This is a genomic window from Microbacterium sp. C23T, assembly GCF_053345975.1.
On sequence record NZ_JBKFBD010000035.1, the window covers coordinates 1 to 56,654 of the forward strand.

48 protein-coding genes are annotated in these 56,654 nt (G+C 70.6%); 22 read left to right on the forward strand and 26 right to left on the reverse strand.

From position 1 onward, the window contains the following. The 8 genes from ACLBXX_RS17505 to ACLBXX_RS17540 form a co-directional block, all read right to left on the reverse strand. The coding region (locus ACLBXX_RS17505; RefSeq protein ID WP_447659072.1) for a beta strand repeat-containing protein at positions 1-7,133 on the reverse strand (7,133 nt) is incomplete at its 3' end. Between the two features lie 333 nt (positions 7,134-7,466). Beyond that, on the reverse strand, positions 7,467-8,543 hold the full coding sequence (gene ccsB, locus ACLBXX_RS17510; RefSeq protein WP_447659073.1) for a c-type cytochrome biogenesis protein CcsB: 1,077 nt from the start codon (positions 8,541-8,543) through the stop codon (positions 7,467-7,469). 5 nt (positions 8,544-8,548) lie between these two features. Continuing rightward, a complete protein-coding gene (resB, locus tag ACLBXX_RS17515) occupies positions 8,549-10,261 on the reverse strand; it encodes a cytochrome c biogenesis protein ResB (protein ID WP_447659074.1) in 1,713 nt (570 codons plus the stop codon). A gap of 16 nt (positions 10,262-10,277) precedes the next feature. Then, positions 10,278-11,105 (reverse strand): cytochrome c biogenesis CcdA family protein, encoded by an 828-nt coding sequence (locus ACLBXX_RS17520; protein WP_447659075.1) that lies wholly within the window; start codon positions 11,103-11,105, stop codon positions 10,278-10,280. Further along, positions 11,102-11,713, reverse strand: coding sequence for a TlpA family protein disulfide reductase (locus ACLBXX_RS17525; protein ID WP_387139454.1), 612 nt, complete (start codon positions 11,711-11,713; stop codon positions 11,102-11,104). Before ACLBXX_RS17525 ends, ACLBXX_RS17520 begins: the two co-directional genes overlap by 4 nt. After that, positions 11,710-12,339 carry a histidine phosphatase family protein gene (locus ACLBXX_RS17530; RefSeq protein WP_447659076.1) on the reverse strand — a complete coding sequence of 210 codons (630 nt, stop codon included), beginning with the start codon at positions 12,337-12,339 and terminating at the stop codon, positions 11,710-11,712. Before ACLBXX_RS17530 ends, ACLBXX_RS17525 begins: the two co-directional genes overlap by 4 nt. A gap of 68 nt (positions 12,340-12,407) precedes the next feature. Further along, positions 12,408-13,085, reverse strand: a complete 678-nt coding sequence (locus ACLBXX_RS17535; RefSeq protein WP_447659077.1) for a DedA family protein — start codon at positions 13,083-13,085, stop codon at positions 12,408-12,410. A gap of 144 nt (positions 13,086-13,229) precedes the next feature. Beyond that, positions 13,230-13,682: a DUF6264 family protein gene (locus ACLBXX_RS17540; protein ID WP_447659078.1), complete on the reverse strand. Its 453-nt coding sequence runs from the start codon at positions 13,680-13,682 to the stop codon at positions 13,230-13,232. Between the two features lie 72 nt (positions 13,683-13,754). On the opposite strand from ACLBXX_RS17540, the gene aspS reads away from it, so the two are divergent. The 5 genes from aspS (at position 13,755) to ACLBXX_RS17565 (ending at position 19,287) form a co-directional block, all read left to right on the forward strand. Then, a complete protein-coding gene (aspS, locus tag ACLBXX_RS17545; protein ID WP_447659079.1) occupies positions 13,755-15,095 on the forward strand; it encodes an aspartate--tRNA(Asn) ligase in 1,341 nt (446 codons plus the stop codon). 214 nt (positions 15,096-15,309) lie between these two features. Next, a complete protein-coding gene (locus ACLBXX_RS17550; protein WP_447659080.1) occupies positions 15,310-16,452 on the forward strand; it encodes an ABC transporter substrate-binding protein in 1,143 nt (380 codons plus the stop codon). After that, positions 16,449-17,390, forward strand: a complete 942-nt coding sequence (locus tag ACLBXX_RS17555) for an ABC transporter permease (protein ID WP_447659081.1) — start codon at positions 16,449-16,451, stop codon at positions 17,388-17,390. Before ACLBXX_RS17550 ends, ACLBXX_RS17555 begins: the two co-directional genes overlap by 4 nt. After that, positions 17,387-18,184, forward strand: coding sequence for an ABC transporter permease (locus ACLBXX_RS17560; RefSeq protein ID WP_447659082.1), 798 nt, complete (start codon positions 17,387-17,389; stop codon positions 18,182-18,184). The genes ACLBXX_RS17555 and ACLBXX_RS17560 overlap by 4 nt, the downstream gene beginning before the upstream one ends. Continuing rightward, complete coding sequence (locus tag ACLBXX_RS17565; protein ID WP_447659083.1) at positions 18,181-19,287, forward strand: ABC transporter ATP-binding protein; 1,107 nt, start codon at positions 18,181-18,183, stop codon at positions 19,285-19,287. The genes ACLBXX_RS17560 and ACLBXX_RS17565 overlap by 4 nt, the downstream gene beginning before the upstream one ends. Positions 19,288-19,297: 10 nt before the next feature. Here ACLBXX_RS17565 and ACLBXX_RS17570 read toward each other — a convergent pair whose 3' ends face one another. The 5 genes from ACLBXX_RS17570 to ACLBXX_RS17590 all read right to left on the reverse strand — a co-directional run bounded on the left by ACLBXX_RS17570 (position 19,298) and on the right by ACLBXX_RS17590 (position 21,343). After that, positions 19,298-19,549: a glutaredoxin family protein gene (locus ACLBXX_RS17570; RefSeq protein ID WP_447659084.1), complete on the reverse strand. Its 252-nt coding sequence runs from the start codon at positions 19,547-19,549 to the stop codon at positions 19,298-19,300. A gap of 8 nt (positions 19,550-19,557) precedes the next feature. Continuing rightward, positions 19,558-19,851 (reverse strand): rhodanese-like domain-containing protein, encoded by a 294-nt coding sequence (locus tag ACLBXX_RS17575; RefSeq protein WP_387139485.1) that lies wholly within the window; start codon positions 19,849-19,851, stop codon positions 19,558-19,560. 82 nt (positions 19,852-19,933) lie between these two features. Continuing rightward, positions 19,934-20,032, reverse strand: coding sequence for a 30S ribosomal protein bS22 (locus ACLBXX_RS17580; RefSeq protein WP_003792170.1), 99 nt, complete (start codon positions 20,030-20,032; stop codon positions 19,934-19,936). Between the two features lie 81 nt (positions 20,033-20,113). Then, a complete protein-coding gene (locus ACLBXX_RS17585; protein WP_019182077.1) occupies positions 20,114-20,305 on the reverse strand; it encodes a helix-turn-helix domain-containing protein in 192 nt (63 codons plus the stop codon). A 108-nt stretch (positions 20,306-20,413) separates the two neighbouring features. Continuing rightward, positions 20,414-21,343: a TetR/AcrR family transcriptional regulator gene (locus tag ACLBXX_RS17590; protein WP_447659085.1), complete on the reverse strand. Its 930-nt coding sequence runs from the start codon at positions 21,341-21,343 to the stop codon at positions 20,414-20,416. Between the two features lie 106 nt (positions 21,344-21,449). Between ACLBXX_RS17590 and ACLBXX_RS17595 the strand changes: the two genes are divergently transcribed. Both ACLBXX_RS17595 and ACLBXX_RS17600 read left to right on the forward strand, forming a co-directional pair. Continuing rightward, positions 21,450-22,343 carry an ATP-binding cassette domain-containing protein gene (locus tag ACLBXX_RS17595; protein ID WP_387139492.1) on the forward strand — a complete coding sequence of 298 codons (894 nt, stop codon included), beginning with the start codon at positions 21,450-21,452 and terminating at the stop codon, positions 22,341-22,343. Then, on the forward strand, positions 22,340-23,131 hold the full coding sequence (locus tag ACLBXX_RS17600) for an ABC transporter permease (protein ID WP_447659086.1): 792 nt from the start codon (positions 22,340-22,342) through the stop codon (positions 23,129-23,131). The genes ACLBXX_RS17595 and ACLBXX_RS17600 overlap by 4 nt, the downstream gene beginning before the upstream one ends. Positions 23,132-23,189: 58 nt before the next feature. Here ACLBXX_RS17600 and ACLBXX_RS17605 read toward each other — a convergent pair whose 3' ends face one another. Beyond that, positions 23,190-23,600, reverse strand: coding sequence for an ArsR/SmtB family transcription factor (locus tag ACLBXX_RS17605; protein ID WP_310285352.1), 411 nt, complete (start codon positions 23,598-23,600; stop codon positions 23,190-23,192). A gap of 128 nt (positions 23,601-23,728) precedes the next feature. Here ACLBXX_RS17605 and ACLBXX_RS17610 point away from each other — a divergent pair, with 128 nt between their 5' ends. From ACLBXX_RS17610 to ACLBXX_RS17625, 4 genes are all read left to right on the forward strand, one after another. Beyond that, on the forward strand, positions 23,729-25,141 hold the full coding sequence (locus ACLBXX_RS17610; protein WP_387141258.1) for a TrkH family potassium uptake protein: 1,413 nt from the start codon (positions 23,729-23,731) through the stop codon (positions 25,139-25,141). 4 nt (positions 25,142-25,145) lie between these two features. Further along, positions 25,146-25,805 carry a potassium channel family protein gene (locus ACLBXX_RS17615; protein WP_374226639.1) on the forward strand — a complete coding sequence of 220 codons (660 nt, stop codon included), beginning with the start codon at positions 25,146-25,148 and terminating at the stop codon, positions 25,803-25,805. 48 nt (positions 25,806-25,853) lie between these two features. Continuing rightward, a complete protein-coding gene (locus ACLBXX_RS17620) occupies positions 25,854-26,231 on the forward strand; it encodes a YybH family protein (protein ID WP_387139499.1) in 378 nt (125 codons plus the stop codon). Positions 26,232-26,377: 146 nt separating this feature from the next. Further along, the gene (locus ACLBXX_RS17625) at positions 26,378-30,733 is read left to right on the forward strand and encodes a family 43 glycosylhydrolase (protein WP_447659087.1); all 4,356 of its coding nucleotides are present in this window, start codon (positions 26,378-26,380) and stop codon (positions 30,731-30,733) included. A 60-nt stretch (positions 30,734-30,793) separates the two neighbouring features. On the opposite strand, the gene proC is transcribed toward ACLBXX_RS17625, so the two are convergent. After that, a complete protein-coding gene (gene proC / locus ACLBXX_RS17630) occupies positions 30,794-31,639 on the reverse strand; it encodes a pyrroline-5-carboxylate reductase (protein WP_447659088.1) in 846 nt (281 codons plus the stop codon). A gap of 87 nt (positions 31,640-31,726) precedes the next feature. On the opposite strand from proC, the gene ACLBXX_RS17635 reads away from it, so the two are divergent. The 5 genes from ACLBXX_RS17635 to ACLBXX_RS17655 all read left to right on the forward strand — a co-directional run bounded on the left by ACLBXX_RS17635 (position 31,727) and on the right by ACLBXX_RS17655 (position 36,024). Next, the gene (locus tag ACLBXX_RS17635; RefSeq protein WP_447659089.1) at positions 31,727-32,131 is read left to right on the forward strand and encodes an ArsR/SmtB family transcription factor; all 405 of its coding nucleotides are present in this window, start codon (positions 31,727-31,729) and stop codon (positions 32,129-32,131) included. Between the two features lies 1 nt (position 32,132). Then, on the forward strand, positions 32,133-32,804 hold the full coding sequence (locus ACLBXX_RS17640) for an SRPBCC domain-containing protein (protein ID WP_447659090.1): 672 nt from the start codon (positions 32,133-32,135) through the stop codon (positions 32,802-32,804). A 123-nt stretch (positions 32,805-32,927) separates the two neighbouring features. Beyond that, on the forward strand, positions 32,928-34,040 hold the full coding sequence (locus ACLBXX_RS17645) for an alpha/beta fold hydrolase (RefSeq protein ID WP_447659091.1): 1,113 nt from the start codon (positions 32,928-32,930) through the stop codon (positions 34,038-34,040). Positions 34,041-34,106: 66 nt separating this feature from the next. Further along, positions 34,107-35,072: a cation diffusion facilitator family transporter gene (locus ACLBXX_RS17650; RefSeq protein ID WP_447659092.1), complete on the forward strand. Its 966-nt coding sequence runs from the start codon at positions 34,107-34,109 to the stop codon at positions 35,070-35,072. 25 nt (positions 35,073-35,097) lie between these two features. Next, complete coding sequence (locus tag ACLBXX_RS17655) at positions 35,098-36,024, forward strand: LLM class F420-dependent oxidoreductase (protein ID WP_447659093.1); 927 nt, start codon at positions 35,098-35,100, stop codon at positions 36,022-36,024. A 3-nt stretch (positions 36,025-36,027) separates the two neighbouring features. Here the strand turns inward: ACLBXX_RS17655 and ACLBXX_RS17660 are convergent, their stop codons facing one another. Together ACLBXX_RS17660 and ACLBXX_RS17665 are read right to left on the reverse strand one after the other, a co-directional pair. After that, positions 36,028-36,342, reverse strand: a complete 315-nt coding sequence (locus ACLBXX_RS17660; protein ID WP_387139521.1) for an EthD family reductase — start codon at positions 36,340-36,342, stop codon at positions 36,028-36,030. Positions 36,343-36,508: 166 nt separating this feature from the next. Beyond that, on the reverse strand, positions 36,509-37,234 hold the full coding sequence (locus tag ACLBXX_RS17665) for a DUF2306 domain-containing protein (protein WP_447659094.1): 726 nt from the start codon (positions 37,232-37,234) through the stop codon (positions 36,509-36,511). Positions 37,235-37,440: 206 nt separating this feature from the next. On the opposite strand from ACLBXX_RS17665, the gene ACLBXX_RS17670 reads away from it, so the two are divergent. Continuing rightward, positions 37,441-38,778 (forward strand): DUF222 domain-containing protein, encoded by a 1,338-nt coding sequence (locus ACLBXX_RS17670; RefSeq protein WP_447659095.1) that lies wholly within the window; start codon positions 37,441-37,443, stop codon positions 38,776-38,778. 78 nt (positions 38,779-38,856) lie between these two features. On the opposite strand, the gene tadA is transcribed toward ACLBXX_RS17670, so the two are convergent. Then, positions 38,857-39,288 (reverse strand): tRNA adenosine(34) deaminase TadA, encoded by a 432-nt coding sequence (gene tadA, locus ACLBXX_RS17675; RefSeq protein ID WP_447659106.1) that lies wholly within the window; start codon positions 39,286-39,288, stop codon positions 38,857-38,859. 99 nt (positions 39,289-39,387) lie between these two features. On the opposite strand from tadA, the gene upp reads away from it, so the two are divergent. Beyond that, positions 39,388-40,020, forward strand: a complete 633-nt coding sequence (upp, locus tag ACLBXX_RS17680) for a uracil phosphoribosyltransferase (RefSeq protein WP_387139540.1) — start codon at positions 39,388-39,390, stop codon at positions 40,018-40,020. 18 nt (positions 40,021-40,038) lie between these two features. Here upp and ACLBXX_RS17685 read toward each other — a convergent pair whose 3' ends face one another. The 4 genes from ACLBXX_RS17685 to ACLBXX_RS17700 form a co-directional block, all read right to left on the reverse strand. Next, entirely contained in the window at positions 40,039-41,304 is a 1,266-nt protein-coding gene (locus tag ACLBXX_RS17685) for a type III PLP-dependent enzyme (protein ID WP_447659096.1), read from the reverse strand. Beyond that, positions 41,301-41,861 carry a hypothetical protein gene (locus ACLBXX_RS17690; protein ID WP_447659097.1) on the reverse strand — a complete coding sequence of 187 codons (561 nt, stop codon included), beginning with the start codon at positions 41,859-41,861 and terminating at the stop codon, positions 41,301-41,303. Before ACLBXX_RS17690 ends, ACLBXX_RS17685 begins: the two co-directional genes overlap by 4 nt. Before the next feature lie 218 nt (positions 41,862-42,079). After that, the gene (locus ACLBXX_RS17695) at positions 42,080-42,400 is read right to left on the reverse strand and encodes a DUF3467 domain-containing protein (protein WP_310285386.1); all 321 of its coding nucleotides are present in this window, start codon (positions 42,398-42,400) and stop codon (positions 42,080-42,082) included. Positions 42,401-42,502: 102 nt separating this feature from the next. After that, on the reverse strand, positions 42,503-46,132 hold the full coding sequence (locus tag ACLBXX_RS17700) for a TM0106 family RecB-like putative nuclease (RefSeq protein ID WP_447659098.1): 3,630 nt from the start codon (positions 46,130-46,132) through the stop codon (positions 42,503-42,505). A 98-nt stretch (positions 46,133-46,230) separates the two neighbouring features. Between ACLBXX_RS17700 and ACLBXX_RS17705 the strand changes: the two genes are divergently transcribed. Continuing rightward, the gene (locus ACLBXX_RS17705; protein ID WP_447659099.1) at positions 46,231-48,291 is read left to right on the forward strand and encodes an NAD(+) synthase; all 2,061 of its coding nucleotides are present in this window, start codon (positions 46,231-46,233) and stop codon (positions 48,289-48,291) included. Between the two features lie 48 nt (positions 48,292-48,339). Here the strand turns inward: ACLBXX_RS17705 and ACLBXX_RS17710 are convergent, their stop codons facing one another. After that, positions 48,340-48,918, reverse strand: coding sequence for a hypothetical protein (locus tag ACLBXX_RS17710; RefSeq protein ID WP_387139555.1), 579 nt, complete (start codon positions 48,916-48,918; stop codon positions 48,340-48,342). Positions 48,919-49,133: 215 nt separating this feature from the next. Between ACLBXX_RS17710 and ACLBXX_RS17715 the strand changes: the two genes are divergently transcribed. Together ACLBXX_RS17715 and ACLBXX_RS17720 are read left to right on the forward strand one after the other, a co-directional pair. Then, positions 49,134-50,606 carry a phytoene desaturase family protein gene (locus ACLBXX_RS17715; RefSeq protein ID WP_447659100.1) on the forward strand — a complete coding sequence of 491 codons (1,473 nt, stop codon included), beginning with the start codon at positions 49,134-49,136 and terminating at the stop codon, positions 50,604-50,606. Between the two features lie 4 nt (positions 50,607-50,610). Further along, on the forward strand, positions 50,611-52,095 hold the full coding sequence (locus ACLBXX_RS17720) for a lipase maturation factor family protein (RefSeq protein ID WP_447659101.1): 1,485 nt from the start codon (positions 50,611-50,613) through the stop codon (positions 52,093-52,095). A 29-nt stretch (positions 52,096-52,124) separates the two neighbouring features. On the opposite strand, the gene ACLBXX_RS17725 is transcribed toward ACLBXX_RS17720, so the two are convergent. Continuing rightward, positions 52,125-53,660, reverse strand: coding sequence for an MFS transporter (locus ACLBXX_RS17725; protein ID WP_447659102.1), 1,536 nt, complete (start codon positions 53,658-53,660; stop codon positions 52,125-52,127). 68 nt (positions 53,661-53,728) lie between these two features. On the opposite strand from ACLBXX_RS17725, the gene ACLBXX_RS17730 reads away from it, so the two are divergent. Beyond that, entirely contained in the window at positions 53,729-54,286 is a 558-nt protein-coding gene (locus ACLBXX_RS17730) for a phosphorylase family protein (protein ID WP_447659103.1), read from the forward strand. 7 nt (positions 54,287-54,293) lie between these two features. Here ACLBXX_RS17730 and ACLBXX_RS17735 read toward each other — a convergent pair whose 3' ends face one another. Beyond that, positions 54,294-55,145, reverse strand: coding sequence for an SGNH/GDSL hydrolase family protein (locus ACLBXX_RS17735; RefSeq protein ID WP_447659104.1), 852 nt, complete (start codon positions 55,143-55,145; stop codon positions 54,294-54,296). 190 nt (positions 55,146-55,335) lie between these two features. After that, a partial coding sequence (locus ACLBXX_RS17740; protein WP_447659105.1) for an SbcC/MukB-like Walker B domain-containing protein occupies positions 55,336-56,654 on the reverse strand: 1,319 nt, incomplete at its 5' end.

Genomic DNA, 56,654 nt, shown 5'->3' on the forward strand with positions numbered 1-56,654 from the left:
CCCCCCCCCGCCCGCCCGCCCCCCCGGGCGGGGGCGGCGGCGGAGGACCCGATCCACGCCCGCACGTCGGAGTTCGCGACCACGACGACGACCGTGATGCCGACGCTCGCCGAGCTCTGGCTGAGCGCCAGCGTGCCGCCGACGTCGACCACGTCGAGCGAGTCCTCGGCGCGCACGGTCACCGACTGACCGGCGCCGCCCGCGATCGTCTGGTTCACCTGCGCGCCGTCGCCGATCCAGGCGCGGGTGTCGACGTCGAAGATGTCGACGATGAACGCGCCGGTGACGGCCGCTCCGCCGCTGCTCGCACCGCCGGCGATCGCGACCGACGACAGTTTCAGCCAGTCGATCTTGCCGGCGAGCGGCTTCGGGACCTCGGGGACCAGCGGCTCGATCGCGGTGGTGGCCGACACGGATGTCGCGCCCGCGGCGTTCGTCGTCGTGACGGAGCCGGCCGCGGTGCCCGACTCGATCGCCGCGGTCGTGGTGATCTCGAAGTAGTTGACCGAGAACGCCCCGCCGATGGCAGCGCCGCTGTCGGTGGAGAGCGCGCCCGCGATCGCGAGGTTCTGGAACCCGAAGCGCTGGCCGGCGAAGACGGTGATCGCACCGTTCGCCGCCTGGAGGGTCGCGCCCGCGCCCACCTTCGCCTCGGTCGTGAGCAGCAGGATCTGCACCGCCGCGCTGCCGGCGAACGACGTGCTCTGGCCGCCTCCGGCGGCGAACGCCCAGGCGACGAAATCGTCGCGCGACGGCGCGCTCGACACGAGTGGGGTCGAGGCGCGGACGACCACGCCGCCGTTGCCGCTGACCGTGGCATCGGTGCCGATCTCGGCGCGCGTCGTGATGTCCTGCACGTTCAGGCTGATGGCGGCGCCCACCCGCGTGCCGCTGGACTGGAGGTCGATCGCCGATCCCATCGCGAGCGCCCGTGCGTTCGCGGCGAGGAGGCTCTGGACCGTGACCGCGCCGCTCAGCGCCGTCACTGTCACGTTGGGAGCGATGCGGGCCGTGCTCGTGGCGACGACCCAGTTCACGGCCACCGCGGCGCCCACCTGTGTCGACCCGCTGCCGGTGCCCGACTGGCTCGAGGACTGGCCGTTCGCCCCGGACGCGCCGTTCGAGCCGTTCGTGCCCCCGTTGGAGGTCGGCATCGAGTTCGTGTCGCTCTTGGTGCCCTGCGTGTTCGGGTTCGAGCCGCCGACGGCGTCCTTCGACTCGTCGTCGCCCGACTTGCCGCCGCTCTCGGCGCCCTTCGCACTCGCGACGGCCTTCGCCTCGGACCGCACCTCCGACACCGCTTCGACGGTGACCGCGGTCCCCTGCACGTTCCGGGCGATCTCGGCGAGGGTGTCCCACCCGACGACCGCGTTGACGACGACGGTGGCTCCGACCGCTGTGCTCTTGCCCGCGGCATCCGCGTTGCCCTCCGTCGCGATCCAGGTGACGTGCGTGGCGCGCACGACGACTGCGCCGGTCTGCACCGTCGCAGCGCCACCCGCGATGCGCGCGGTCACGTGGTCGTCGACGCTGATCACGAGGGCGACCACGGGCGTGACCGCCGTGTCGCCCGCGGTGCCTCCCTCGGCCTTGGTCGCGAGGTCGCGGAACCCGGTCGCGGAGACGGTGAGTGCGCCGCCCCCGCTGAACGCGCCCGAGATGCGGGCGGTGACGTCGCTGCCGTCGATGACCTGCAGCGCGAAGGAGGCGCCGACGCCCGTCGCCGAACCCACCTTCGCCTTGCTGGTGGCGGTGGCCGAGTCGCGCTCGTTGCTCTGCGCCCGGATGACGGATGCTCCGGACGAGAGCGTGACGACGGCTCCGGCCGGCACCAGCGCTTCGATGGTGCTGCCGAGGATGTTGATGGCGAGGGCGCCGGCGACGCCGACACTCGTGGACTTGCTCGCTCCGGCGCGGGCCGTCGAGACGATCTCGTGCTCGAACAGCCGGAACAGCTGATCGGCGGTGGGGCTCGTCGGCAATGTGTCGCCGTCGCCGACGGTGACGCCGTTCTGCTTCACCCAGGCGTGGCTGCCGTTGCGCTTGTAGAAGCCCACGGTGTTCGCGCCGTCGGCCTTCGTGAGTTCGAACCACGTGTCTTCGGCGATCTGGTCGGTCGGCAGCTGCGACTTCTCGACGACGGCGTTCTTCGTGACGAACACCCATGCGCCGCCCTCGCCCTTCCAGACGCTGCCGGCCGGGTGCCCGTCCTTCTCGGCGTCGAGGACGTACCAGTTGCCGTCGACGACAGCGCCGGGCAGCGCATCGACGGTGCCGGTGAGGCTGACGTCGGTCTCCATGCTCCAGCTGCCGCCGGAGTACTTGTAGAGCCCGTCGTCGCCGCCCGACGCGTCGTCGCCGTCGGCGTTCGTCTTGACGAAGATCAGGTCGCCCTCGCTCGGACCGGGCAGCTGCTCGCCGGATTCGACGGTCTCCCAGCGCTTCGCGACGTCGTTCCAGCGGCGCACGACGTCGTCGGCGTCGCCGTCGAGCATCTCTGCGATCACGGTGAGCCCGGTCGCCGTGATCGCCGATGCCCCCGTCGTGGCACGGATCGTGATGTCGACGGCCTGCACGGCGACGCCGGCCCCGACACCCACGGAGCCCTTCGTCGCGGTGTCGCCGCGAGCATCGGCGAGCGAGTCGGTGTCGCCGCGGGCGATGAGCGACACCGCTCCACCCGCGTTGACGGCGATGCCGTCGGCGAACCGCGCCGTCACCGTTCCCGACACGACCGCGATGGCGATCGCGCCGGCGATCGACACCGAGTTGCCGCTCGAGGAGCCGCTGGAGTTCTGACCGGTCGCCGCCTTCGGCGTCTGGGTCGTGGAGGTGCTGCCGCCGCCGTTCGCGGACTTCGTCGACTTCGCGTTCCCGAGGTTGTCGTCGGCCTTCTCGTTGACGTCCTTGCCACCGGAGTCCTTGCCCTCCGAGGGCTTCGCCCCCTGGGCCGCGGCCTTCGCGGTGGTCGTCGCGTCGATGCGCTGGGTCGCGGTGAACGACACGGCGCCGGTGGTGGTGAGGCTGCGGTCGCTGCCCGAGGTGGACGAGACGTCGTCGAGGATGGCGAGGGCGAGCGAGATGCCGATGCCGGCGGTGCTGCCGGCGACCGTCGAGCCCTTCGCCGTGGTGTCGGCGGTGACGGTCTGGGTGGCGGAGGCGGTGATGCTCGACGCGCTGAGCGGAGCGGAGCCCTTGCCGACGGAGGCGCTGGTGCGGATGACCGCGAGGAGGATGGCGACCGAGGGGGTCACGCTGACCGTGGCGGAGGCTGCGCCGGCCTCGGCTTCGGTGGTGAGCACGACATCGTGCGTGGCGGTGATGCTGACGGCGCCCGCTCCCGTGAGGGGAGGACCGCGCGTCGGGTCGGCCGCCGGGCTGATGCCCGCATAGACCAGGTGCGTCGGCAGGTTCAGGGCGACGGCGGCGCCGATGCCGACGGTGCCGTCCCCGGACTGCGTGGCCTTCGCGGAGGCCTTGTCGTTCGACTTCGACCCGGCGCTGATCCCCACCGCGCCGCCGCCCGTGATGACGACGCCCGGGATCTGCCCGGGGCCCGGGAAGGGCGAGTTCGAGCCGTCGGCGTCGAGGACCGCGCGCGTGCTCTCGTTGACGATGTTGAGGGCGAAGGCCGCGGCCACGCCGAGCGTGCCGTTCGTGTGGGAGGCGCCGGCTTCGGCGACCGCCAGCGTCGTGTGGGTTCCCGCGTTCTTCATCTGCGCCGTGATCGTGAGGCCCGACGCCTGTACGCCCGAGCCGACGCCGACGCCGGCTTCGGTGGTGATCGTGACCTTGTTCACCGCGACTGCGGCGCCGATGCCGACGGTCGACGAGTTCGTCGCCGTGCCCTTGGCCGAGGCGGAGGCATCGGTGTCCGCCCGGGCCACGAAGCTGACCGTCCCGCCGGTGGCGATGGATGCTCCCGGCAGCAGCATGGCGCGCGCCACCGAGGTGACGAGGTTGAACGCGATCGCGGCGGCGACGCTCACGCTCGTGCCGTCCTCGTTCTTCGCCTGCGGGGTGATCGATCCGCCGCCCGCTCCGCCGCTGGTGCGGCTCGCGGCGTTGCCGAGCTTCGCGTCCGACTTCGAGTTGACGTTGTCGCTGCCGGCGTTGCCGCCGCCCTGGTTCTCGGCGGGCGCACCGGTGGCGCTCGCTTCGGCGGACGTGGCCGTCGTCGAGGTGCCGTCGGCGGTGAGGCCGACGTCGCCGGTCGCGGTGACGACACGGGCGACGGATACCTCGACCTCGTGATCTGCAGAGGTCAGGGCGAACGAGATGGTCATGGCGAGCGACGATCCCGCACCCGCGTTCGTCGCGCCGGTGGCGCTCGTCGTCGCCTTGGCGGTCTGGGTCGCGGTGGCGGCCAGCGATCCGAGCGTGAGGGCCGGCCCCGCGAGGATTCCGGCGAACGTGCGGACGTTGTGGATCGCGATGCTCGCGACGCCGGTGAGGGTCGCGCTGGTGCCGCCGTCGGATCCCCCGACGGTCGTCGTGGTGGCGTCGTCTGCGCCGGTCGCGGTCATCGTCAGGGCGCCGATGCCGGAGGGCGCGGCGCCCGCGCCGATCGCCGCGACGATGTCGTCACGGATGAGACTCAGCGCGACCGAGGCCCCGGCTCCGACGGCGCTGCCGTTGTCTCCCCCGAGCTCCTGCTTGGCCGTCGCCTTGGCGGTGCTCTTGTGCGCGCCGCGCGACGTGATGCTGACCGCCCGGTTCGCGAACGAGCCGGCACCGTCGATCGTGGCCGAGGTCAACGCGTCGATCTTCGCGAGGGCGAAGGATCCTGCCACGGCGATCGAGCCGCCCGAGGTCTTCTTGCCTGAGACCGCGGTGGCGGTGAATGACGAGTCCCCGGCGTCAGGGCCCTCGGCGGCGATGGTGAGCCCGCCGGCGGCGTCGATCGCGCCGCCCTGGACGAAGGCCCGGGTCGAGAGGTCGGAGATCAGGAGGGCGATGCCGATTCCGACGCCGTTGCCGCTCGCACCCCCGCTGCCCGTCGTGGTGCCGCCGTCGCCGGTGACGGCGATGGTGTTCTTCCCCCGTGCCGTGACCGTCTGCGTGCCGGTGGTCCCGACCTTGGCGCCGACGATCCGGCCGGTGGTGTGCGATTCCGTGAGCGCCATGCCGAACGCGCCGGAGATGCCGATGCCCCCGTCGCTGGTGCTCGCCTGCCCGTTGCCGCGTCCCGCGCCGTTCGAGTTCTTGTTGTTCTGCGACGCGCCGCCGGGGCTCGCCTTCGCGGTGGCGGTGACGTCGGCCGTCTGCGACGCGAGGATCGCGAGGGACGCCGCCGTCGTGCCGGTCCCGTTCGTCGAGTCGATGGCGGCGTCGGTGGTCTGCGACAGGTGCGCGATCGCGACGCCCGCGCCGCTTCCCGCCTCGTGCGCGTCGCCGACGGCGTTGAGCTTGGCGCTGTTGGCGGCCGCGATCCCGAGCGCTCCCCCGACGATCATGCGCGCGTTCCCCGTGATCTTCCCGAGGGCGCTCGCCGTGACGCTCAGGATCGCGACCGCCGCGTCGAAGTCGCTCGAGAGCGGGTCCTCGTCCTTCGACGGATCGGTCTGCGGCGTCGCCGCGACGTCGACCGTCGAGGTGGCCGAGATCGTCGCCGCGCCGTCGACGTCGACGACCGCATCGCCGCCGACCGTGGCCGTCGCGTTCGAGGTGACGAACGCGGCATCGCCGTAGTCCTTGATGAGGGTGACGGGCCCGACCGTGGAGGTGGCCGTCGCGGTGAAGTCCCCGGACGCCGTGATGGTCGCGCCGCCGCGCACATCCACCACCGCGTCGGCGCCCGCGAGCACGAGGTACGCGGTGCCCGCGGTCGCGTCGGGCACGACGGTGGCGGTTGCCGTCAGAGTGATGCCGCCGGTGGCGGCCCCGCCGTCACCCGTCGCGGTGAGCGATCCGCCGTCGACGATGACCGATGCGTCGGCATCGTGGTCGAGGCACTCCGTGAGGCTGAAGTCGTCGAAGTCCGTGCAGTCGGGGACGTTCACCGGGATGCCGTCGGTGTTGCTCTCGGCCGCGGTGAGCGTGATGTCCCCTGCGCTCAGCGAGCCGGTGACGGTGATCGTCTCGAACTCGGCGAGGAACGCGGCGAACCCGAGGTTCAGCACGTCGGCGATCGTGAGCGAGTCACGCCCTCCGCCGCCGGTGATCTTCAGCACGGTGCCCGTGCCGACCGGCGCGGTGAACGTCGTGGTCTCGAAGGTGCCGTTGGCGCTGCGCAGCTGCAGCTGGCCTGCCGACGGCCCCGCCTCGAGGATCGCCTCGTCGTCCTTGTCGTCGGCGAGGGCGAAGTCGACATCGGCGCCGGGGTCGTTGTCGGCGACGATCGGCTCGATGCCCGCGTACTCCACGCGGGTCGCACCGAACAGCATCACGCCGCTCGAGCCGTCCGACGGCTGCGAGGTGAAGCCGCCCGCGCCGCGAGTGGCGAGCGTGTCGAATCCGGCAGCGCCGTCGAACCCGATCGTGATCCCGGGATCGGTACCGCCGAAGTCGATCGTGAAGGTGTCGTCGCCGGATGTGCCGGTGACGCGGATCACGGAGATCTCGGAGAGCGACCGGGTCACACCCTCGAACGTCACGGTGCCGTCGCCGTGGAAGACCAGCGACGACGAGGTTCCCGACATCGTGATGACCCACGGCGCGGGCGCCGCGGGTGCGGCCGGAGCAGGCTCCGCCGGCGCCGCGGGCGCGGGGCCCGCAGGGGCGGGAGCAGCAGGTGCCGGGTCGACGACCGTGGGCTCGACGGGGGCCGGCGCGGGATCGACCGCCGGGGCAGGATCGGGCGCGGGGTCGGGCGCCGGAGCAGGCTCCGGTTCAGGCGCGGGCGCGGGCTCGGCAGGCGTCGTCGTCTCGGCCGGCGCAGGCTCAGTCGGTGCGTCGACGTCCGTCGCCTCGAAGGGCCGCACGTCGAGCGCAGCCGGTTGACCGACCATCTCGTCGGACGCAGCTCCCGCGGTCCCGCCGCTCACCGAGAGCTCCGGCGCAGCGGGTGCGGATGCCGGCGTCGGCGCGGCCTCGCGCACAGCGGCGACCGTCGCGACTGCGGCGTTCGCGGGCGTGCCGAAGGGGATCGCAATGCTCACGGCGACGGCGATCGCCGTCGCATACGCGAGCACTCCGAACGCTGCGCTCCGAGAGCGCTTCGTCCCCTCACCCCGAACCATGACGCGCCTGTCGCTCGATAGAACTGACAACAACGCGCCGGTGTACTCGTTCCGCTACGCGGCTCCCCCGAACCCCGGCGATGACACCTGCATCACATACCCCTTGTCCGATCCTCCGCGACCGCCCACCCGAGGGCTACGCGCACGGCGTACCGAACAGCGGCAAAGTTAGCCCTGCTCGACGAGATCCGTCAAGGGTGTGTCGTGAATTCCTGTTCAGAGGGCACATTCCCCCAACGGAATGTCACGGCGACCGGCGATGCACCCGAACGGGTGCCCGCCGGTTCAGTTCAGTCCGGAGTAGGCGTGGAGGCCCTTGAAGAACATGTTGACGATCGTGAAGTTGAAGATCACCGCGGTGAAGCCGATGATCGACAGCCACGCCGAGCGCGATCCGCGCCAGCCGCGCGTGGCCCGTGCGTGGATGTAGCCGGCGTAGAGGACCCAGATCACGAAGGTCCAGACTTCCTTGGTGTCGAAGCCCCAGTAGCGGCCCCACGCGTCGTTGGCCCAGATGGATCCGGCGATGAGCGTGAAGGTCCAGAAGATGAAGCCGAGGATCGCGAAGCGGTAGGCCAGCGACTCGAGCGCCTCGGCGCTCGGGAGGGTCTTGAGGAAGCCCGGTCCGGTCTTCGCGGGACCGGATGCCGCGGCCTCGGCCTTCGCGAGAGCCGCGATCCTTGTCTCGCGCCGGGCCTGCGTGAGCTGCAGCACAGAGAGGCCGAAGGCGAGGGCGAACAGCGCCGTCGCGAGCGAGGCGACGAAGACGTGGATGACGAGCCACACCGACTTCAGCGGGTCCATGAGGGGCACGATGTCGGTGTAGAACCAGATGGCCGTCCCGCCGAGCAGCACCACCACGAGGCCCGTGATGAAGGTGCCGAGGAATCGCAGGTCGTAGCGGAAAAGCACGCCGAGGTACACCGCGACGATGAGCAATGTCCCGGTGAGGGCGAACTCGTACATGTTCGACCACGGCACGCGTCCCGCGGCGATGCCGCGGGTGACGTCGCCGCCCAGGTGGAAGAGGAAGCCGAGCACCGTCAGCGACGTGCCGATGCGGGCCCACACGAGCCGCGCGCGCTTGCCGACGGGGGCGTTGAGTGCCTCCTCCGACGCCGTCTCCTGCGCGCGCATCTGCTCGACGATGCCGCCGCGCGAGCCTCCGCCTCCGCCACCGGCGGCGACGAGTTCGCGCTCTCGCGCGGTCTTGGCCGCGGCATCCTTCGCGTCCACGGCGACCGCGCCGCGACGGGCCAGGTCGACCGCATACGCGATGAACGCGAGGGCGTAGATCGCGATGGCCGTCCAGACCAGCAGCACCGAGACGTCGTCGAGGGTGAGGGGGGAGGCGTCGGGCATGGCTCTCAGTCTACGTCGGGGGTGGATTCGGGCTTGGTGGGACGTTCGCCCGCGGCAGCGGGGTCGGCGAGCGACGCGAGGTGGCGCTGGGCGAACTGCTCGACCGCGCCGTCGAGCGCGGGGTCCTCGCCGCGCGCGAGGCCGGCGTACTCGAGGTGCACGGTGTGGCCCTGGCACGTCGCCTTGACCCACATGCGACGGCGCGGCACGAAGAGTGCGGAGATCAGGCCCGCCAGCGCGAGCACGGCGAACACCAGCACCCACGTCGCGGCGGCGTCGCGATGGATCGAGAGCGACACGTACCGCTTGACCGAGTCCTGGAAGCCGGCGGCGTCCGGTGTCTCGTTCTCGAACGTGATCGTGCCGAGGCCGTCCGGAAGGTCGACGGTGTCGCCGGGCTTGAGCTCGAGCGATTCGGTGCCCGAATCGCCGCCGGCGAGCTGGGTCATCTCGCTCGGGTCGAGGGTGTACACCGACTTCGGCACACCCCCGTCGATGCCGAGGTCGCCGGCGTAGACCCAGAAGGTGAGCATCGGGTACTCGAGGTCGCCGTACACCGAGGTGTAGGCGCCGTTGGTCAGCTCCTGCGCGGTCGGATAGAAGAAGCCGACCAGGCCCACCTGCTCGCGGAGGCCGTCGGGAACCTTCACGACCCCCTGCGAGGTCATGTTGTTGTCCTGCGGCAGGAACGGGACGGACTCCGAGAAGACCACGTCGCCGTCGCTGTTTCGGATCGTGATGGTCGGCGCGTAGCCGTTGCCCATCAGGTACACCTTGTCGCCCGCGATCTGCAGCGGGTGGTTGACGCGCACCTCGCCTGTTTCGGCATCGGCGTTCGGGAACTGCGTCGTCAGGTGCGCGACGAAGTCGCCGGCCTGCCCCGCGCCCTGCGCGCCGGGGGCGACGTAGGAGAGCGAGAACTCGTCGAGCGTGAGCGCGTAGGGCTGGAGGGCGTCCTCGTCGACGAACCGGCCGGGGTTGAACGACGTGTAGTCGAGCATCGTGTTGACCCACGTGCGGCCCTCGATGATGACGGTCTGCCCGGTGTAGGTGAACCCGCCGCCGATGCCGACCGCGAGCAGCACCCCGACCAGCGCGGCGTGGAACACGAGGTTGCCCGTCTCGCGCAGGTACCCGCGCTCCGCCGACACCGACAGCGACTTCGCCCCGTCGTAGCGGGCGACGCGGTACCCTGCCTTCTTCAGCTGCTGCTCGGCGGCCTCGATGGCGGTCGTCGCGGCGGCGGCGGCATCCGTGTCGTCCTGGTACTCGAGGATCTCGGAGCGGTGCGCGTCCAGGCGAGCCAGTCGCGCGGGCGTGCGCGGCGGCTGCGCGCGCATGGCCTTGTAGTGGTGCTTGGTGCGCGGGATGACGCAGCCGACGAGCGAGACGAAGAGCAGGATGTAGATCGCCGAGAACCACGGCGACGTGTAAACGTCGAACAGGCTCAGCTTGTCGAGCACGGGTGCGAGGTCGGCGTTGTCGACGAAGTACTGGCGCACGCCGTTGGGGTCGGCGCTGCGCTGCGGCACGAGCGAGCCGGGCACGGCGGCGATCGCGAGCAGCAGCAGGAGCACGAGGGCGGTGCGCATCGACGTGAGCTGGCGCCAGCCCCAGCGCAGCCATCCGACCACGCCCAGAGCGGGCTGGGTGATGTCGGATGCCGCGGAGTCCGCGTGGTCGGAGGGCCGGAGCGGGTCGGTCACGTCGTCGGTCACAGAACCTTCCGGAGCGTCAGAGCGGGGCCGGGACACTGGCGAACACCCCCTGGAGCTGGGCCATCACGGCCGTCCAGACGCCGGTGACCATGAGGAGGCCGAGAACGATGAGCACGGCGCCGCCGATGAGGTTGACGACGCGGATGTGGCGGCGCAGGAACGACACCGAGCGCGTCGCCCACCCGAATCCCAGCGTGAGGAGGAGGAACGGGATGCCGAGCCCCAGCGAGTACGCCACTCCCAGGAGCGCGGCGCGCGCGGCCGAGCCCGAGTCGAAGGCCATCGTGAGGATCACGGCGAGGGTCGGGCCGATGCACGGCGCCCAGCCGATGCCGAGCGCGATGCCCAGGAGCGGTGCGCCGATCAGTCCGAGGTTGCCCCTCACCTGCGGCCGCGCGATGCGCTGCGCCATGCCGAACCACCCGATGAAGACGAGCCCCATCGCGATGATGACGACGCCGAGGATGCGCGTGATGAGGTCCTGGTATTCGAGCAGGAAGCGGCCGAGGGTGCCGCCGAGCATCGCCATGCTGACGAAGACGACGGTGAACCCCGCGATGAAGAGGAGCACTCCGAGCACCAGGCGCCCGCGCGGCGGCGCGTCCGGCGCCAACTCCTCAGAATTCTCGCTCTTACGGACGGTTCCGGCCGAAACCGGCGTGGTCGCCGCGATCTTGCGGAGTTCGGGCACCGGCCGCGGCGAGACCGCGCCGCCGATGAACCCGAGGTACCCCGGAACGAGCGGCAGCACGCACGGCGAGAGGAACGAGATGGCGCCGGCGAGGATCGCGATGGGGATGGCGATCAGGAGCGACCCGTCGGCGACGAGGGCGCCGAGGTTCACGACTCCTCCAGGGCGTCGCGCACGATGGTCTCGAGGATCGATGCCGACTCGATCTGGCCGACCAGGCGCGCGGCGACGCGGCCCTGCTTGTCGAGCACGATCGTGACCGGCACGGCGTTGAGCGGGGTCTCCCCCGCGAAGGCGAGCTTGATCGAGCCGTCCTCGGTCGCCAGGGCGCTGGGGTACTCGACCCCGTACTTCTCGGCGAACGCCTGCGATGCCGCGGCGCCGTCGTACAGGTTCACGCCGAGGAACGACACGCCCTGGTCCGCGAACTCCGCGTCGACCGCGGCCAGCTCAGGAGCCTCGACGCGGCACGGCGCGCAGCCGGCGTACCAGAAGTTCACGACGAGCACGTCGCCCGCATAGTCCGCGCTCGAGGTCGTGCCGCCGGTGTCGAGCACGCCCTCGAAGTCCACGGGTTCGGTGCGATCGGCGGCCGGGATCTCGACCACGCGGAAGCCGTCGGCCGCGACGAAGCCCTTGTTGTCGCCCGAGCGGTACTGCTCGGCGAGGGGGTCGCTCGTGCAGGCGGCGAGACCGGCGATCAGCCCGACGACGAGGAGAGCGGATGCTGCTGCCCGCGCCTTCCGGAACCGCTCAGTCATACCGCCCCCACATCCACCGCACCGGCCGTCGACGCCGGCTCGGCGTAGGCGGTCTCGGTCCACTTGCCGTCGACCATCTCGAAGCTCGTCACGCTCGACAGCGCGCAGCGTCGCGCGCGGGGGTCGTGCCGCAGCGGGAGCCCGGCGACCGCGAGGTGGGTGATCCAGATCGGGAGCTGGTGAGACACGATGACGACGTCGCCCGAGTCCGCAGCATCCCAGGCGTGCGTCATCGCCGAGTTCATGCGACCCACGACATCGGCATACGGCTCGCCCCAGCTCGGCAGCGCCGGCTTGCGGAGGTGCCGCCAGTTCCAGGGATTCACGAGCGCCCGCGCCATGCGCTTGCCCTCGAAGACGTTGGTCGGCTCGATGACCCGCTCGTCGATGACCGGGGCGAGGCCGAAGAGCTCGGTGAACGGCTCGGCCGACTCCTGGGTGCGCTGCAGCGGCGAGCACACGAGCGCCGACACGGGACGCTCGAGCGACTTGATGTACTCGGCGGCCTGCCGGGCCATGTGACGGCCATCGGCGCTCAGCCGGTATCCGGGGAGTCGCCCGTAGAGCACGCGGGCAGGGTTGTGGACCTCCCCGTGGCGCACGAGATGAAGGCGAGCGGCGGGCACCGGCCCAGTCTACGTGGGGGTCTTCTGTGGACCGGCTGAGCGTTCTCCCAGCTTCGGCGGGGCCCGCGTCAGTCGAGTTCGGGCTCGGGGCCGCCGGAGGTGCCGCGGGACTCGAGGAGGGCGCGGACCCGCACATAGAGGAACCAGGCGACCCCGATCACGGCGGCCGCGATGACGACGTACTGCAGGATGTCGGCGTAGCGCTCGACGATGTGCCACGACTCCCCGAGGAAGAAGCCCGAGAACACGAAGATCGAGTTCCACACCAGGCTTCCCGCCGCGGTGAGCAGCGTGAACCGCCAGACCGGCATGCGGGTGATGCCCGCGGGGATGGAGATGAGGCTCCGGAAGATCGGGATCATCCGTCCGAAGAACACGGCCTTGCCGCCGTGGCGTCCGAACCACGCGACCGTGCGGTCGATGTCCTCCGGGTGCAGCAGCGGCACCTTGTTCGCGATCGCGCGCAGCCGCGCGATCCCGAGCCACGCGCCGAGTCCGTAGAGGAGGAGGGCGCCGACGACCGATCCGACGGTCGTCCACACCAGGGCCTCGACGAGCGAGAACGACCCGCGGCTCGCCGCGAGGCCCGCCATCGGCAGGATCACCTCGCTCGGAAGCGGCGGGAACAGGTTCTCCATCGCGATCGCGATGCCCGCTCCGGCGGGTCCGATCACGTCCATCAGGGAGACGGCCCAGTCCGCGAGGGCGGTGAGCCAGGAGCCGTCGGTCGTCGTCGCAGTCGTCATTCGTCGGATCCCGTCCGTCGGTGGCATTTTCGTGGCGGCGGCCGCGACTGTTCGACGCGACGTCGTCCACGCTACGGGGCGAGGATGAACGAAACCCGGGTGCAGACCCTCGGAAGGAGATGAACCTCGCGGGGCCCGCGGGGATCAGAGCGTCGAACCGGGAACCGCGGCCGAGGCCACCATGAACGCGGCGACCAGCGACAGCACGATCAAGGCTGCTCCCACGAGCGGCACCCAGAACGCGAGGCGTCGCTTGACCATCAGCACGATCGCCACCACGACGGTCGCGACGAGCATCACCCACGGCAGGATCATGCCCATCAGCCATCCGAGTGTGATGAGGTCGACGTTGCAGTCGCGGGCGCCGCACGAGTCCGACGCCATCACGAGGAAGATCCCCATGAACGACGCCAGCGTCGCGAGGACCGCGTCGGCGACGAGCAGCACGATCGTGATCACGAGGTCGAGGACCTTCACCGGCGGCTTCGCCGGCGCTGCGCCCTCGGTGGACGGCGTGTAGGCGGCGCTGCCCGGATAGGGAGGCGGAGCCGCCGCGGTCCAGGCCGGCGCGGGCTGCTCGGGTTCCGGCGTGGTCATGCCCGCATGGTAGCGGTGGGTGCGGATTTCGGCGAGAAGGCGAGTGCGGCGCGTCACCTAGACTTGTCGCTCGTGAGTGAACGCGTCCTCGTCAAGCAGCTGCAGGGTCTCGCCGACGGCCCCGTCTCCGTCTCCGGATGGGTCGAGACCGTCCGCGATCAGAAGAAGGTGCAGTTCGTCATCCTCCGCGATGAGTCCGGCGCCGTGCAGCTGGTGAACCCGGCGACGCGCCCGGCAGAGGACGGCACGGAACAGGATGCTGCGGCCCTGGCCCTCACGGACCTCATCTCGAACCTCGCCACGGGCACCTTCCTGACGGTGACCGGCGAGCTCAAGCACGACGAGCGCGTGAAGCTCGGCGGCGTCGAGATCAAGATCGGTGGGCTCGACATCGCGGCGGCCGCTCTCCCCGAGACGCCCATCGCGGCGGACTCGGGACTCGACAAGCGCATGGACTGGCGCTTCCTCGACCTGCGCCAGCGCCGCAACAACCTCGTCTTCCGCGTGCAGACCACCCTCGAGCACGCCTTCCGCTCGTACTGGATCGAGCGCGACTACATCGAGGTGCACTCCCCCAAGCTCATGGCCTCGGCATCCGAGTCCAACGCCGAGCTGTTCGAGGTGCCGTACTTCGAGGACAAGACCGCGTACCTCGCGCAGTCGCCGCAGTTCTTCAAGCAGATGGCACAGGTCGCCGGCTTCGGCAAGATCTTCGAGATCGCTCCCGCCTTCCGCGCGGACCCCTCGTTCACGTCGCGCCACGCGACCGAGTTCACCTCGGTCGACGCCGAGATCAGCTGGATCGACTCCCACGAGGACGTCGCGCGCATGCAGGAGGAGCTCCTGCAGACCGCGTTCCAGGCCGTGAAGGACAAGCACGGCGCCGAGATCGAGGAGCTGTTCGGCCTCGAGGTGCAGGTGCCCGCGATCCCGTTCCCCCGCATTCCGCTGGCCGAGGCCCGCGAGATCGTGAAGAGCCGCGGTTACGAGATCCCCCGCACCGACGGCGACCTCGACCCCGAGGGCGAGCGCCAGATCTCGGCCTACGTCGAGGAGACCTACGGCCACCAGTTCGTGTTCATCACCGACTACCACCCCGAGATCCGCGCGTTCTACCACATGCGCGATGAAGAGACCGGGCTCACCAAGTCCTACGACCTCCTCTTCAAGGGCGTGGAGATCACCACGGGCGCGCAGCGCGAGCACCGCGTCGACGTGCTGATCGAGCAGGCCAAGGAGAAGGGTCTCGGGACCGAGCACCTCGACTTCTACTTCGACTTCTTCCGCTACGGCGCCCCGCCCCACGGCGGGTTCGGCATGGGCCTCGCGCGCGTGCTCATGCTGCTGCTCGGGCAGGACTCGATCCGCGAGGTGACCTACCTCTTCCGGGGCCCCACACGCCTCGCGCCCTGAGCGCACCCCTTCACGGCTTCAGCGGTCAGGCATGCTTCGGCGTGCCTGACCGCTTCGTGTTGCCGCATCCGTCCGCCCGCCACGGTCGCAACCGGACGCTCACCGGGCGTTCATCCGGGACGCCTCGCCGCGTCACTGCGCCCCCATATCGTCCTCTCGTCCCCGAATCCCGAACACGCTTCGGCGTGCACGGAAACACCCGAGAGGAACACACATGTCCCGTCCCACCCCGCGTCGCCTGGGGGCGACCACGGCGGCACTCACGATCGCGGCGCTCGCCCTCGCCGGCTGCGCCGGCTCGGCCGACGCCTCGTCGAACGGCTCGTCCGACTCCGGCGTCGACGCCTCGACCGCCACGAGCCTGGCCGACTTCGGCACGTTCTCGGACCTCGAGGAGGCCGCCAAGGCCGAAGGCCAGCTGAACGTCATCGCGCTCCCGCGCGACTGGGCGAACTACGGCGAGATCCTCGACCTCTTCGCCGAGCGCTACCCCGAGATCACGATCAACGAGCAGTCGCCCGACGTGTCGTCCGCCGAGGAGATCCAGGCCGCCGAGACGAACGAGGGCCTCGACACGGCGCCCGACGTCTTCGACCTCGGCCTCACCGTCGCGCTGCAGAACACCGACTGGTTCGCTCCGTACCAGGTCGAGACCTGGGACGACATCCCCGACGCGCTCAAGGAGTCGACCGGCCTGTTCGTCGGCGACTACGGCGGATACATGTCGGTCGGGTACGACTCGGCGCGCTTCGACGCTCCCGAGTCGCTCGACGACCTGCTCGGCGAGGCCTACAAGGGCTCGGTCGCCATCAACGGCGACCCGACGCAGGCCGGTGCCGCGTTCGCGGCCGTCGGACTCGCGACCGTGCAGTCGGACGGCACGCTCGACGACTTCCAGCCGGGCATCGACTGGTTCTCGGAGCTCAATGCGGCCGGCAACATGCTGAAGCTCGATGTCACCAGCGCGACGGTGGCGAGCGGGGAGACCCCCGTCGTCTTCGACTGGGACTACCTCAACGCCGCCCACACCGCTGACGTCGACACCTGGAAGACCGTCGTCTTCCCCGGCGTCGGCTATGCCGGCTACTACAACCAGGCCATCAACAAGGATGCCCCGAACCCGGCCGCCGCGCGCCTGTGGCAGGAGTTCCTCTACAGCGACGAAGTGCAGAACCTGTGGCTGAAGGGCGGCGCCCGCCCGGTCCGCATGGAGGCCATGATCGAGGCCGGCACGATCGACCAGGAGCTGGCCGACGCGCTGCCGACCGCTCCCGGGGAGACGGTCGTCCCCACGGAGGAGCAGTCGACGAACGCCGGCGATCTCCTCGGCGAAGAGTGGGCCGCAGCGGTCCAGTGACGACCGCCCGCACTCTCACCGGTCAGGGCCACGACCGCGTGAGCGACCCCGTCGCGTCGGAGCCATCAGCTCCGGCGCGGCGGGGCCGCCCCGCGCCCGACTGGTCGTGGCTCGGGCTGACCCCGTTCGCGGCCTACGTGCTGCTGTTCCTGGCGCTGCCGACGATCATCGCGGTGGCATCGGGGCTCTTCGACGGCGACGGCGCCTTCACCTTCGACAACCTCGCCGCGCTCGGCGATCCGGTCATCATCGCGACGTTCTGGAACTCCACGTGGGTGTCGCTGCTCACCGCGGTCGTCGGCGCGATCATCGGGGCGCTCGTCTGCTACGCGATGCTCGGCCTTCCCGACACCGGATTCGTGCGGACGACGGTGGATGCCGCATCCGGCGTCCTGGCCCAGTTCGGCGGCGTCATGCTCGCCTTCACCATGATCGCCGCGATCGGCACGCAGGGTGTCGTCACCACGTTCCTGCGCGACGGGCTCGGGATCGACATCTTCGCCGGCGGCGCGTGGATCTACGCCCTGCCCGGCCTCATCCCGGCCTACCTCGTCTTCCAGGTCCCCCTCATGATCATCACGTTCATGCCGGCTCTCGCCGCCCTCCGCCCGCAGTGGTTCGAGGCGCACCTGACGCTCGGCGGCACGCGCTCGGGCTTCTGGCGGCACATCGGCTTCCCGGTGCTCGCGCCCTCGTTCCTCGCGAGCCTGCTGCTGCTGTTCGCGAACGCGTTCTCCTCCTACGCGACGGCGGCGGCCCTCGCCAGCCAGGGCTCGCAGATCGTGCCGCTGCAGATCCGCACCGCGCTGACGAGCGAGACGGTGCTCGGCCGCGAGAACCTCGCGGGCGCGCTCGCCCTCGGCATGATCATCGTCGTCGCGGTCGTGATGTGGGTCTACGCGCTCATCCAGCGACGCACCGCGAGGTGGCAGGCATGAACCGGCTCGCCCCCTCCCCCGCGGTCCGCTGGATCATCGGCGCCGTCGTCGGACTCGTCTTCGTCATCCCGTTCCTCGCGACGTTCGTCTATACGCTGTCGTCGCCCGACGGCTCGTACTCGCTCGACCGCTGGCTCGCACTGTTCGACCCGGCGAACGCCGCCCGCTACCGTCCGATCTGGACCGGGCTCGCGAACTCGCTGATCCTCGCGGGCGTCACCGTGCTCATCGTGCTGTTCCTGTTCACGCCGACGATGGTGCTCGTGGCGCTCAGGTTCCCGAAGCTGCGTCGCGGCTTCGAGTTCCTGGCGCTCCTGCCGATCACGATCCCCGCGATCGTGCTCGTCGTGGGTCTCGCCCCGATCTACCTGCAGATCGGCCGCACACTCGGCACCGGCGCGTGGACGCTCGCCTTCGCGTACGGCATCCTCGTGCTGCCGTTCACCTACCGCTCGATCCAGGCATCCATCGACGCGATCGACGTCAAGACGCTGTCCGAGGCCGCGCGCACGCTCGGCGCCGGCTGGGTCACCGTGCTCGTGCGCGTGATCGCCCCGAATCTGCGACAGGGGCTGCTCGCAGCATCCCTCATCTCCGTCGCGGTCGTTCTCGGGGAGTTCACCATCGCGTCGCTGCTCAACCGCCAGGTGCTGCAGACCGGTCTCCTCGTGATCAACCGGCAGGATGCCTACGCCGCGGCGATCTTCACCCTGCTCGCGCTCGCCTTCGCGTTCGTGCTGCTGCTCATCATCGGTCGCGCCGGCCGCGCCGGCACCGGAAGGACCCCCGAATGACCACCGCCGACACGCCGCCGCGCACCCTCCCGGCGACCTCCGACAACCTCCTGCTCGCCGACGCCGGCGAGGGCACGCGCGTGGAGTTCCGCGGCGTCGTCAAGGAGTACGGCACCACCCGCGTGCTCCACGGCGTCGACCTCGACATCGCGCCCGGCGAGTTCGTCTCCCTGCTGGGTCCCTCCGGCTGCGGCAAGACCACGGCGCTGCGCGTGCTCGCGGGCCTCGAGAAGGCCACGGCGGGCGAGGTGCGCCTGGGCGGCGCCGACGTCTCGGGCGTCCCGACGAACAAGCGCGACATCGGCATGGTCTTCCAGTCGTATTCGCTGTTCCCGCACCTGCGCGTCGCCGACAACACGGCGTTCGGCCTGCGCCGCCGTGGAATGGGGAAGAAGGATGCTGCCGCCCGCGCCGCCGACGCGCTCGAGCTCGTCGGGCTCGGGCACCTCGCCGACCGCTTCCCGCACCAGCTCTCGGGCGGTCAGCAGCAGCGCGTGGCCCTGGCCCGCGCCCTCGTCACCGAGCCTCGCGTGCTGCTCCTGGACGAGCCGCTGTCGGCACTGGACGCCAAGGTGCGCGTGCAGCTGCGCGACGAGATCCGCCGCATCCAGCTGCGCCTGGGAATCACGACGGTGTTCGTCACGCACGACCAGGAGGAGGCCCTCGCGGTGTCCGACCGCATCGCGGTCATGAACGCGGGTCGCATCGAGCAGATCGGCACACCCGAGGAGCTCTACCTCAACCCGGCGACGCCGAACGTCGCGGCGTTCATCGGCGTCTCGAGCGTCGTGCCCGGCGTCGTCGAGGGCGACACCGTCACGGTGTGGGGTGCGCGGCTGCCGCTGCAGGCGCCGAGCGCGCCGGGATCCGTCGACGTGTTCCTGCGACCGGAGAACCTGCGGCTGGCCGACGGCGACGCCCCCGGCATGGACGCGATCGTGCAGGAGAGCACGTTCCTCGGCAGCTTCCGTCGCACCCTGGTGCGCACCGCGGACGACGCGCTCGTGCGCGTGCAGCACGCGGCGACCGACCGCGTCGAGTACGCCGAGCGGGTCCGCATCGCCCTGTCGAGCGATCCGGTGGCGGTGCGTCCGCGCGAGTGACGCCGGTCCGTCAGCGCGCGGCGGTCAGCGCCACGCGCAGGCGGTCGGGAGACACGCGCCAGTGCCCGTGCAGCTCGCCGTCGATGAGCACCACGGGGATCTTCTCCCACCACGTCGCGTAGAGGGAGGGATCGTCGGCGATCGAGAGCTCCTCGACGTCGACGGCGTCCTCGGGCAGCTCCGCCACGACGGTCTCGACGACCTCACGTGCGACGTCGCACAGGTGGCAGTCGGGCTTGCCGATGAGGGTGACGGTCCTCACGGGCGGGGTCAGGCCTCGACCGGGTAGCCGGCCGCGATCCACTCGTTGGTGCCGCCATCGACGTTGGTGACGTCGTAGCCGCGCGCCTCGAGGGCCTCGACCACGCGGCCCGAACGGCCGCCGATCGCGCAGATGACGTCGAACGCGCCGTCGGGCAGCTCGTCGAGGCGACCGCCGATGACGGACATCGGGATGTTGACCGCGCCGGGCACGTGTCCTGCGGCGTACTCGTCGACCTCGCGGACGTCGATGAGCGGGGTCTCGGCGCGCTCGCGCAGCTGCTGGACGGTGATGGACTTCATGACGGCCTCTCGGGTCGCGGGCTCTGCGGGCACGGATACACGAAGCGCCCGTCCGGAGACAGGCGCTTGGTGCGGATGCCGCTTACTTCTTGTTGCGGCGCTGGTGGCGAGTCTTGCGAAGCAGCTTGCGGTGCTTCTTCTTCGCCATGCGCTTGCGGCGCTTCTTGATGACAGAACCCACGGAAAACCTCACTAGATCGGGGTCTGGACGCGGCCTGGCCGCGCCCGGGAACGGGGCAAAGGAAAAATGCCTCGGAACAGTCTAGCCGACGTCGGCGATCGGCCGTTGCAGAGCCTCGGTGACCGCGGACTCGGGCACGCGGTAGCTGCGGCCGAAGCGCACCGCAGGCAGCTCGCCCGAGTGCACGAGGCGGTAGACGGTCATCTTCGAGACCCGCATCAGCTCGGCGACCTCGGCCACCGTGAGGAAGCGCACGTCCGGCAGTTCAGCCATGTCGATCCCCTTCCCCAGAAGTGCTGCAGTCACTCTAGAACGCGCGCGACCCGCGTGTAAACACAGAGACTGGTGTGAATCCTGTGACAAGTGATACCCGTGGGGCGATCACGTCTCGGGTCGCTGACGGGCGCGTCGATCGCGGGCCTCGCGGGCGGCCTGCCGCTCGAGCTTGTGGGCGTCGCGCAGCACCTTCTCGGCGTCGCGCACCGCCTTGCGCGCCTCGCGGAACTTCTTGTCGTCGGCGATGTCGGCGTCGTCCCGCTCGACCCACGTCTGCGGGCGTTCCCGGCGTCCGTCGCCGGTTGCGGCGATGTAGTCGCTGACCCCTTCGAGGCCGCGGGCGAGGGCGAACGAGAAGGGATCCGACTCGTCGAGGAACGCGCCGGCCTCGATCGCGGCGCGAAGCTCGGGGTACGCGTCGGCCGTGATGAGGGTGCGGAACATCGCGTCCTCGCTGCGGCTTATCGCCTGGCCATCGAGACCCCGCTCGCGCTCGACCCGCGCGTAGCCCGCGAGGATCGTGCCTGCCCAGTGCGCGGTGCCGGTGACCAGCAGCATGACGGCGAGGCGCTCCGTGTAGGTGAGGTCGGTCTCGGCGAGCGCGCTCAGTCCGGCGTCCATCCACGCGGCGCTGTTCGGCGTCGCCGGCACCCCCGAGATCGGGATGTCGAGCACCCACGGGTGCGTGAGGTAGTGCTGCAGCTGCTCGCGGTACAGCGCCTCGAGCCGCTCGCGCCATCCGCCGGCCGTCCGCGTCGCCTCCGACGGGGCGCCGGTCGCCTCCTCCTGCATCAGCAGGATGAGGTCTTCCTTCGCGTTGACGTAGCGGTAGAGCGACATCGGCGTGAAGCCCAGTCGAGCCGCCACGGCGGCCATCGACACCGCACCGAGGCCCTCGGCATCCGCGATCTCCACCGCCGCCTCCACGATGCGCTCGACGCTCATCTCGCGCTTGGGGCCGCGCTGCGGGTTGGCGGCCACGCCCCACGCGAGGGCGATCCCCCGCGGAAGCTCGGGCTCGACTGCATCCGTCATGGCGTCAGTCTAAGACTGTTTATTCCGTAAACAGTGTGTTATCGTCATAAACAGTTACTGGCGTAAACAGTTTCTCCCCTACACGATTTGACGGAAGGATGCCGCGATGAGCGCACCCGCCATCGACGTCCGAGGGCTCGGCAAGAGCTTCGGGCGCTCCCTCGTCCTCGATCGCCTCGACCTCACCGTCGAGCGCGGCGAGATCTTCGCCCTCCTCGGCGCGAACGGCGCGGGCAAGACGACGACCATCTCGATCCTCACGACGCTGCTGCGCCCCGATGCCGGCATCGCGCGCGTGGCAGGGCACGATGTCGCGACGGATCCCGACGCGGTGCGCGGGCGCATCGCCCTCACCGGGCAGTCCGCCGCGGTAGACGACATGCTCACCGGGGTCGAGAACCTCGTCATGCTGGGGCGCCTGTCAGGACTGTCGCCGCGTGCCGCGAAGCTGCGCGCGGCTGAGCTGCTGGAACGCTTCGCGCTGACGGATGCTGCGACCCGCCGCGTGAGCACCTACTCCGGCGGCATGCGCCGACGTCTCGACCTCGCGCTCAGCTTCGTCGTCGTGCCCGAGGTGCTGTTCCTCGACGAGCCCACCACCGGCGTCGACCCGCGCAGTCGCCGCGACCTGTGGGACGTCATCCGGTCGCTCGCGAGCGCCGGCACCACCGTGTTCCTCACGACCCAGTACCTCGAGGAGGCGGATCAGCTCGCCGGCCGCATCGCCGTGCTCGACGGCGGCCGCATCGTCGCGACCGGCACCCCCGCCGAACTCAAGGCCCTCGTGGGAACCGACACCGTGGTGCTCACCGGCGCCGACGGCGACGTGCTGCGCGAGATCCCCACCGACGGGTCGATCGACGGCCTGCGCTCGGCGATGGATCAACTCGGCGACGGAGTGCCCGGCGCCGAGGTCACGCTGCGACGGCCCACCCTCGACGACGTCTTCCTGTCCCTCACCGGCGCTTCCGACGCCCCCGCCGCCAAGGAGCTCGCATGACCACGACCGCCATCGCCCCTCGCCCGCGGCTGCGCGGGTTCACCGCCGAGTCGGTGTTCGTCGGCCGCAGCCTCACGCAGTCGCTGCGCGACGGCGAATCGCTCAGCATGTCGATCCTGCTGCCGGTCATGCTCATGCTGCTGTTCACGTTCGTGTTCGGCGGCGCGATCGAGCCCGGCGGCGCCTACGTCGACTACGTCGTACCCGGCATCATCCTGCTCTGTGCGGGCTTCGGGGCCGCGACGACCGCGACGTACGTCGCACGCGACATGTCCAGCGGCATCATCGACCGCTTCCGCACGATGCCGCTGCGCAGCGGAGCCGTGCTCACGGGTCATGTCGTTGCGAGCCTCGCCCGCAACCTCGTCGCGACCGCGGTCGTCATCGGCGTCGGGCTCCTCGTCGGGTTCCGCCCGCACGCCGACCTCCTCGCCTGGATCGGCGCGGCCGGACTCATCGCGCTCTACATCCTCGCGATCACGTATCTGTTCGCCTCGATCGGCCTGGCGGCCGGGAGCCCCGAGGCCGCGTCCGGCTACGGATTCATCATCCTGTTCCTGCCGTACCTCTCGAGCGCCTTCGTGCCGGTCGAGACCATGCCCGAGTGGCTGCAGTGGGTCGCCGACAACCAGCCGATCACTCCGATCATCGAGACGCTCCGCGGCCTCTTGATGGGTGCCGACCTCGGCACCGAGCCGTGGTGGGCCATCGGCTGGTGCCTCGCGATCGTCGCGATCTCTGCCGTGTGGGGCGCGTGGCTCTTCGGCCGCAAGAGCCGTCGCGACTGACCCTCGCTTCGACAGGCTCAGCGACCGGACACGAAGGGTCCCTGAGCCTGTCGAACGGTCAGCGCCCGGGGAGGCGCTTGAAGGCGTTCTCGAGAGCGTGCTTGGCTGACGCGGCGGCACGGCCGACGACCTCGGCCGCGTGGGCGGCGGAGTCGGTCAAGGCTGCTCCCGCAGTGTCGCCCGCGTCCACGCCGTCGTCGTCGAGGAAGGGCACGAGCCAGTCGTCGACCTCGTCGAGAGGTGCGGCGGAAAGGCTGTAGTAACGGTGCTGGCCCTCTTCGCGCACCGACACCAGGTGGGCGTCGCGCAGCACCTTGAGGTGCTTCGAGACGGTCGGCTGGCTGGCGCCGAGTTCGGTCACGATGTGCGACACGCTGGTGCCGCGCTCTCCGGCGGATGATCGATCGAGCAGCAGTCGCAGGATGTCGCGACGCGTTCCGTCTGCGATCACGTCGAAGATGTCCGCCATGTGCTCAGATTAGTCGGGAGCCCAGCGGAGTACCATGAGCGAGACCGCCGGGCCGCCCGCACGAGGACCGTTCGCACCAGGAGGAACCCCGTATGACGGATGGCAGGCGCGCCGCCCCCGTCTCAGGCATGAGCCCGCTGCGCGCCCTCGGCCACGGGTTCATGGAGTTCTTCCGGGATCTCACCCAGCGCTCCCCCGCCCGGTTCGCGATCCTCATCTTCCTGTCGCTGATCCTCGTCTTCACGGGACTCTTCTCCCTCCCCGTCGCCGCCGCGAACGGCCAGGTCACCCCGTTCGCCGACGCGTTCTTCACCGCCGTGTCGACGATCTGCGTCACCGGCCTCGCGACCGTCGACATGGCGACGCATTGGTCGCCGTTCGGGCACGTGCTCGTGTTCGTCGGCGTTCAGATCGGTGCGCTCGGCGTGCTGACGCTCGCCTCGATCCTCGGCCTGGTGATCTCGCGTCGCCTCGGCCTGCGCGCGAAGCTCATCGCGGCGAGTGACTCGAATCCGCTGCGCACGCACGGCGGACCGGTCAACGAGGGCCAGACGGTCCAGCTCGGCCAGATCGGCAGCCTGCTCGCGACGGTGGCCCTGTCGACCCTGGTGATCGAGACGATCATCGCGATCCTCCTGTACCCGGGCCTCATCGTCGCGGGCGTGCCGTGGGACGTCGCCCTCTGGGAGGCGCCGTTCTATGCGGCGATGTCGTTCACGAACACGGGGTTCACCCCGAACGCGGAGGGCCTCGCGCCGTTCCGCCACGACTACTTCTTCCTCACCGTCCTGATGGCGGGCGTGTTCCTCGGCTCCATCGGGTTCCCGGTGATCTACACGCTCCTGCGCCAGCGGTGGCGGGTGCGGCGGTGGTCGCTGCACGCCAAGCTCACCGTCATCACGACCGTGTCGCTCTTCTTCCTCGGCGGTGTCGTCTTCCTCATCCTCGAATACGACAACCTGCTCACGCTCGGCACGAATGACGCGTGGGACACGACCTTCCAGGCGTTCTTCCTGTCGGCGATGACGAGATCCGGCGGCTTCGCCATCCTCGACATCGGGCAGCTCAACCAGTCGAGCCTTCTGGTCGCGTGCATGCTGATGTTCGTCGGCGGCGGCTCGGCGTCGACCGCCGGCGGCATCAAGGTGACGACGCTCGCGGTCATCGCACTCGCTGTCATCTCCGAGGCGAAGGGGCGCGCGTCGAACCAGGTGTTCGGCCGGCGCATCCCCAGCGACGTGCTGCGGGTCGCCCTCTCGGTCGTCGCCTGGGGATCGACGATCGTCGCGATCTCGACGATCATCATCACCCAGATCACGAAGGCCGATCTCGGCGACGTGCTCTTCGACGTCATCTCGGGGTTCGCCACCGTCGGCTTGTCGACCGGACTCACCGCCGAGCTCCCGGATCCCGCGGTCTACGTCCTGGCGATCACGATCGTCATGGGCCGCGTTGGTACAGTGACACTCGCCGCGGCGGTGGCCGCGTCATCCCGATCGCAGCTGTACTCGCTGCCCGTGGAAAGGCCGATCGTTGGTTGAGCGGATGAGGGGCGATGCGCCCGTTCTCGTGATCGGACTCGGGCGCTTCGGCGCCGCCTGCGCGGGTGAGCTCGACCGGCTCGACCGCGAAGTGCTCGCCATCGACGACAACCTCGATCTCGTGCAGAAGTGGTCGGAGCGCGTCACGCACACGGTCCAGGCCGACGCCCGCAACATCGATGCGCTGAAGCAGATCGGCGCCCAGGACTTCTCCGTCGCCGTCGTCGCGGTCGGCTCGTCGATCGAGGCATCCGTCCTCATCACCGCCAACCTGGTCGACCTCAAGGTGCCGCAGATCTGGGCCAAGGCGGTCTCGCAGTCGCACGGCAAGATCCTCGCCCGCGTCGGCGCGAACCACGTGATCTACCCCGAGCGCGAGGCCGGCGAGCGCGTCGCGCACCTCGTGAGCGGCCGCATGCTCGACTTCATCCGGTTCGACGACGACTTCGCCCTCGCGAAGCTCTACCCGCCGAAGTTCATCCGTGGCGTCGGCCTCAACGAGTCGGGCGTGCGCACGAAGTACAACGTGACGGTCGTGGGCGTGAAGAGCCCGGGCAAGCCGTTCCGCTACGCCGAGGCGAACACCGTGGTCACCAACCACGACCTCATCATCGTGTCGGGCACCAACTCCGACATCGAGCGCTTCGCGTCCCTCGAGCGCTGATCGGCCGCACCCCGCGCGGATGTCGCCGGGCGGAGGCAGACTGGCGGCATGAGCGATCGAGAGAGCATCATCGCGGATGCCCAGCGCTGGCTCGACGGCTATCGCCGGGCATGGGCGTCCAATGACGCCGACGACATCCGCGCCATCTTCACCGACGGCGCCGAGTATCGCTACGAGCCGTGGGTCGAGCCGCTGCGCGGCCAGGACGCGATCGTGGCGTCCTGGCTCGACCGGCAGGATGAACCCGGATCCTGGAGCTTCGAGGGCCGTGTGGTCGGCGTCGACGGGCGTCTCGCCTTCATCCAGGGCGAGACGGAATACACGTCCGGCCGCCGCTACAGCAACCTTTGGGTGGTGACGCTGGCCGACGACGGTCGCGCGGAATCGTTCACCGAGTGGTGGATGGACCGGTCGAAGGCGAGCTGAACTCGCGACGAGCTGCGGGCTCGCCGTTTCGATCGTTACAAACAGATCCTTGTTCGCGCTCACAGTGAGCGATAACATTCCCGCGGGTCGACCATCGGGGGTCGACGCGTCCCGGCCGCCGACGACCGGGACGGAAAGGATCTGCAATGAGGCACGCACGCGTGCGAAGAGCGGTCGCCGGGCTGACGGCACTGGCACTGGGGGTCACGGGCGCCGTCGCGGCGACCCAGCCGGCCCTGGCCGCCGAGCCCCACCTGGTCGCGCACTATCAGCTCGACGAGACCTCCGGCACTGTGGCGACGGATGCCTCGGGGTCGGGGAAGAACGCCACCTACGTCGGTGGGCCCACGCTCACCGGTGGCGAAGGCGTACGACTGGACGGCACCGACGACCACATCAAACTGCCGGACAACTTCCTCGCAGGACTGGACTCGATCAGCGTGAGCGCGGACGTGCTCGTGCGCGCCTCCCAGGCCACCGCGTACTTCATCTACGGGTTCGGCAACACCGATGGCTCGGGAGTCGGCAACGGGTACCTGTACTCCACCGGCAACACCTACAAGACCTCGATCGCGACGGGCAACTGGACGACGGAGCAGACCGTCAACAGCAACGCGAATCTGACGCGCGATGTCTGGAAGACCATCACCTACACGCTCGACGACGCGACCGACACGGCCCGCGTGTACCTCGACGGCGTCCAGGTCGGTCAGAGCACCGGCATCACGACCAAGCCGAGCGCCATCGGCGGCGGCGTCACGACGGCCAACTACCTCGGCCGCTCGGTCTACAACGCCGACAAGTACCTCGCGGGGAGCCTGCGCAACGTGCGGATCTACGACGCCGCGCTGACGGCGACCGAGGTCGCCGCGCTCGCGCCGACCGACGCGACGCGTGTACAGCGCGACGTGGCGTCCCTCTCGCTCGGAGACCTCACCGCTGTCACCGCGAACCTCACGCTCCCGTCGACGGCGGCGAACGGCTCGAGCGTGACGTGGGCGACGAGCAACGCCGGTGTCATCTCCGCCACCGGCGGCGTGACGCGTCCGGCCGCCGGCCAGCAGCCCGCCGCCGTCACGCTGACCGCGACCCTCACCCGCGCGGGCTCGACGCAGACCAAGCAGTTCGCTGCCACCGTGCTCCCGCAACCGGGCAGTGAGGCACTCGCCCAGGCGGACCTCGACGCGGTCGTGATCCCCAACGCGACCGACATCCGCGGCAACATCACGCTGCCGGCGTCGGGCTCCAAGAACGGCAGCGCCATCACGTGGACGGCCGCGCCTGCCGGCGTCATCACGACGACGGCGCAGGGCGGCAAGGCGGCCGGCGTCGTCACCCGCGGCACTGCCGACACCGCCGTCACGCTCACGGCGACGGTTCCCGGGTCGGGCGTGCAGCGCGCGATCTCCGTGACCGTCAAGGCCGCCCCCGCGGGCCTCGACAAGGACTACTCGGCCGGCTACCTGTGGACGCACTTCGCGACCAACGGCGGCTACGAGAAGATCTTCTACGGCTACAGCGAAGACGGCCTGCACTGGGACAAGCTCAACGACAACCAGCCGATCCTCGCGAACCTCGCCGGCGACCTCGGCGTGCGCGACCCGCATCTCGTGCGCTCTCCCGAGGGCGACAAGTACTGGATCATCGGCACCGACCTCCACGCCGAGGGCGGCGGGGCCGGAGGTTCGGGCTGGGATCAGCTGAACGCCAGCCAGAACATCGTGGTGTGGGAGTCGACCGACCTCGTGAACTGGAGCGACCAGCGCATCGTGTTCGCCGGGTTCGACAAGGCCGGCTGCGTGTGGGCGCCCGAGGCGATCTACAACGAGGCGACCGGCGAGTACTACGTGTACTGGTCCGCCCGCGACAAGGTCGACAACGGCACGAACGACTGGGCGCTGCGCGTCTACCTCACCAAGACGCGTAACTTCACGACGTTCACGACGCCGGAGATCTGGCTCTCGCTGAACGCCAAGGGCGATGGGGCGACCGGCCCGAACATCATCGACACGACCATCGCGAAGGAAGGCGACACCTACTACCGCTTCTCGACCTCGGACTGGCACACGGTCGTCGACACCGCCCCGAGCCTGGACGGACCTTGGACCACCGTCATCGCCCGCGGCGAGGCCGCAGCGCACGGTCTGCGCACCTCGATGGAGGGTCTCACGGTCTATCAGCTCCCCGACGGGCGGTGGTCGGTCATGGGCGACCAGAGCGGCTACTACGCCCAGACCGCCGACACTCTCTCGGGCCTGCAGTTCACGCAGCTGAGCACGGGGGCGGGAGCGAACCAGTACTCGTTCGATCAGGCCTTCCGCCACGGCTCGGTGCTGCGGCTGTCGGCCGCCGAAGAGGAGCGACTGCTCGCCGCCTACGGCGACGAGCCGGTCGACCCGACGGATCCGGAGGAGCCGCAGCAGGGCCCGATCGCCACGTACACCTTCGACGACGGCACGCTGAACGACTCGATCGGCACGGCGAACCTGACCAAGAGCGGCACCGCAGCGGTGGCGACCGACGCGGTCAAGGGCAAGGCGCTCAAGCTGGACGGCACGACCAACGGGTTCGCGTCGTTCCCGACGGGCTTCTTCGACGGCCGCGACACCATGACCGTGTCGATGGACGTCAAGTCGGAGAAGACCAGCGGCAACTTCTTCACGTTCGCTCTCGGGAAGGACTCGAACAAGTACTACTTCCTGCGCGTGCGCGGCGGAGACGTGCGCAGCGCCATCACGCAGGCCACGTACACGTCGGAGTCCGCGGTGACGGGGTCGGTGACGTCGGGCCAGTGGCACCACATCGACGTCGTCTTCGAAGGCGCCACGATGACGGTGTACTCCGACGGCATCCGGATGGGGCAGAACACCGCGCTCAACACCAAGGTCAGCGACCTCGGCACGAGCCTTGCCGCGTACCTCGGCAAGTCGTTCTACTCCGCGGACGGCTACTTCCAGGGCTGGTACGACAACGTGAGCGTGTACAACCGCGCTCTGTCCCAGGCGGAGGTGCTCGCGAATGCGGGGGTCACCGACCAGCTCCTGGACGTCTCGCTCGCGAACGCCGATGCGCTCAAGGTAGCGCCGATCGTCGACGCCACGGCCCACTCGGTCGTGCTGCCCGTCAAGAAGGGGACGGATGTCTCGGCACTCGCCCCGACGTTCTCGACGGTTCCGGGAGCCACCGTCTCGCCCGCCTCGGGCACGACGGTCGACCTCACCCAGCCCAAGAACTACACGCTGACCAAGCCCGACGGCTCGACGGTCACGTGGAAGATCGAGGCCCGCGTGGTGAACAGCCCGGTGCTGCCGGGGTACTACGCCGACCCGAACATCGCGGTGTTCGGCGACACGTACTACATCTACGCGACGACCGACGGCCTGGCCGGGTGGGGCGGCAACACGTTCTATGTCTGGAAGTCGAAGGACCTCGTGAACTGGGAGCGGGCAGCACAGCCGTTCCTGACGCTGGACGGCGCGAACGGCAACGTGCCGTGGGCGACGGGCAACGCGTGGGCGCCGACGATCATCGAGCGGGACGGGAAGTACTACTTCTACTTCAGCGGCCACAACCCGACGTACAACCGCAAGACGATCGGCGTGGCCGTGGCCGACAGCCCCGAAGGTCCGTTCATCGCGCAGCCGACGGCGATGATCCTCAACAACGAGGCGGTCACCTCGGGTCAGGCCATCGACCCGGCCGCATTCCACGATCCGGTCACCGGCAAGTGGTACCTGGGATGGGGCAACGGCAGCGCGACGAGCGGTCCGGTGCTGGCCGAGCTGAACGACGACATGGTGTCGATCAAGCCGGGCACGTATCAGCGGATCAGCGGGTTGACGGACTTCCGCGAGGGCGTCTTCTTCAACTACCGCAACGGGCTGTACCACCTCACCTACGCGATCGACGACACCGGGTCGGAGAACTATCGCGTCGGCTACGCCACCGCGACCAGCATGAACGGTCCGTGGACGTACCGCGGCGTGATCCTGCAGAAGAACCTGGCGCTCGGCATCAAGGGCACCGGGCACAGCTCGATCATCAACGTCCCGGGCACCGACGACTGGTACATCGCGTACCACCGGTTCGGAATGCCCGGTGGCGACGGCACACATCGTGAGACGACGATCGACAAGCTCGAGTTCGGTGCGGACGGCCTCATCAAGCCGGTCACGCCGACCCTCGAGAGCGTTCCGGCGCAGACGGTCCCCTCGCAGGGACCGGAGGTGTCGGGCGTCGCGAATACGCGCTGCGTCGCGGGGAAGGTCTACCTCGCCGTGCAGACGACCAACCTCGACGATGTGCCGATCACGGTGGAGATCGTGTCGGAGTACGGGTCGAAGACGGTGACGAACCTGCAGCCGGGCAAGACCACGGCGCAGAGCTTCGCCACGCGGCTCGTCTCGGCCGAGGCCGGCAGCGTGACGGTGACCGCGAAGGTCGCCGGCGAGGAGGCGTCCACCGTGCTGCATCCCGCGTACGCCGTGCAGTCCTGCGGCTGACTCACCGAACGGAGGAGCCCCCCGGCCGTAGCCGGGGGGCTCCTCCGTTCGCGTGTGCGTTCAGCCTCCGACGGCAAGCTCCTTGGCGCGGGCGAGGGCCGCGTCGGTCGCCTCGGCGAACACGTGGTCGAGCCGCGCGTCCTGGAGGACCGCGATGGCCCGCTCCGTCGTGCCCTTCGGGCTGGTCACGCGCCGGCGCAGCTCCGCGGGATCGTCACCGGATGCCTCGAGCAGCGCCGCGGCGCCGATGAAGGTCTGCTCCGCCATGAGCCGCGCCTCGGGCTGCGCGAAGCCCTTGCCGACCGCGGCCTTCGTGAACTCCTCCACCAGCAGGAAGAAGTAGGCCGGACCCGAGCCCGAGATCGTGGACAGCGCGTCGATCTGCGACTCGGGCACCTCGATGACGGTGCCGACGGTCTCGAACAGCCGGCGGACTGTGGCGACCGCGGTGTCGTCGGCGTGCGAGCCCGCCGCGAGCCCCGTGACGCCGCGACCGACGAGGGCGGGCGTGTTCGGCATCGAGCGCAGCACGGCGACGCCGTCACCCAGGATCTCCTCGAACGTCGCGATCGTGACGCCGGCGGCGAGGCTCACCACGATGGTGCCCGGCTGCAGCGCCGGCGCGATCTCGCGCAGCAGGTCCGGGACCATGACCGGCTTGACGCCGACGAGCACGACGCGCGCGGCGGCCGCGGCATCCGTGTTCCCTGCCGGAGCCGCTTCGAGGGCCACGCTCGTGACGCGCGCGAGACCGTCGAGCTCGGCAGCCTTGGCGAGGGAGCGGTTCGTCGTCGTCACTCCCCCGGCCGCGAGCCCGGAGCGCGAGAGGCCACGGGCGATCGCGCCGCCCATCGAGCCGGCGCCGAGGATCGCGATGGGCGGGAGGGTCGGGGTGTCTGCAGCCATGGGTCCGATCCTACGAGCCGCCCGTTCGCTCCGCCGTTGTTGCGCATCGGTATTGACTTATATAAGTCTCCGCGCAATCATTGATCCGTGCACGCGCTCGACATCCTCGGAGACCCGGTGCGCCGGCGCATCCTCGAACTCCTGGCGGAGGGCGAGCGCAGCGCCGGCGAGATCGGTGAGAAGGTGCAGGGCGAATTCGGCATCTCGCAGCCCGCGGTGTCGCAGCACCTGCGAGTGCTGCGCGAGTCGGGCTTCGCGACGGTGCGGCCGGAGGGCACGCGCCGCCTCTACGCGATCGCGCCGGAGCCGCTCGAGAACGCCGCGGCCTGGTTCGACCCGTTCCGGCGGTTCTGGCAGCCGCATCTCGACGCCCTCGGCACCGAGCTCGCCCGCGGTCGCCGTGCCCGGCGTCTCGCCGAACAGGACACCGCCGGCGACACCGAAGACTCAGACACCGACGACACCGACACGACCGAACCCCAGGAGGAATGACATGGTCGACGTACAGAGCCAGCTCGCCGCGGTGAGCCGCGAGATCGAGAGCGAAGAGGTCGACGGCTTCCCGTCGCGCGTGCAGACGCTCGCGCAGACCTACCCGTCCCCCATCGACGACGTGTGGGATGCCGTCACCAGTGCGGACCGGATCGCCCGATGGTTCCAGCCGATCTCCGGAGACCTCATGCTCGGCGGCCGCTACCAGATCGAGGGCAACGCCGGCGGCGAGATCCAGGAGTGCGCGCCTCCCGCAGGCGGCGCCGCGCACTACAAGGCGACGTGGGAGTACGGCGGAGGCGTGACGTGGCTCACGGTGCGGCTCACCGCAGAGGGCGACGATGCGACCCGCTTCGAGCTGGAGCACATCGCCCGCACCGACGACGTCCCCGCCGAGTTCTGGGACCTCTACGGCCCCGGCGCCACGGGTGTCGGCTGGGACGGCGGCCTGCTCGGACTCGGCCTGCACCTCACCGGCGGCGGCGGACCGAAGCCCGAGGACGCCGAGGCGTGGGCGTTCACCGACGAGGGCCGCGCGTTCTATCGCGGCGCCGCCGACGCGTGGGGCGCCGCGCACGCCGCCGATGGCGCCGACCCCGCCGCCGCCGCGCGTGCCGCCGACAACACGTACGCCTTCTACACCGGCCAGACCCCGCCATCCACACAGGAGTGACCGGATGCCCCGGGGCCGCGGCATCCGGAACATGAAACCCGATTCACAAGAACTGGCGGCCGGTCTATTCTCATGAGTGGGCGGGGGCGCAGGGGCTCCCGCAGGATGTGGGAGGCACCCGGAATGACCCTCTTCGACGGCATCGCCGCACGCAGCGTCGAAACGCCCGGCCTGACGGTGAACGTGCTGGAACGCACCGGCGACGACCCCGCGACTCCGCCGGAGCGCACGGTGGTGTTCATCCACGGCAACGTGTCGTCGTCGCTGTTCTGGCAGGAGATGATGCAGGACCTGCCCCACGATCTGCGGGTTCTCGCGATCGACCTGCGGGGTTTCGGCGGAACGGAGCACGCACCCATCGACGCGACGCGCGGGGTCCGCGACTTCAGCGACGACGTGCGCGCGACGCTCGAGGCTCTCGGTATCGCGAGTGCGCACCTCGTGGGCTGGTCGATGGGGGGCGGCGTCGTGATGCAGTACGCGCTCGACCACGGCGCGCTCAGCCTCACCCTCCAGGCGCCGGTCTCGCCGTACGGTTTCGGCGGCACCCGCCGCGACGGCTCGCGCCTCACCGATGACGACGCGGGGTGCGGCGGTGGCGGTGCGAACCCGGACTTCGTCCAGCGACTGATCGACCATGACGAGACGGACGAGGCGCCGACCTCGCCCCGCAACGTCTTCCGCTCCGGCTACGTCGCACCCGGGTATCAGACCGACAACGAGGACGTCTGGGTCGAGTCGATGCTCACGACCTCGACGGCGACCGGCAACTACCCCGGCGACACGGTGACGAGTGAGAACTGGCCGGGCTTCGGCGCCGGCGACCTCGGGGTGCTCAACACCATGACCCCCGGCCACTTCGACGTGTCGGGCATCGTCGATCTCGCCGAGAAGCCGCCGATCCTGTGGATCCACGGCACCGCCGACGCGATCGTGTCGGACGCGTCCTTCTACGACTTCAACCACCTCGGAAAGCTCGGCATCGTCCCCGGCTGGCCCGGCGACGACGTCGCGCCGCCCCAGGAGATGGTGTCGCAGACGCGCGACGTCCTGGCCCGCTACTCCGACGCGGGCGGCGAGGTCACCGAGATCGCGCTCGACGGCGCCGGGCACTCGCCGCACCTGGAGCGGCCGGCCGAGTTCCGCCACGCGCTGCTCGAGGTCATCGGGTATGTCGGGCACCCGCACGATCCCGCCCCGCCGACCGAGGCGATCATCCTGCGCTCGTCCGACTGAGACAGGGCAGGCGCCGACGCGCAAGGGGTGCGTAGCACGGGTCGCGGCATCCGTAGACTCATCCGCATGAGTGCTTCCGGCGGCGGCAAGGCGATCCTCGCGGCGTTCCTGGCGAACATGGGCATCGCCCTGGCGAAGTTCATCGCGTGGTTCCTGTCGGGCTCGGCGTCGATGCTCGCCGAGGCGATCCACTCGGTCGCCGATTCGGGCAACCAGCTGCTGCTCATGCTCGGCGGGCGCCAGGCGAAGAAGAAGGCCGACCGCGAGCACCCCTTCGGCTACGGCCGCGAGCGGTACGTCTACGCGTTCGTCGTCTCGATCATCCTGTTCTCGGTCGGCGGCCTCTTCTCGATCTACGAGGGCATCGACAAGCTCACGCACCCGCACGAGCTCGAGAACGCGTGGATCCCGATCACGGTGCTCGTCGTCGCGATCGTGCTCGAGTCGTTCTCGCTGCGCACGGCCGTCAAGGAGAGCAACCACATCCGGGCGAAGGGCCAGTCGTGGGTCTCGTTCGTGCGGCACGCCAAGGCTCCCGAGCTCCCGGTCGTGCTGCTCGAAGACATCGCGGCGCTCACCGGCCTCGTGTTCGCATTGTTCGGCGTCGGCCTGACGGTGATCACGCACAACTCCGTGTTCGACGCGATCGGCACGCTCATGATCGGCACGCTGCTGATCCTCGTGGCCATCACGCTCGGCATCGAGACGAAGAGCCTCCTCGTCGGCGAGGGCGCGACGGATGCGGACCACGACCGCATCGTCGACGCCATCAGCGACGGCCCCGAGGTCGAGAAGATCATCCACATCAAGACGCTCTACCTCGGTCCCGACGAGCTGCTCGTCGCAGCGAAGCTCGGCTTCGCATCGGATGCGCCACTCATGCACGTCGCGTCCGACATCGACCGCGTCGAGGCGCGCGTGCGTGCGGCAGTGCCGGCGGCGCGCATCATCTACTTCGAGCCCGACGTCTACCGGCCCGGCGACGACGCGACGCCGCCCACGTCGGAGTTCGTCATCAAATCGGCCGACTGACTGCTCGACAGGCTCAGCGACCGCCATGGAATACTGCATCTTCACCGAGCCCCAGCAGGGCGCGAGCTACGACGATCAGCTCGCCTTCGCGCAGGCGGCCGAGCGCCTCGGCTTCGACGGCTTCTTCCGCTCCGACCACTACCTGCATATGGGTGACGGCGACGGGCTTCCCGGTCCCACCGACGCGTGGACCACGCTGGCGGGACTCGCCCGCGAGACCTCCCGCATCCGCCTCGGCACGCTCGTGTCGTCGGTGACGTACCGGGTTCCGGGGCTGCTGGCGATCCAGGTGGCTCAGGTCGACGCCATGTCGGACGGCCGTGCCGAGCTCGGCCTCGGCACGGGGTGGTTCGGTCGCGAGCACGAGGCCTACGGCATCCCGTTCCCGGCCAAGCGGTTCGGGCTCCTCGAGGAGCAGCTCGCGATCGTGACCGGCCTGTGGTCGACCCCCGTCAACGAGACCTACAGCTTCGCGGGTGAGCACTACCGACTGGTGGATGCCCCGGCCCTGCCGAAGCCGGTGCAGTCACGGGTTCCCGTCATCGTGGGTGGCGGCGGGCCCAAGCGCACCCCCGAGCTCGCGGCGCGGTTCGCGACCGAGTTCAACATCGGCTTCCGGTCCGAGGCGGAGTCGGCGGAGAAGTTCGCCGGTGTGCGCGCCGCGTGCGAGCGCATCGGTCGCGACCCTGATTCACTCAAACTCTCGGTGGCACTGCCGACGCTGGCCGGGGCATCCGCGTCGGAACTCGACCGGCGTGCCGAGAACCTCGGTCGCACGGTCGACGAGCTGCGCGGCGACGTGAACATCGTCGGCACCCGCGACGAGATCGTCGCGAAGGTCGAGCGGCTGGTGGCGATCGGCGCGCAGCGCGTCTACTTCCAGGTCATGGACCTGCAGGACGTCTCACACGTCGAGTACCTCGGCGAGGTGCTCCCCCACCTCCCCCGATGACGTTCAGGGCAGGGCCCATTCCTCGGGGCTGAAGAGCATCACGAAACCCCCGTCGGCGAAGCGGGCGATGTCGGCTGCGGCGGCCTGCCCTTCCGGCGAGCCGAGGGCCGCCATCGCCGAGTCCCTGGACTCGAAGAGGAGTTCGCCCATCACGTAGAACTCCGGAGGGGTCCCGTCGAGCGAGTCGGTGCGGCCCGCGCTGAGTCGCACCAGCCCGGGGATGCGCGCAGCGATGGGCATGTGAGTGTTCCGGTAGTACTCGTCGAAGGCCGCCGGATCAGCCGGGTGCCGGTATCCGACATTGATGCGATAGGTCACGGTGATTACCCCCTGCCTCGTGGGGGTGCAGGATCTCGGAATCGGGTCCGGCACTTCCCGGTGAGTTGTGCCCCGTAACCGCTGATTGTGGCCCCAGGTCGACGCGCGCGCCAGAGGGGCCCGTCGAAGTCGGCGTCTGCGCGCGCGATCAGATCGGTGAGCGGAGCTAGACCGGCAGGCGGTACGACGGCAGGCCGCGACGGCGGATGAGCCACTCGGCGAAGACGAGGTTCGGGAGCCAGCAGAGGAACGGCACCGCGGCGTAGGCGTTCGCGAAGGCGGAGTCGAGTTCCCACGGCTGCCCGAGCACGAGCGGCGCCATCAGCAGCAGCGGCAGCCAGATGCGCAGCATGACGCCGGAGTAGGTCAGCGCGTAATTGCGGATCATCCAGGCCTGGTGGCCGGGTACGTCGCGGCGGCGGATCGCGCGGTATGCGCGCCAGCCGGTGAGGAGCCACAGCACCGCGAGCGCGCCGAATCCGAAGAAGCCGACATAGCCGGCGGGACTCGAAGGCGCGATGATGAGGCCGCCGACCGCGCCGATCCCCACCGCGACCAGGTACACGCGACCGATCCAGCGGTGCACGCGCGGGGCGCGGGTGCGCAAGCCGCGCCAGAACTGCAGCGGACCGGTGACGAGCGCCGTCGCCCCGCCGACGATGTGGACGTAGAGGGCTCCCTGGACGAACGGGTGCACCGCCGCGTAGGTCGGGGCCAGTCCCACGTCCTGCCCGGCGAGGTCGGCCAGCGACGCGGTGAAGTACGGCACGGCGGAGTACGCGACGATCGCGAGCGCCGTCAGCAGGACGAACGTCCAGCCGAGGCGGGAGCGGACGCCTCCCGGCCGTGCGACGGCGGGAGCGGTCCGGACGGGTTCGATGAGGCGGGTCATGGCCGTCACGCTAGGCCCGCAGCCGAGCGGCCCAGCAGGGTGCTGTCCCCCCGAACCCACGGGGCTGTCCCCCGTATCAACGCGGGCCGCGGCCTCGCGCAGGAGTCGGGGTGCGGTCGCGAGCTTCTGAGAGACACGACCTTCGGACCGTGCGATCTTCGAATCTGATGGTTGTGAGTTTCGAATCTTTGTTCTATGCTGGGTCTATGCCGCAGACGCCTCCTCCACCCGAGAGCGAGGCCGGCGTGTGGGCAATCGAGACGACCGCGGAGGACCGCATCCCGCCGATCCCGGATGCAGTGGATCTGGTGGTGGAGACCGCGACGATGATGTCGGTCTTCGCCGCCGAGCGGCTGACGCGGATCGACTCGATGCGGCGCGAATTGCTGCGTGAGGCGACCGACCGGGGCGATGGAGTGCGCGACATCGTGGAGCGGTCGATCCGGCTCGAGCTGGCGTCCGCGATGCGCGTCACCGAGTACGCCGCCGGCCGACTGATCGTTCAGGCCGAAGCCTTGGTGCGGCGCTACCAGCCCGCACTCGACGCCCTCGGCGCGGGGCGCATCACTGAGAAGCACGCCGAGATCATCGCGGACCTGCTCGACGCGGCGCCGCCGGAGCTGCAGGAGAGGCTGCTCGAACGCGCGGTTCCGCTGGCCGAATCGGAACCGGTGGGCACCTTCCGGCGGGCGCTGCGCACCCTGATCGAGACCGCCCAGGCGACGACCCTGGAGGAGCGGGACCAGCACGCGATCCGAGCGCGGCGGATCGTCGTCGAGCGGGGACAGGATGGCATGGCCGGGCTGTGGATCTTCGCGCCCGAGATCGAGATCCACGCGATCCACGGCCGTCTCACCCAGATGGCGAAAGCGATCGCACGCGTCGACGGCGAGACCCGCACCCTCGACCAACTGCGCGCCGACGTCGCGACCGACCTGCTCGTCGACGGCGCTAGCGACCACCTGCCTGCGGCGGTGTCCGGCATCCGCGCGCAGGTCGTCGTCACCGTCCCGGTGCTCGCCCTGCTCGACGACGAGTACGCCGGCGCCGGCGACCTGCCGGTGGTGGAAGGCGTCGGCCCGATCCCGCTGTCGAAGGCGCGCGAACTCTGCGGCGGCGACAGCCGATGGATGCGGGTCCTCACCCACCCCGAGACCGGGATGGTGCTCTCCGTCGGCCGCGACAGCTATCCACCGCCCGCACCGTTGAGGCGGCTTGTCAGATGGCGCGCCGACCGATGTATGGGCCCGGGCTGCTCGATGCCGGCCTCCCGATGCGAGATCGACCACCAGATCCGGTGGGCCGACGACGGCGAGACCTGCCTCGACAACACCCTGCCGTTCTGCAAAGGGCACCACCTCGTCAAAGACAACACCGACTGGGAGGTCCGGCAGATCGAAGGCTCCGGCGGAGCCGTGGCCTGGACGTCTCCCACCGGACGCCGCTACATCGTGCGCCCCGAGCGAAAGGTCCCGACCTTCACGGTGCGATCCTCTGCCCGCCCGGACGCCGTCGATCGGCTGACCGCCGAGGCTCCGTTCTGACGACGACGCGCCCGACTGACAGCCGACGCGCCGTGAACATCACCGTGGCTCGAGTAAACCCGCGGGGCTGTCCCCGTATCAGCGGCGCGCGTCGAAGAAACTGCGCAGGAGAGCGGATGCTGCGTCCTCGCGCACGCCGGCGACGACCTCTGCCCGATAGGGCAGGCGCCGGTCGCGCACGACGTCGTACACCGAGCCCGCGGCGCCGGCCTTCTCGTCCCAGGCGCCGAAGACGAGCCGCGAGACGCGCGACTGGAGCACGGCGCCCGCGCACATCACACAGGGCTCGAGGGTCACGACGAGCGTGCACCCCTCGAGGTTCCAGTTGCCGCGCGCCGCTGCCGCCGCGCGAAGAGCCACCACCTCAGCGTGCGCGGTCGGATCGTGCTCGACCTCGCGGAGGTTGCGGCCCTCGCCGATCACCGTGCCGGCGGCATCCGTCACCACCGCCCCCACGGGAACGTCCCCCGCCTCACCTGCGGCCTCGGCGAGCGCGAGCGCGCGGTCCATCGCGGCGAGGTCGGCGGGGGCGGGAAGCACAGCACGAGCGTAGCCGCCCGCGAAGAACTCGCCCCGGGTTCGGGCACCGCGACGCACTAACCTGTCTCTATGCGCCTGCACGTCGCCGACCACCCCCTCATCACCCACAAGCTCACGGTGCTGCGCGACCAGCGCACCCCGTCGCCGGTGTTCCGCCAGCTCACCGAGGAACTCGTGACGCTGCTCGCCTACGAGGCGACCCGCAACGTCCGCGTCGCACCGATCGAGATCCAGACGCCGGTGACGACGACGACCGGCGTCCGCATCGACGAGCCGCGCCCCCTCGTCGTGCCGATCCTCCGTGCCGGCCTGGGCATGCTCGAAGGCATGGTCAAGCTCATCCCGACCGCCGAGGTCGGCTTCCTCGGCATGGTGCGCGACCACGAGACGCTCGAGCCGTCCACTTACGCCGAGCGTCTGCCCGACGACCTGAGCGACCGCCAGTGCTTCGTGCTCGACCCGATGCTCGCCACCGGCGGCTCGCTGGGCGCGGCCATCGAGTTCCTGTTCAACCGCGGCGCGCAGGACGTCACCGCGATCTGCATCCTGGGCGCCCCCGAGGGTGTCGCGGCGATCGAGAAGCAGGTCGCCGGCCGCGACGTCACCCTCGTGCTGGGTGCGCTCGACGAGCGTCTCAACGAGAAGGGCTACATCGTGCCCGGGCTCGGCGACGCCGGCGACCGGCTGTACGGCACGGTCTGACCCGCGGCATCCGCTCGATCACACGATCGGCACGCGGCGCACGTCCGACGCCACGGCGACCTCGGCGGTCGTCGCACCGCGACCGACCACGGCGACCGGTGTGAACGGGCGACCGTTGAACCGCGTCGCGGTGACCATCGTGTACGCACCCATCGTCGGACTCACCAGCAGGTCGCCGACCGCCAGGTCGGGCAGCAGCACCTCGCGCGCGATCACGTCCGATGAATCGCAGGTCGGGCCTCCGAGGGTCGCCCAGCGATGGTTCGCCGCATCTCGCCTACCGGTGAGGTCTCGCTCGGCGAACACGAGCGGGTGCACGTCCTCGGTGAGCACGTTCGAGTACGAGCCGTAGAGGCCGTCGTCCAGGTAGTACCAGCGACCATCGCCGCGCTCGGCGATGCCCACGACGCTCGTGACCAGGGTCATCGCATCGGCCACCACCACCCGGCCGGGCTCGGCGATGATGTCGAGCCGCCGCGCGTGCGGCTCCAGCACCGGGCGGAGCACTGCGGCGACGTCTTCGATGGCCGCCGACTCGGAGTCGTACGACGCCGGGAAGCCGCCGCCGATGTCGAGGGTGTCGAACTGCACGTTGAGGCGCCGCTCGAGGATGCCCATGAGCTCGAGCGTGTCGGCGGCCGCCGTCGCGAAGCGGGCCGGATCGTCCAGCTGACTGCCCACGTGATAGCTGAAGCCGGCGACCGTGATGCCCGCGGCGTGCGCCCGCTCGACGAGATGCGCCGCCTCGAACGGCCCGACGCCGAACTTGCTCGACAGGTCGCTCTTCGCGTGCGGGCTGCGGTAGGCGAGCCGCACCAGCAGTCGCGTGTCACTCGGCGCACCGCGGAACTTCTCGATCTCGACGTCGTTGTCGACCACGAAGGTGCGGACCCCCTCGGCGAGCGCCTCGGCGATCTCGGAGGGCTTCTTGATCGGGTGCGTGTGGATGATGCGGGATGCCGCGACACCGCGTCGCGTCAGCATCCCCAGCTCCTCGCCGGTCGCGACGTCGAACCCGCAGCCCGCATCGTCGAGGACGTCGAGCACGGCGTCGTGGGCGAGCGCCTTGACCGCGTAGTGGAACCCGACGAACGGCAGTGCGTTGCGCAGGTGCCGGTACTGCCGGCGCACGCGCTCCGGATCGAGCAGCAGCAGCGGTGTCCCGTGCAGCGCGATGGCCGCGCGAGCCGCGACGGACGACAGCAGAGCGGATGCCTCGGCCCGACGTCGGCTCTCGAGCGCCCGGGTCGTGCGGGGTTCACGTCGGAGGGCCGCGAGATTCACGTCGCCACCTCCTTCACGACCGCGGGGCGACGTGCGTCGCGCAGGCCGGTCTTGGCGGTGACGGTGAAGGCGCCGGCGGCGACCGCGTAGAACACGATGTCGGCGGCGATCTTGCCGGCGAGCATGCCCCACAGCGGATCGGGGATGAGCCACACGCCGAGCATCAGAGCCGCCGGGCGCACCAGGAAGGTGTCGAGCAGCTCGGCCGCGCCGAACTCCGCCACCAGCAGCACCGCGGTGCGGCCGACAGCGCGCCGCCGTGTCGCCGAGACGGGCGCCTGCTCGATGTAGATCGTGACCGCGAGCACCGCATAGAAGCCGATGATCTCGCCGAGGAGGGCCGCCACGGCGATGAGCGGTGCCGCGTCGGTCCAGAGCGTGGCGAGGAGTCCCCCGACCACCATCGCGGCGGTTCCGGCGACCTCGGCGGGCAGGTAGCGGACGATCCAGAAGACGATTCCGCGGCGCCGCGGCGCAGCATCCGTCGCCGTTTCGGTCTGGGCCGCCGGCTCCGGCGTGGTCGCGATCGTCGCGAGCGGCTGGTCGATCGTGGTCATGTCGTCCCCCTCCGTGTGTCAGAGGAGGAAGCGCAGGCAGTGATACCGGATATGCGGCGGCGCGGCATCCGCCCCTCGCCGAACGGATACCGCGCCTCTGCGCTTTTTACGACGCGTGGCAAGGTTACGTGGCGAGATTATTTCGCCCAAAGGGGTTGACTTTGGCCTTGTCGGCCGTCTAGCGGTGCGCCTCTCGGGCGCGTCTCGCGGGCACCGCCTCAGTCGCCGAGCGGGGGCTCCTGGGGGTTGCGACGACCGGTTTCCCGCTCCCAGAACTCCAGCTGCTGGGTCAGCGCCTTCGCGAGCTCGAACACCTGGTCGGGTGGGATGCGGATGCGGCTGACGACGCGCGCCGGGACGACCGTGTGGCGCTGGCCGGTCTCGGCGTCGACCTGCTCGCGCGGCGGCTGCGCGAGGGTGAGGAAGTCCATCACGAACACCGTCGGCGTGTGCCACACGTTCGCGAAGTCGGCGTAGTTGCCGCCGATGAGCTCGGGCGGAAGGTCGATCTCGAACTGCTGCGCGGCGTCGTCTGCCATGCGGGCTCCTGTTCGGGCGGTGTCTCGTCCCTGACCGGTGCGAGACGCTCGGGGGCTGTGGTGTGCGACGTGTTCGACTGTGAGCGCGAGTCTACGCGGGCCTCAGCCCCGGCCGACCAGCCGCGCGAAACCGCTCAGACGCGCCACCCCTTCGGGGGTGTACGGCAGATCGTCGAGGAGTCCCGGCGAGTACACGACGTATGCGGTATGCATCGCGCGCGAGATCGCGACGTTCAGGCGATTGCGCAGCAGCAGGAACTCGAGCCCGCGCGGCGCGTCGCGCCCGCTCGAGGCCGCCAGCGACACGATTGCGACGGCGGCCTCCTTGCCCTGGAACTTGTCGACGGTGCCGACGGGCACATCGGGGAACCCTGCTGCGGCGAGGGCCGCCTCGACAGCGACCTGCTGCGCGTTGTACGGCGTGACGACGATGAGGTCCTGCTGCTCGAGCGGGCGCGGCGAGAGCGCGGCCGAGGAGCCGTCGGAGTCGTCCGTGGCGGCGTCCGTCCACTCCCGGCCGATCAGATCGGTGACGAGCCGGGCGACCTCCGCAGCCTCTTCGAGCGACTGTGTCGCGTTGCCGTGATGACGCAGCGCGATCGGCACGAGGCCCGCGGGAACGCCGCCGAGGCGACGCAACGCCGTCGAGGGGTGCGCTTCGAGCTCGCCGCGGTACGACAGCGTCGACACGGGCGCCGCGACCTCGGGACGCATGCGCCGCGTCTCGGCGAGGAAGTAGCCGTACTCGTGCGGGATGACGTCGGCGCCGTCCATGACCCAGCCGAGCGCCGACGTGTCGACGGGGGCGGGGTGCGTGCCCTGGCTCACCTGCGGCAGCTGCTGCGGATCGCCGAGCAGCAGCAGCCGGGGCGCGGCGAGCGACACCGCGATCGTCGACGCGAGCGAGAACTGGCCGGCCTCGTCGACGACCAGGAGGTCGAGGCTGCCGCGCGGCACGCGCCCTTCGTGGCTGAAGTCCCACGCGGTGCCGCCGATGACGTACCCGGATGCCTCGTGCTCGGCCGTGAACGCCGCGACGCCGTTCTTGGGGAGCACGGTGAACGCGTGCTCGGCCGTCGCGTCCTTCGGGGCCTTGCCGACCTGGACCGCCGGCACCCCTGCCGCGATGACGCGATCCAGGAGGTGCTCGATGGTCGCGTGTCCCTGGGCGACCACGCCGACCTTGTACCCGTGATCGCGCACGAGGCGGGCGATCACGTGAGAGCCGACGTACGTCTTGCCGGTTCCGGGCGGGCCCTGCACGGCGAGGTAGCTGCGGTCGAGGTCGCGCACAGCGCGCGCGATGGCGTCGACGGCGTCCGCCCCCGCGGCAGGCAGACTCCCCGTGAGCGTGCGCGGCGGACGACGGCACAGGATGTCGGTGGCCGGGTCGGCCGGAAGATCCGGCGCGGCCGCGATGACGGCGTCGGCCCACGCGTCGATCGCCTTCTGCTGGTTGCCGGCGGCGGGCGGCGCCTGCGGGGTGAGCGCGAGGGGCAGGTCGCTCCAGGTCACGCCGTCGACCGCGGTCTCTTCGATCACCGCGCCGTCGTCGAGCACCTCGACGACGGTCACCGACCGGTACGCATGGATCCACCGCGGCGACGCCTCGAACGGGAACGGTGCGGGCAGCTCGTACAGCGCGAAGGGATTCGAGCCCTCGCTAAGCCGTGTGCCGGGGGCGAGGTCGCCCCGGAGCTCCACGATGCGCCGCTCACCGCCCTTGCCGCTCTCGAGGAAGTGCCAGTCCTCGCGCACGACGCTGCGCGCGGGATCGATCGCGACGACGTCGCGGGTCTCGTCCCACAGTGAGACGGGCTCTCGCAGCCGCAGGAAGTGCGTGGCCCAGAACGACTTCGCCTCGCGCGGGTAGTAGTCGATCGCCGCAGCGCCGAGCCGCAGCGAACGGGCCTCGACGGAGTCCTCGGGGTGGTCGAGCGCCAGCGCGTCGAGCAGCGTCGCGCGCGGCGACGGCTCGTACGCCCGCTCGTCGGGCTCGGGATTCGGCGACGGCACGAGCTTCGCCTCGCGCGCACGGTCGACGAGCCAGTCGCGCAGGCGCCGGGTCGAGACGCAGTCGTAGCGGTTGTAGTCGGCGAGGTCATCGAACACGAGGCCTGCCTCGGCCTCGGCGCCGTCGGCCTGCAGCGCACGCGCCTCGACGTAGCGGACGATCGAGTCGTCGCCCTTCTGCACGTCGCTCGTGCGCACCTCATCGCCCATGTAGAGCGGCTCGAGCTTCTTGATCGAGTACGAGCGGGAGCCGACGCGCAGTGCCCGGCGCACGATCGGGTACAGGTCGACGAACACGCCGTCGCGCAGGAGGCGATCGACGTCGGCCTCGCGCACGCCGTGGCGCGCCGCCATCGCGAGCAGGTGCGTCGGCTCGTACGGCGCGTAGTGGTAGATGTGCATGCCGGGGAACTGCTGCCGGCGGAGGTTCACGATGTCGAGGAACGTCTCGAGCGCCCGCTTCTCGTCGGCGAACGAGTGCGCCCACAGCGCGGTGTACTGCTCGCGGGTGTCGACCCACCCGAACAGGTAGTCGATGCCCCACTGCGTGGGCTCCCCCGGCGTCGGCGGCTCGGTGTGCAGCGGGTCGCCCTCGAAGTCGAAGAACAGGTCGCCGTGGTCGGGCCGCGGAAGCGCGCCGAGCGCCTGAGGCGCGACGACCTCGAACACCGGGATCGGCGGAGCAGGAACGACCACAGGAGCCTCGAGCACGGCGGCCACCGTCGCCTGGGCGACCGACGCGCCGTCGGTTGCGAGCACGCTCTCCGCCACGACGACCTCGTGCGGCACGGGCTTCGGTGCGATGAGCGGCGGAGTGCCCGCCGGGCTCTCCAGCTGCAGGCGCGCCTGCGTGCGCAGCGACGCGAACACATCGGGGTTCATGCCCGCCGGCCCGGTGGGCGCCCCGGCGAGCTGCTCGATCGTCTCGATGCCGGCGGCACGCAGCCGCTCGCGCTGCACGGGGCGCATACCCGCCACGAGCAGCAGATCGCGGGATGCCACGACCTCGGCGTCGCACGTCGCGCAGCGCCCGCACGCGACGACGCCGAGCTCGCCCCGCGGGTCGCCCCACGCGATCGGCTCCCCCGCCGCTCCGAGGTCGAGGCGGCGGTCCGCGATGAGCGCGGCGAGCCGTTCGCGCCGCAGGGCGAACACGGGCAGCAGGTCGTCGACCTCGTGCTCGCTGACGCTGCCGTCGCCGAGCAGCAGCTGCACCCCGCCGGAGCGCACCACCCCGAGGCGGTCGAGCTGGTCGACGTATGCCGCCAGCTGCATGAGAGCGGTCACGCGCGCGTGGCGCGCGAGCTTGGTGTCCTGCACGAGCCAGCGCCCGGCCTCGTCGCGGACGAGGAAGTCCGCGAAGCCGACGAACGACTCCGTCGAGAACGCGGCCTGGTAGACGACCTCGGCATCCGACGCGAGGGCGGCGTTCGTCTGGGCGACCGCATCGGCGAGGGCCGCAGCATCCGATGATCGCGTCTCGGGGATCTCGACCACGCGATCCCCGTAGCGCTCGAGGTAGTCGGCGAGCACGCGGCGCTCGTGCACCGTACCGAGGCGACCGGCGCGCTCGAGGGTGAGGTCTTCCGGGTCTTCCACCGCTGCCACACGCCCGAGCCGCGCGTCGATCGCGCGCAGCCACGCGAACTCGCACTCCGCAGCGGTCTTGAGATCGCTCGCGCTCCAGACGATCCGGCCTTCGTCCTCGATGTATCGCATACCCCGCCCTTCTCCCACGACGATAGCCGCGCCCTCCGACACCTCTGCCCTGTGCCCCACACCTCCGCCCGCGGCGGCCACCTGACAGACTTGACCCCATGAGCCTGCCCTTCGACAGCGCATACCGGCATGGGTTCGCCCGGGTCGCGGCGTGCACGATCCCGGTGGAGATCGCCGACCCCGCCGCCAACGCCGACGCCGTGCTCGAGGCCGCGCGCGTGTGCGATGCCGACGCGGTCGCCGTCGCGGTCTTCCCCGAGCTGTGCCTGACCGGCTACGCGATCGACGACCTCGTCATGCAGGACCCCGTTCTCGACGCGGTCGTCACCGCGATCGAGGGGCTGGTCGAGGCATCCGTCGATCTCCTCCCGGTGCTCGTCGTCGGCGCCCCGCTGCGCCATCGCAACCGCCTCTACAACTGCGCCGTCGTGATCCACCGCGGCGAGCTTCTGGGCGTCGCCCCGAAGTCGTACCTGCCGACCTACCGCGAGTTCTACGAGCGCCGCTGGTACGCGCCGGGCGACGACCAGGCGGGCCAGGACATCCGCGTCGGCGAGCTCGAGGCGCCGTTCGGACCGGACCTGCTGTTCGAGGCGCTCGACGTCCCCGGTCTCGTCGTGCACGCCGAGGTCTGCGAAGACGTGTGGGTGCCGATCCCGCCGTCGTCGCGCGCGGCACTGGCGGGGGCCACGGTGCTCCTCAACCTCAGCGGCAGCCCGATCACGATCGCGCGCGCCGAGGATCGCAAGGACCTCTGCCAGTCGCAGTCGCTGCGCTGCCTCGCCGCGTACGCGTATGCCGCCGCCGGCGCGGGCGAATCCACGAACGACCTCTCGTGGGACGGCCAGACGATGATCTACGAGGCCGGCAACCTGCTCGTCGAGACCGAGCGCTTCCCCGACGGTCCCCGCCGCTCGATCGCCGACGTCGACCTCGACCGCCTCCGTCAGGACCGCCTGCGCCAGGGCACCTTCGACGACAACCGCCGCGCGACGGGGGCGGATGCCTCGCTGCGCACCGTGCACTTCCGGCTCGACCCGCCGCGCACCGACGTGGGCCTGCGCCGCACGCTCGACCGGTTCCCGTTCGTGCCCGACGACCCCGCCCGCCTCGCGCAGGACTGCTACGAGGCGTTCAACATCCAGGTCTCGGGCCTCGTCCAGCGCATGCGCGCGATCGGCGGCCCGAAGCCGGTGATCGGCGTGTCAGGCGGCCTCGACTCGACGCACGCGCTGCTCGTGGTCGCGCGCGCCATGGACCTGATGGGCCGCCCGCGCAGCGACATCCTCGCGTACACGATGCCCGGCTTCGCGACGAGCGAGCACACGAAGTCCAACGCGATCGCGCTCGCCGAATCGGTCGGCGCGTCGATCGAGACGATCGACATCCGGCCGCTCGCGATCGAGATGCTCGAGCGCCTGGGGCACCCGTTCGCCGACGGCGAGCCCGTGCACGACATCACGTTCGAGAACGTGCAGGCGGGCCTGCGCACCGACTACCTGTTCCGCCTCGCGAACCACCACGGCGGCATGGTGATCGGCACCTCCGACCTGTCCGAGCTCGCCCTCGGCTGGGCGACGTACGGCGTCGGCGACCACATGAGCCACTACGCCGTCAACGCCGGCGTGCCGAAGACCCTCATCCAGCACGTGATCCGCTGGGTCATCTCGGAGCGCGAAGGCGTCGACGACCGCGAGGCCGAGGTGCTGCAGTCGGTGCTCGACACCGAGATCTCGCCCGAGCTCGTGCCCATGGGCCAGGACGGCAAGATGCAGTCCACCGAGGACCGCATCGGCCCCTACGCGCTGCACGACTTCGCGCTCTTCCACATCCTCCGGTACGGGTTCCGGCCGTCGAAGATCGCCTACCTCGCCGCCCACGCGTGGGGCGATGCCCAGGCGGGCGCGTGGCCTCCCGGCTTCCCCGACGAGGACCGCTACGCCTACGACCTGCCCACGGTCGCGAAGTGGCTGCAGGTGTTCCTGAAGCGCTACTTCGCGTTCGCGCAGTTCAAGCGCTCGGCGATCCCGAACGGACCGAAGGTGTCGCCCGCCGGGTCGCTGTCACCGCGCGGCGACTGGCGTGCCCCCTCCGACGGCAACGCCCGCGTGTGGCTCGCGGAGCTGAAGGCCGCCCTCCCCGATCTCGTGAAGGACTGAGGACACGGATGCCGCGGGCCGCGGCATCCGTCCCTACGAAGTCCGATCTCAGGCGGGCGCCGGGTTGTAGGCGAGCGTGATGATCCAGCTGTCGCGGGACAGGTCCGCGAGCTTGTAGAAGACCTTGCGGTCGGGGATCCAGCCCTTCGTCAGCGGGCTGTCCAGGCGCACGTGATCGGCGGCGACGCGGGCGCCGCGGCCGTCGGCGTCGCGCACAGCCTGCACGCGGGTCCAGTGGGCGAGGAGCTTGCCGAGGTCGTTCTCGTCGAGCAGGTGCGAATGCCGCTTCATGAGGTGCAGCTCGGCGTCGTCGGGATGCGCGTCTCGCAGATCGAGCCCGAGCGAAGCGTCGGCGTCGGCGACCGCGACGACGGTGGCCGCGCGGAAGTTGACGTTGCGGATCTTCAGGGGCACCTCGGCGCCGTCGACCTCGGCGATGAGCTGGGTGTGGAACCCGAACGTGCGGGGGGCCTCGCGCTCGACGCGCACATCCTTCGGGTCGACGCCGAGCTTCGTCGCGACGATCTCCTTGGCGAGGGCGCGCTTGCGGTCGTGGTCCGAGAGCTTGGGGTCCCAGCCGAGCCGCGCCGTGATTCCTGCCGGAGTCTCGAGAAGCACCGATTGCATGATCCACCTCATTCTCCGCGGACCGTCCGCCCCTCCATCCTGACCCCGCGCGGCGCGGTGAGGAAGATCGCCACGCCTGTCGATCGCGTGGGAATCGGGGATCCCGCGAATCTCGGACGGACTCCGCGCAAAGCATCCGATATCCGCCGGTTCTCCGAATCCTACGGGCGCGTCAACCCCCTCCCGTCGGCGGACCCCGATGGAAGGATGGGGTCATGGCGAGGCGCGCGACGGTGATCGGCAGCGGACCCAACGGGCTGTCGGCCGCGGTCGCGCTGGCGCGCGCCGGGTACGAGGTGCGCGTGCTCGAGGCCGCCACGACCATCGGCGGCGGCGTCCGCACCGCGGCGCTCACGCTTCCCGGCTTCCGCCACGACGTGTGCTCGGCCGTGCATCCCGCGGCGCTGTCGTCGCCCTTCTTCCGGGCGTTCGGCATCCACGAGCGGGTCGGCTGGATCCACCCGCTCGCCTCGTACGCGCAGCCGCTCGACGGCGGGCGCGCGGCGATCGCGTGGCGCGACATCGAGCGCACCGCCGATGCCCTCGGCCCGGACGGCCGTGCGTGGCGCGGCGTCCTGCGCCCTCTCAGCCGTCACCTCGGCGGGCTGGTGGACTTCACCGGGTCCCAGCTGCTGCGGTGGCCGCGGCATCCGGTCACCACCGTCCGGTTCGGGCTGCGCGCCCTGCAGCTCGGCACCCGCCTGGGCCGCGGCACCTTCCGCACCGAGGAGGCGAACGCGCTGCTCACGGGCGTGCTCGCGCACGCGAACACCCCGCTGCCCTCGCTCGGAGGGGCGGCGTCCGGGCTCTTCCTCGCCGCGCACGGGCACTCCGCCGACGGCTGGGCGTTCCCCCGCGGCGGCTCGCAGGCGATCGCGGACGCGCTCGTCGACGACCTGAAGGCGCACGGCGGCGCCGTCGAGACGGGGACCCACGTGCAGTCGCTCGGGGGACTGGACTGGGGCGATCCGGACGCCGGCGACCTGCTCCTGCTCGACACCACGCCGCGCCTCCTCCTCACGCACCCCGACCTTCCCGCGCGGTACGCGCACGCGGTGCGGCAGTACCGGTACGGCCCGGCCGCCGCGAAGGTCGACTTCGCCCTCGACGGACCCGTGCCGTGGGCCCACCCCGACGTCGCCCTGGCCCCCACCGTGCACCTCGGCGGCACGCGAGAGGAGGTCGAGGCGAGCGAGAACGCGGTGGCGCGGGGCGGGCTGACCGACCGGCCATACGTACTGACGGTGCAGCCGAGCGTGCTCGACGGCACGCGCGCCCCTGCCGGCAAGCACGTGCTGTGGGCGTACATCCACGTTCCGGCGGGGTCGACGTTCGACCCGACCGAAGCCGTCGTGCGGCAGGTCGAGCGCTTCGCCCCGGGATTCCGTCACCGCATCCTCGCGAGCCACGCGATGACCGCCGCCCAGCGCGCCGCGCACAACCCCGCCGACATCGGCGGCGACATCCTCGGCGGCGCCTTCACGTTCGCGCAGGCGATCCGGCGCCCCGTCATCTCGACGACGCCGTGGCGCACACCGCTGCGCGGCGTGTATCTCGCGTCGGCGTCGACCCCGCCCGGACCCGGCGTCACCGGCATGCCGGGCTGGTACGCCGCGCGCCAGGCGCTGCACGATCGCGCGCGTCATCGCGGCGACCGCCTCGAGCTCGGGGATCTCTTCGGAGCGTGACCCCGTGGACGCCTTCGCCGCGGTCGACTTCGAGTTCGCTCGACAGGTGCTGCAGCGGGGCGTCGCGGCCCTGTTCGTCGTCGCGTTCGCGTCGTCGCTGAACCAGTTCCGTCCGCTTCTCGGCGAGCACGGGCTGCTGCCGGCGCCGGAACTCCTCGAGTGGGTGCGCACCTCGAAGAGAGGGGCACGGATGCTGCGCCCCACCCTCTTCCGTTTCCTCGGGTACACCGACCGCAGGCTCGTCACCCTGTGCGGGGCGGGCATCGTGATCGCCGCGACGCTGGTCGTCGGGCTCCCGCAGCTCGGTCCGCCGTGGGTGCCGATGCTGTGCTTCCTCGCGCTGTGGCTCGGTTACATGTCCATCACGTCGATCGGGCAGACCTTCTACGGATTCGGCTGGGAGATGCTGCTGCTCGAGGCCGGGTTCCTCGCGGCGTTCCTCGGGTCGGACGACCAGCCGCCGCCGGTCGTCGTGATCGTGCTGTTCTGGTGGCTCGTGTTCCGGCTCGAGTTCGGCGCGGGCATGATCAAGATCCGCGGCGGCCGCGAGTGGCGCGACCTCACCGCGCTCACCTACCACCACGAGACGCAGCCGATGCCGGGGCCGCTCAGCCGGCAGGCGCACCTCCTCCCCCGCTGGTTCCACAAGGGCGAGGTGCTCGGCAACCACTTCGCGCAGCTGGTGGTGCCGTGGTTCCTGTTCGCGCCGCTCGTCGGACTGTTCGTGCCCGGACCGGTGCCCGCGATCGTCGGGGCGGTGGCGGCCGCGATCGTCATCGCGACCCAGGCCTGGCTCGTGGTCACCGGCAACTTCGCCTGGCTCAACTGGATGACGATCGTGCTCGCCTTCTCGGCCATCGGACTGCCGGGCATCGGATCGGAGCAGGGGCGCGCAGCATCCAGTGCTCCCGGCATGTTCGACGCGATCCCCGTGTACTGGCTCGTCATCACGTGCGCGATCGGCGTGCTGTATCTCGTGATCAGCTGGTGGCCGCTGCAGAACCTGTTCGCCAGGCGCCAGCTCATGAACGCCTCGTTCAACCGGTGGCAGCTCGCCAACGCCTATGGCGCATTCGGAACGGTCACGAAGGAGCGCATCGAGATCGTCGTCGAGGGCACGATGGACGACGACCCCGACACCGCGACGTGGCACGAGTACGGGTTCAAAGGAAAGCCCGGCGACGTGCACCGCATCCCGCGGCAGTTCGCGCCCTACCACCTGCGCCTCGACTGGCTGATGTGGTTCCTCCCGCTCGGCCGGTCGCTCGACGACTGGTTCACCGCATTCCTGGTGCGGCTTCTGGAAGCGGATGCTGCGACCCTCCGCCTGCTCGCCCACGACCCGTTCGCGGGTGAGAAGCCGCGATGGGTGCGGGCGGTGTCATACCGCTACCGCTTCACGACGCGGGCGGAGTTCCGCGAGTCGCACGCCCGGTGGAAGCGCGACCGGCGGCGTCCGGTCATGGGACCGGCCTCCCTCCGCCGCTGAGAGCGGCACCCAGGGTCGCCGGCGCGGGGTCAGGGAACGGGGTCGGCGGCGGCCTTGCGCTCGCGCGCGGTGCGGCGCGCGGTGAGGTCGACGATGGCCACCAGGAACGCGAGCGCGAGGAAGACCGCGACCGACAGCATCCCGAAGGCGTACGCGTCGTGGTACACGACGAGGCTGTCGTGGGAGCCGGACTCACGGTAGATCGCGGCGTAGAACAGCGACAGCGCGACCGCCGTGCCGACCGCCGCGCCGATGCGCTGGCCGAGCTGGCCGACGGAGCCGGCGAGGCCGCCCTGCTTGACCGGGATATCTCCGAGAGTGAGCGCCTGGTTGGGCGCGATCACGAGACCGCCGCCCGCGCCGCCGACGGTCATGACGGCGGCGGCGATGTAGGGGGTCCACGCGGGGTCGCTGTAGAGCGCCGCGAGCACGAGCCCGCCGACGCACAGCAGCATGCCGGCGAGACCCCACACCACGACGACGCGGCCGTGTGTGCTGACGAGGTTGCCGCCGATCCACGAGGTGACGGCGGAGGCGAGCGCGAACCCGATCGAGACCATCCCGGCGTACACCGGCGCGAGCCCGAGGCCGAGCTGCAGGAACAGCGTCGTGACGAGGAACATCGCCGGTGCCGCCGTGAAGTACGCCGTCTGCAGCAGCGTGCCGTTGCGATACGACGTGATGCGGAAGAGGCCCAGCGGGATGAGCGGGTTGCGGCCGCGCTTCGCGTAGCGGCGCTCCCACGCGATGAACGCGGACGCGAACAGCGCGAAAGCGACGAGCAGCCACCACCGCGCCGGGTTGTCGGTCGGCGCGCCGGTGGTGAAGAGGAAGGGCCACATGAGGGAGATCACGCTCGCCCCGAACAGCAGCACGCCGACCGGGTCGAGCTGCACCTTGCGCTGGGATCTCGTGCGGGTGTCGGGGAGCAGCCACAGCGCGAGGGCGATCGCGATGAGGCACAGCGGCACGTTCATCCAGAAGATGAGCCGCCAGCCGTTCGTCGGCCCGCCGAGCGCGATGAGCAGACCGCCCAGCGTCGGGCCGAAGGCCGTCGCGATGCCGATCGTCGCGCCGAAGAGTCCGAAGGCGCGGGCGCGCTCCTTCCCCTGGAACAGCTCCTGGGCCATGCCGAGCACCTGGGGCATCTGGATGCCCGCAGCGACGCCTTGCAGCAGTCGCCCGATCAGCAGCAGCTCGGCGGTCGGTGCGAGCGCGCACAGCACGCTCGTGACCGTGTAGAGCGAGAGGCCCACGACGAACAGCGTGCGCCGCGAGCGCTGGTCGCCCAGGCGGCCCATCGGCACGAGCACGAGCCCGAAGGTGAGGACGAACCCCGACACGATCAGCTGCAGCTGCGTCGAGCTCGCACCGAGCACCTCGCCGATCGACGGCAGCGCGACGTTGACCTTCGTCATGTCGAGGATGGTGATCGCCGCGACCGACACGCAGACCCAGAACGCGCGCCAGCGGGCGCCGTGCGAGAGGGGGATGACGGCGGTCGTGACCGGCACGGCGCGCGCCGCACTCGAGGTTCTCTGCGGCGTCGGCTGTGGCTGGGACATCCCGCCCAGGCTAACCCCGTCCGCGGCGCGGCGGGCGGAAACCCCGGCGCGCGGGAGATGATGGGAGGGTGAGACTCCTCGTCGCCGCCCTCGCCTCCGAGCTCGTCGCCTTCCCGGAAGACCTCGACGGATTCGACCGCCTCGTCACCGGCCCCGGCAAGCTGCAGGCGACCTACGCGCTCACCCGCGCGCTCGACGCGACCCCCTACGACGAGATCGTGGTGGTCGGCACCGCGGGGGCGATCGACGCGCGGCTCGACGCGTCCGTCTACGAGATCTCGGCCGCCCTGCAGCACGACGTGACCGACATCGACGGGATCGTCGGCCAGCACGTGTCGCTGCCGGCGCGCGTCGAGCTCGACGCCGACGGCGTGACGATCGCCACCGGCGACCACTTCGTCGACGATTCCGAGGCCGTGGAGGTCATCCGTCCGCTCGGCGCCGGCCTCGTCGACATGGAGACGTACGCCTACATCTGGGTCGCGCAGCGGTTCGGCGTGCCGATCCGCGTGCTCAAGGCCGTCTCAGATCGCGCCCAGGATGGCGCGATCACCGACTGGCGCACCGCCGTGACCGCCTGCAGCCACCAGCTGCGCGACCGCATCCGCGCCGACTACGGCGTCTGACCCCGCCTCACGAGACCCACTGCGTCTTCGCCCACGTGATGTTCGCCAGTGTCGCCTGGCCCGACAGCGACGGGTGGAAGTAGTCGCGCGTCGAGATGTCGGACTTCACGAACGCGTAGTTCGCGACCGCGTATCCGTCGAAGCGGCACTTCGCGGTGGCGGCGCAGGCGGCCTCCAGCACCTTGTTGAAGTCGGTCACGCGCTGCTGCACCAGCGTGCGGCGCGCAACGTCGGCGGGCGCGGTGCTGCTCGGGTTGGCGAGCATCGACTGGCAGGTGCCGAGCAGCGACCAGGCGAGACGAGCAGACAGACTCGACCTGTTGATGTCGTAGAGACGCTGCAGGCTCGGGATGCTCGCCACGAAGATCTCCGGCGCCCCGGCACTCGCGGCCAGGGTGGCGAGTGCCGCTTGCACGTTGGTCCGGAACGCGTCGACCGTGGTCATCTGCGCCACCGTCCGGGTGCAGGCGTCGATCGCGCCGATCTCGATCGTGACGTACTGGGCTCCCTGTCCGGCGGCCAGCTGCGCCTGCGCGGGGAGCGCTGATGACCCGGCTCCCGACTTGGCGTCGTTGAAGACGTTGACGAGGCCTGCCGACCCGGCCGCCCGGAGCCGCTGCAGGTGCGAGTTGACCGACGTCGTGGACCCCGTGGACCAGCTGTTGGTCGGACACGACGTGAGACTCGAACACGTCATCGCCGCCTGCGTGATCGAATCCCCGAGCGCCGCCATCCGGGTGATCGTCGCCGGCGCAGGGGCGGCGTGCGCGGCCGAGGCGGCACTCAGCGTGCCGGTGAGAAGGAGGGCGGATGCCGCGAACGCGGCGAGGGCGCGGCGCGCCCGAGTGGTGGAACGCATGTCGACTCCGTACGTCGTCGTAACGAGAGGGCGCGGCGAACGGCCGCGGCCGGACGAGCGCCGGCGGTCGGGCGGGATCGCGAATCCCCCAGGAAGCGATCTGCCGCGAACGATACACCCGTGCATCGCCCCGGCGACAGTGGGAGAAGACCCACCCTGTGCCGCGCGGGCCGGGCGCGGAGTCCGTTGCTCAGACGCGGGCGGCCGCGTCCTGCCGGATGACGCTCGGCCCGGCAGGGGTCGCCTCGACCGCGAGCTGCGCGGGCAGCTGCTCCTTCATCGCGGCCACATGGCTGATGACGCCCACGGTGCGCCCACCCTGTCGCAGCTCGTCGAGGGTGCGCATCGCGAGGTCGAGGGTCTCCTCGTCAAGTGAGCCGAAGCCTTCGTCGACGAACAGGGTGTCGAGTCGCACCCCGCCCGCGCGGGCGGTGACGACCTCGGCGAGCCCGAGGGCCAGCGCGAGCGACGCGAGGAACGTCTCGCCGCCCGACAGCGACTGCGCCGGACGGGACTGACCCGTGAAGGCGTCCATGATCTCGAGTCCGAGGCCGGAGGCGGCGCCGCGCGCGGCGCGCGCATCGGTGTGCTGCAGCCGGTAGCGCCCCGACGACATGTCGCCGAGCCGCAGGTTCGCGGCGGTCACGATCTCTTCGAGCTCGGCGGCGAGCACGAACGTCTCGAGGTCCATCTTCATCGTGTTGGGGGCGCGCCCGGCGACGGTGTCGGCGAGCCGGGCGATGGCTGCGGCGTCTGCGGCCCTGGCGGCGACGCCGGCGTACGCCTGGTCGATCTGCATCGCGAGATCGCGGAGTCCCGCCACCAGCGTGCGGGCGTCGCTCTCCGCGCGGAGCGCGTCGGTGCGTGCCGCGTCGGCGGCCGCGAGGGCGACCTGCGACGCCTCGGTGTCGACGCGCTCGGTCGGCGCGCCCGCGAGTTCGAGCTCGAGCTCGAGCATGCGTGCCCGCGCCGCGCCGAGCTGCGTGTCGTGCGCCGAGACCCGCTCGGCGAGGGCCTCCACATCGCGAGGTGCGGCAAGGGCGGCGTTCGCCTCGGCCGCATCGGCGAACTCGGATGCTGCGACCCGCTCTTCGACGTCCGTGCGCGCCTGCGCGGCCAGGGTCGCCGCGCGGTGCGCCTCGGCGCGGGCATCGACGGCCGCGCGGCCCGCGTCGCGGATCGAGGTGGCGTGCGCGACGCGGTCGGCGACGCTCGCGTGCTCGCCGCGGGCCGCGTCGACCGCCTCGCGTGCAGCTGCGACCCGCTCGTCCAGCGCCGCGATCCGGGTGCGTGCCTCGGCGAGTCGCTCCGACAGGGACGCGCGGGATGCCTCGGCCTCGAGGTCGAGCGCCGCCAGCTCGGTGCGCCGGGCCGCCAGCGCGTCGCGGCGTTCGACGGCGCGCTCGGCGGCGGCCAGATCGGTGCTGGCCGCGGCCAGCTGCTCGCGGAGCGCCTCGACGCCTTCGCCGCCGGCGCGAGCGGCGGCCGCGCCATGGCGTTCCCGCGCGG

What these genes read in the sequence shown, in the direction of transcription:
- ccsB (WP_447659073.1), bottom strand. Translation starts at nt 8,543, where the DNA reads ATGCCCGACGCCTCCCCCCTCACCCTCGACGACGTCTCGGTGCTGCTG.
- ACLBXX_RS17525 (WP_387139454.1), bottom strand. Translation starts at nt 11,713, where the DNA reads ATGACTGAGCGGTTCCGGAAGGCGCGGGCAGCAGCATCCGCTCTCCTC.
- ACLBXX_RS17535 (WP_447659077.1), bottom strand. Translation starts at nt 13,085, where the DNA reads ATGACGACTGCGACGACGACCGACGGCTCCTGGCTCACCGCCCTCGCG.
- ACLBXX_RS17540 (WP_447659078.1), bottom strand. Translation starts at nt 13,682, where the DNA reads ATGACCACGCCGGAACCCGAGCAGCCCGCGCCGGCCTGGACCGCGGCG.
- ACLBXX_RS17550 (WP_447659080.1), top strand. Translation starts at nt 15,310, where the DNA reads ATGTCCCGTCCCACCCCGCGTCGCCTGGGGGCGACCACGGCGGCACTC.
- ACLBXX_RS17560 (WP_447659082.1), top strand. Translation starts at nt 17,387, where the DNA reads ATGAACCGGCTCGCCCCCTCCCCCGCGGTCCGCTGGATCATCGGCGCC.
- ACLBXX_RS17565 (WP_447659083.1), top strand. Translation starts at nt 18,181, where the DNA reads ATGACCACCGCCGACACGCCGCCGCGCACCCTCCCGGCGACCTCCGAC.
- ACLBXX_RS17575 (WP_387139485.1), bottom strand. Translation starts at nt 19,851, where the DNA reads ATGAAGTCCATCACCGTCCAGCAGCTGCGCGAGCGCGCCGAGACCCCG.
- ACLBXX_RS17585 (WP_019182077.1), bottom strand. Translation starts at nt 20,305, where the DNA reads ATGGCTGAACTGCCGGACGTGCGCTTCCTCACGGTGGCCGAGGTCGCC.
- ACLBXX_RS17590 (WP_447659085.1), bottom strand. Translation starts at nt 21,343, where the DNA reads ATGACGGATGCAGTCGAGCCCGAGCTTCCGCGGGGGATCGCCCTCGCG.
- ACLBXX_RS17595 (WP_387139492.1), top strand. Translation starts at nt 21,450, where the DNA reads ATGAGCGCACCCGCCATCGACGTCCGAGGGCTCGGCAAGAGCTTCGGG.
- ACLBXX_RS17600 (WP_447659086.1), top strand. Translation starts at nt 22,340, where the DNA reads ATGACCACGACCGCCATCGCCCCTCGCCCGCGGCTGCGCGGGTTCACC.
- ACLBXX_RS17605 (WP_310285352.1), bottom strand. Translation starts at nt 23,600, where the DNA reads ATGGCGGACATCTTCGACGTGATCGCAGACGGAACGCGTCGCGACATC.
- ACLBXX_RS17610 (WP_387141258.1), top strand. Translation starts at nt 23,729, where the DNA reads ATGAGCCCGCTGCGCGCCCTCGGCCACGGGTTCATGGAGTTCTTCCGG.
- ACLBXX_RS17615 (WP_374226639.1), top strand. Translation starts at nt 25,146, where the DNA reads ATGAGGGGCGATGCGCCCGTTCTCGTGATCGGACTCGGGCGCTTCGGC.
- ACLBXX_RS17620 (WP_387139499.1), top strand. Translation starts at nt 25,854, where the DNA reads ATGAGCGATCGAGAGAGCATCATCGCGGATGCCCAGCGCTGGCTCGAC.
- ACLBXX_RS17625 (WP_447659087.1), top strand. Translation starts at nt 26,378, where the DNA reads ATGAGGCACGCACGCGTGCGAAGAGCGGTCGCCGGGCTGACGGCACTG.
- proC (WP_447659088.1), bottom strand. Translation starts at nt 31,639, where the DNA reads ATGGCTGCAGACACCCCGACCCTCCCGCCCATCGCGATCCTCGGCGCC.
- ACLBXX_RS17640 (WP_447659090.1), top strand. Translation starts at nt 32,133, where the DNA reads ATGGTCGACGTACAGAGCCAGCTCGCCGCGGTGAGCCGCGAGATCGAG.
- ACLBXX_RS17645 (WP_447659091.1), top strand. Translation starts at nt 32,928, where the DNA reads ATGACCCTCTTCGACGGCATCGCCGCACGCAGCGTCGAAACGCCCGGC.
- ACLBXX_RS17650 (WP_447659092.1), top strand. Translation starts at nt 34,107, where the DNA reads ATGAGTGCTTCCGGCGGCGGCAAGGCGATCCTCGCGGCGTTCCTGGCG.
- ACLBXX_RS17655 (WP_447659093.1), top strand. Translation starts at nt 35,098, where the DNA reads ATGGAATACTGCATCTTCACCGAGCCCCAGCAGGGCGCGAGCTACGAC.
- ACLBXX_RS17665 (WP_447659094.1), bottom strand. Translation starts at nt 37,234, where the DNA reads ATGACCCGCCTCATCGAACCCGTCCGGACCGCTCCCGCCGTCGCACGG.
- ACLBXX_RS17670 (WP_447659095.1), top strand. Translation starts at nt 37,441, where the DNA reads ATGCCGCAGACGCCTCCTCCACCCGAGAGCGAGGCCGGCGTGTGGGCA.
- tadA (WP_447659106.1), bottom strand. Translation starts at nt 39,288, where the DNA reads ATGGACCGCGCGCTCGCGCTCGCCGAGGCCGCAGGTGAGGCGGGGGAC.
- upp (WP_387139540.1), top strand. Translation starts at nt 39,388, where the DNA reads ATGCGCCTGCACGTCGCCGACCACCCCCTCATCACCCACAAGCTCACG.
- ACLBXX_RS17690 (WP_447659097.1), bottom strand. Translation starts at nt 41,861, where the DNA reads ATGACCACGATCGACCAGCCGCTCGCGACGATCGCGACCACGCCGGAG.
- ACLBXX_RS17695 (WP_310285386.1), bottom strand. Translation starts at nt 42,400, where the DNA reads ATGGCAGACGACGCCGCGCAGCAGTTCGAGATCGACCTTCCGCCCGAG.
- ACLBXX_RS17700 (WP_447659098.1), bottom strand. Translation starts at nt 46,132, where the DNA reads ATGCGATACATCGAGGACGAAGGCCGGATCGTCTGGAGCGCGAGCGAT.
- ACLBXX_RS17705 (WP_447659099.1), top strand. Translation starts at nt 46,231, where the DNA reads ATGAGCCTGCCCTTCGACAGCGCATACCGGCATGGGTTCGCCCGGGTC.
- ACLBXX_RS17710 (WP_387139555.1), bottom strand. Translation starts at nt 48,918, where the DNA reads ATGCAATCGGTGCTTCTCGAGACTCCGGCAGGAATCACGGCGCGGCTC.
- ACLBXX_RS17715 (WP_447659100.1), top strand. Translation starts at nt 49,134, where the DNA reads ATGGCGAGGCGCGCGACGGTGATCGGCAGCGGACCCAACGGGCTGTCG.
- ACLBXX_RS17725 (WP_447659102.1), bottom strand. Translation starts at nt 53,660, where the DNA reads ATGTCCCAGCCACAGCCGACGCCGCAGAGAACCTCGAGTGCGGCGCGC.
- ACLBXX_RS17735 (WP_447659104.1), bottom strand. Translation starts at nt 55,145, where the DNA reads ATGCGTTCCACCACTCGGGCGCGCCGCGCCCTCGCCGCGTTCGCGGCA.